The 56,633-nt window shown below is 69.9% G+C and carries 48 protein-coding genes, 3 tRNA genes and 1 riboswitch (2 of these 52 cut by a window edge); of the genes, 27 read left to right on the forward strand and 24 right to left on the reverse strand.

Annotation, left to right across the window (positions count from 1 at the left end):
* Together HBK84_RS00765 and HBK84_RS00770 are read left to right on the forward strand one after the other, a co-directional pair.
* On the forward strand, positions 1-1,977 hold the 3' portion of the coding sequence (locus HBK84_RS00765; RefSeq protein WP_255458074.1) for a glycoside hydrolase family 15 protein. It extends 138 nt beyond the left edge of the window; 1,977 of the gene's 2,115 nt are visible here — the last part of the coding sequence; its start codon lies off the left edge, out of view; the stop codon is at positions 1,975-1,977.
* A 134-nt stretch (positions 1,978-2,111) separates the two neighbouring features.
* Positions 2,112-5,720, forward strand: coding sequence for a bifunctional proline dehydrogenase/L-glutamate gamma-semialdehyde dehydrogenase (locus tag HBK84_RS00770; protein WP_167317941.1), 3,609 nt, complete (start codon positions 2,112-2,114; stop codon positions 5,718-5,720).
* 149 nt (positions 5,721-5,869) lie between these two features.
* Here HBK84_RS00770 and HBK84_RS00775 read toward each other — a convergent pair whose 3' ends face one another.
* The 5 genes from HBK84_RS00775 to HBK84_RS00795 form a co-directional block, all read right to left on the reverse strand.
* Entirely contained in the window at positions 5,870-6,070 is a 201-nt protein-coding gene (locus HBK84_RS00775; RefSeq protein WP_064846442.1) for a hypothetical protein, read from the reverse strand.
* A 71-nt stretch (positions 6,071-6,141) separates the two neighbouring features.
* A complete protein-coding gene (locus tag HBK84_RS00780; protein WP_167317942.1) occupies positions 6,142-7,464 on the reverse strand; it encodes a VWA domain-containing protein in 1,323 nt (440 codons plus the stop codon).
* Between the two features lie 244 nt (positions 7,465-7,708).
* Positions 7,709-10,372 (reverse strand): excinuclease ABC subunit UvrA, encoded by a 2,664-nt coding sequence (locus HBK84_RS00785; protein WP_167317943.1) that lies wholly within the window; start codon positions 10,370-10,372, stop codon positions 7,709-7,711.
* Positions 10,373-10,398: 26 nt separating this feature from the next.
* Complete coding sequence (locus HBK84_RS00790) at positions 10,399-10,731, reverse strand: hypothetical protein (RefSeq protein ID WP_167317944.1); 333 nt, start codon at positions 10,729-10,731, stop codon at positions 10,399-10,401.
* Positions 10,732-11,111: 380 nt separating this feature from the next.
* The gene (locus HBK84_RS00795) at positions 11,112-12,164 is read right to left on the reverse strand and encodes a hypothetical protein (protein WP_167317945.1); all 1,053 of its coding nucleotides are present in this window, start codon (positions 12,162-12,164) and stop codon (positions 11,112-11,114) included.
* 75 nt (positions 12,165-12,239) lie between these two features.
* On the opposite strand from HBK84_RS00795, the gene HBK84_RS00800 reads away from it, so the two are divergent.
* Complete coding sequence (locus HBK84_RS00800; RefSeq protein WP_167317946.1) at positions 12,240-13,478, forward strand: MFS transporter; 1,239 nt, start codon at positions 12,240-12,242, stop codon at positions 13,476-13,478.
* Positions 13,479-13,609: 131 nt separating this feature from the next.
* A complete protein-coding gene (locus tag HBK84_RS00805) occupies positions 13,610-15,412 on the forward strand; it encodes an ABC-ATPase domain-containing protein (protein ID WP_167317947.1) in 1,803 nt (600 codons plus the stop codon).
* A 170-nt stretch (positions 15,413-15,582) separates the two neighbouring features.
* Here HBK84_RS00805 and HBK84_RS00810 read toward each other — a convergent pair whose 3' ends face one another.
* Positions 15,583-17,145, reverse strand: a complete 1,563-nt coding sequence (locus tag HBK84_RS00810) for a nucleobase:cation symporter-2 family protein (RefSeq protein ID WP_167317948.1) — start codon at positions 17,143-17,145, stop codon at positions 15,583-15,585.
* A gap of 98 nt (positions 17,146-17,243) precedes the next feature.
* Here HBK84_RS00810 and HBK84_RS00815 point away from each other — a divergent pair, with 98 nt between their 5' ends.
* Entirely contained in the window at positions 17,244-17,747 is a 504-nt protein-coding gene (locus HBK84_RS00815; protein WP_064846448.1) for a phosphoribosyltransferase, read from the forward strand.
* Between the two features lie 132 nt (positions 17,748-17,879).
* On the opposite strand, the gene HBK84_RS00820 is transcribed toward HBK84_RS00815, so the two are convergent.
* Together HBK84_RS00820 and pta are read right to left on the reverse strand one after the other, a co-directional pair.
* On the reverse strand, positions 17,880-19,112 hold the full coding sequence (locus HBK84_RS00820) for an acetate/propionate family kinase (protein WP_064846449.1): 1,233 nt from the start codon (positions 19,110-19,112) through the stop codon (positions 17,880-17,882).
* A gap of 118 nt (positions 19,113-19,230) precedes the next feature.
* Positions 19,231-21,324 (reverse strand): phosphate acetyltransferase, encoded by a 2,094-nt coding sequence (gene pta / locus HBK84_RS00825; RefSeq protein WP_167317949.1) that lies wholly within the window; start codon positions 21,322-21,324, stop codon positions 19,231-19,233.
* Positions 21,325-21,425: 101 nt separating this feature from the next.
* On the opposite strand from pta, the gene HBK84_RS00830 reads away from it, so the two are divergent.
* Together HBK84_RS00830 and HBK84_RS00835 are read left to right on the forward strand one after the other, a co-directional pair.
* Positions 21,426-21,575 carry a hypothetical protein gene (locus tag HBK84_RS00830; protein WP_167317861.1) on the forward strand — a complete coding sequence of 50 codons (150 nt, stop codon included), beginning with the start codon at positions 21,426-21,428 and terminating at the stop codon, positions 21,573-21,575.
* Between the two features lie 4 nt (positions 21,576-21,579).
* A complete protein-coding gene (locus tag HBK84_RS00835; RefSeq protein ID WP_167317950.1) occupies positions 21,580-21,843 on the forward strand; it encodes a CopG family transcriptional regulator in 264 nt (87 codons plus the stop codon).
* A gap of 58 nt (positions 21,844-21,901) precedes the next feature.
* Here HBK84_RS00835 and HBK84_RS00840 read toward each other — a convergent pair whose 3' ends face one another.
* On the reverse strand, positions 21,902-23,161 hold the full coding sequence (locus tag HBK84_RS00840) for a glycosyltransferase (RefSeq protein ID WP_167317951.1): 1,260 nt from the start codon (positions 23,159-23,161) through the stop codon (positions 21,902-21,904).
* Between the two features lie 155 nt (positions 23,162-23,316).
* Between HBK84_RS00840 and HBK84_RS00845 the strand changes: the two genes are divergently transcribed.
* Together HBK84_RS00845 and HBK84_RS00850 are read left to right on the forward strand one after the other, a co-directional pair.
* Entirely contained in the window at positions 23,317-23,670 is a 354-nt protein-coding gene (locus HBK84_RS00845) for a thiamine-binding protein (protein WP_064846451.1), read from the forward strand.
* Between the two features lie 81 nt (positions 23,671-23,751).
* Positions 23,752-24,684, forward strand: a complete 933-nt coding sequence (locus tag HBK84_RS00850) for a spermidine synthase (protein ID WP_167317952.1) — start codon at positions 23,752-23,754, stop codon at positions 24,682-24,684.
* 71 nt (positions 24,685-24,755) lie between these two features.
* Here the strand turns inward: HBK84_RS00850 and HBK84_RS00855 are convergent, their stop codons facing one another.
* On the reverse strand, positions 24,756-26,216 hold the full coding sequence (locus tag HBK84_RS00855; protein WP_172644394.1) for an NCS2 family permease: 1,461 nt from the start codon (positions 26,214-26,216) through the stop codon (positions 24,756-24,758).
* A gap of 134 nt (positions 26,217-26,350) precedes the next feature.
* Here HBK84_RS00855 and HBK84_RS00860 point away from each other — a divergent pair, with 134 nt between their 5' ends.
* A complete protein-coding gene (locus HBK84_RS00860) occupies positions 26,351-27,832 on the forward strand; it encodes an FAD-dependent oxidoreductase (protein ID WP_370520556.1) in 1,482 nt (493 codons plus the stop codon).
* Between the two features lie 193 nt (positions 27,833-28,025).
* On the opposite strand, the gene HBK84_RS00865 is transcribed toward HBK84_RS00860, so the two are convergent.
* A complete protein-coding gene (locus HBK84_RS00865) occupies positions 28,026-29,360 on the reverse strand; it encodes a D-arabinono-1,4-lactone oxidase (RefSeq protein ID WP_167317954.1) in 1,335 nt (444 codons plus the stop codon).
* Between the two features lie 262 nt (positions 29,361-29,622).
* Between HBK84_RS00865 and HBK84_RS00870 the strand changes: the two genes are divergently transcribed.
* The 5 genes from HBK84_RS00870 to HBK84_RS00890 all read left to right on the forward strand — a co-directional run bounded on the left by HBK84_RS00870 (position 29,623) and on the right by HBK84_RS00890 (position 32,011).
* Entirely contained in the window at positions 29,623-30,570 is a 948-nt protein-coding gene (locus tag HBK84_RS00870) for a universal stress protein (protein ID WP_167317955.1), read from the forward strand.
* 215 nt (positions 30,571-30,785) lie between these two features.
* Positions 30,786-30,858: transfer RNA gene (locus HBK84_RS00875), tRNA-Glu, on the forward strand.
* An 89-nt stretch (positions 30,859-30,947) separates the two neighbouring features.
* A tRNA-Asp gene (locus HBK84_RS00880) sits at positions 30,948-31,021 on the forward strand.
* 75 nt (positions 31,022-31,096) lie between these two features.
* Positions 31,097-31,169 (forward strand) — tRNA-Phe (locus tag HBK84_RS00885).
* A 386-nt stretch (positions 31,170-31,555) separates the two neighbouring features.
* Positions 31,556-32,011, forward strand: coding sequence for a hypothetical protein (locus HBK84_RS00890; RefSeq protein WP_167317956.1), 456 nt, complete (start codon positions 31,556-31,558; stop codon positions 32,009-32,011).
* An 81-nt stretch (positions 32,012-32,092) separates the two neighbouring features.
* Here the strand turns inward: HBK84_RS00890 and HBK84_RS00895 are convergent, their stop codons facing one another.
* The 3 genes from HBK84_RS00895 to HBK84_RS00905 form a co-directional block, all read right to left on the reverse strand.
* Positions 32,093-33,895, reverse strand: a complete 1,803-nt coding sequence (locus HBK84_RS00895; protein ID WP_370520557.1) for a glycoside hydrolase family 13 protein — start codon at positions 33,893-33,895, stop codon at positions 32,093-32,095.
* A gap of 182 nt (positions 33,896-34,077) precedes the next feature.
* Positions 34,078-34,992 carry a hypothetical protein gene (locus tag HBK84_RS00900; RefSeq protein WP_064846459.1) on the reverse strand — a complete coding sequence of 305 codons (915 nt, stop codon included), beginning with the start codon at positions 34,990-34,992 and terminating at the stop codon, positions 34,078-34,080.
* A gap of 3 nt (positions 34,993-34,995) precedes the next feature.
* Positions 34,996-35,802: an exodeoxyribonuclease III gene (locus HBK84_RS00905; RefSeq protein ID WP_064846570.1), complete on the reverse strand. Its 807-nt coding sequence runs from the start codon at positions 35,800-35,802 to the stop codon at positions 34,996-34,998.
* Positions 35,803-36,055: 253 nt separating this feature from the next.
* On the opposite strand from HBK84_RS00905, the gene HBK84_RS00910 reads away from it, so the two are divergent.
* A complete protein-coding gene (locus tag HBK84_RS00910; protein ID WP_131332153.1) occupies positions 36,056-37,315 on the forward strand; it encodes a phosphatidylserine/phosphatidylglycerophosphate/cardiolipin synthase family protein in 1,260 nt (419 codons plus the stop codon).
* Positions 37,316-37,420: 105 nt separating this feature from the next.
* Here the strand turns inward: HBK84_RS00910 and HBK84_RS00915 are convergent, their stop codons facing one another.
* Both HBK84_RS00915 and HBK84_RS00920 read right to left on the reverse strand, forming a co-directional pair.
* Complete coding sequence (locus tag HBK84_RS00915) at positions 37,421-38,851, reverse strand: LLM class flavin-dependent oxidoreductase (RefSeq protein WP_167317957.1); 1,431 nt, start codon at positions 38,849-38,851, stop codon at positions 37,421-37,423.
* Between the two features lies 1 nt (position 38,852).
* On the reverse strand, positions 38,853-39,617 hold the full coding sequence (locus HBK84_RS00920) for a 3-oxoacyl-ACP reductase (protein ID WP_167317958.1): 765 nt from the start codon (positions 39,615-39,617) through the stop codon (positions 38,853-38,855).
* 45 nt (positions 39,618-39,662) lie between these two features.
* A riboswitch (TPP riboswitch) is annotated at positions 39,663-39,791 on the reverse strand.
* Between the two features lie 145 nt (positions 39,792-39,936).
* Here HBK84_RS00920 and nhaA point away from each other — a divergent pair.
* Together nhaA and HBK84_RS00930 are read left to right on the forward strand one after the other, a co-directional pair.
* A complete protein-coding gene (gene nhaA / locus HBK84_RS00925) occupies positions 39,937-41,337 on the forward strand; it encodes a Na+/H+ antiporter NhaA (protein WP_240919041.1) in 1,401 nt (466 codons plus the stop codon).
* A 171-nt stretch (positions 41,338-41,508) separates the two neighbouring features.
* On the forward strand, positions 41,509-41,829 hold the full coding sequence (locus HBK84_RS00930; protein WP_167317959.1) for a hypothetical protein: 321 nt from the start codon (positions 41,509-41,511) through the stop codon (positions 41,827-41,829).
* A 62-nt stretch (positions 41,830-41,891) separates the two neighbouring features.
* Here the strand turns inward: HBK84_RS00930 and nadE are convergent, their stop codons facing one another.
* The gene (gene nadE, locus HBK84_RS00935; RefSeq protein ID WP_167317960.1) at positions 41,892-42,716 is read right to left on the reverse strand and encodes an ammonia-dependent NAD(+) synthetase; all 825 of its coding nucleotides are present in this window, start codon (positions 42,714-42,716) and stop codon (positions 41,892-41,894) included.
* Between the two features lie 133 nt (positions 42,717-42,849).
* Between nadE and HBK84_RS00940 the strand changes: the two genes are divergently transcribed.
* The 4 genes from HBK84_RS00940 (at position 42,850) to HBK84_RS13085 (ending at position 46,845) form a co-directional block, all read left to right on the forward strand.
* Positions 42,850-43,632, forward strand: a complete 783-nt coding sequence (locus tag HBK84_RS00940; protein WP_167317961.1) for an enoyl-CoA hydratase — start codon at positions 42,850-42,852, stop codon at positions 43,630-43,632.
* A 332-nt stretch (positions 43,633-43,964) separates the two neighbouring features.
* Complete coding sequence (locus HBK84_RS00945; RefSeq protein WP_131332160.1) at positions 43,965-44,366, forward strand: molybdopterin-binding protein; 402 nt, start codon at positions 43,965-43,967, stop codon at positions 44,364-44,366.
* Positions 44,366-45,220: a molybdate ABC transporter substrate-binding protein gene (modA, locus tag HBK84_RS00950; RefSeq protein ID WP_131332161.1), complete on the forward strand. Its 855-nt coding sequence runs from the start codon at positions 44,366-44,368 to the stop codon at positions 45,218-45,220. Before HBK84_RS00945 ends, modA begins: the two co-directional genes overlap by 1 nt.
* A complete protein-coding gene (locus HBK84_RS13085) occupies positions 45,217-46,845 on the forward strand; it encodes an ABC transporter permease (protein ID WP_167317962.1) in 1,629 nt (542 codons plus the stop codon). The genes modA and HBK84_RS13085 overlap by 4 nt, the downstream gene beginning before the upstream one ends.
* A 68-nt stretch (positions 46,846-46,913) precedes the next feature.
* Here the strand turns inward: HBK84_RS13085 and HBK84_RS00960 are convergent, their stop codons facing one another.
* Both HBK84_RS00960 and HBK84_RS00965 read right to left on the reverse strand, forming a co-directional pair.
* Complete coding sequence (locus tag HBK84_RS00960; protein ID WP_110920864.1) at positions 46,914-47,708, reverse strand: hypothetical protein; 795 nt, start codon at positions 47,706-47,708, stop codon at positions 46,914-46,916.
* Complete coding sequence (locus HBK84_RS00965; protein ID WP_131332163.1) at positions 47,705-48,715, reverse strand: ABC transporter ATP-binding protein; 1,011 nt, start codon at positions 48,713-48,715, stop codon at positions 47,705-47,707. Before HBK84_RS00965 ends, HBK84_RS00960 begins: the two co-directional genes overlap by 4 nt.
* 771 nt (positions 48,716-49,486) lie before the next feature.
* Here HBK84_RS00965 and HBK84_RS00970 point away from each other — a divergent pair.
* The 3 genes from HBK84_RS00970 (at position 49,487) to HBK84_RS00980 (ending at position 51,988) form a co-directional block, all read left to right on the forward strand.
* Positions 49,487-50,800, forward strand: a complete 1,314-nt coding sequence (locus HBK84_RS00970; RefSeq protein WP_240919042.1) for a dicarboxylate/amino acid:cation symporter — start codon at positions 49,487-49,489, stop codon at positions 50,798-50,800.
* 125 nt (positions 50,801-50,925) lie between these two features.
* A complete protein-coding gene (locus tag HBK84_RS00975; RefSeq protein WP_110920900.1) occupies positions 50,926-51,219 on the forward strand; it encodes a putative quinol monooxygenase in 294 nt (97 codons plus the stop codon).
* Positions 51,220-51,226: 7 nt separating this feature from the next.
* Entirely contained in the window at positions 51,227-51,988 is a 762-nt protein-coding gene (locus HBK84_RS00980) for a hypothetical protein (protein ID WP_240919043.1), read from the forward strand.
* Positions 51,989-52,127: 139 nt separating this feature from the next.
* On the opposite strand, the gene HBK84_RS00985 is transcribed toward HBK84_RS00980, so the two are convergent.
* The 4 genes from HBK84_RS00985 to HBK84_RS01000 form a co-directional block, all read right to left on the reverse strand.
* Complete coding sequence (locus tag HBK84_RS00985) at positions 52,128-52,508, reverse strand: SdpI family protein (protein WP_167317964.1); 381 nt, start codon at positions 52,506-52,508, stop codon at positions 52,128-52,130.
* An 88-nt stretch (positions 52,509-52,596) separates the two neighbouring features.
* Positions 52,597-53,667 carry a permease gene (locus HBK84_RS00990; protein WP_167317965.1) on the reverse strand — a complete coding sequence of 357 codons (1,071 nt, stop codon included), beginning with the start codon at positions 53,665-53,667 and terminating at the stop codon, positions 52,597-52,599.
* 119 nt (positions 53,668-53,786) lie between these two features.
* Entirely contained in the window at positions 53,787-54,578 is a 792-nt protein-coding gene (locus tag HBK84_RS00995; RefSeq protein WP_206069170.1) for a MerR family transcriptional regulator, read from the reverse strand.
* On the reverse strand, positions 54,568-55,107 hold the full coding sequence (locus HBK84_RS01000; protein WP_167317967.1) for a VOC family protein: 540 nt from the start codon (positions 55,105-55,107) through the stop codon (positions 54,568-54,570). Before HBK84_RS01000 ends, HBK84_RS00995 begins: the two co-directional genes overlap by 11 nt.
* Positions 55,108-55,535: 428 nt before the next feature.
* On the opposite strand from HBK84_RS01000, the gene HBK84_RS01005 reads away from it, so the two are divergent.
* Entirely contained in the window at positions 55,536-55,844 is a 309-nt protein-coding gene (locus tag HBK84_RS01005; protein WP_167317968.1) for a hypothetical protein, read from the forward strand.
* Between the two features lie 90 nt (positions 55,845-55,934).
* Here HBK84_RS01005 and HBK84_RS01010 read toward each other — a convergent pair whose 3' ends face one another.
* Positions 55,935-56,396 (reverse strand): hypothetical protein, encoded by a 462-nt coding sequence (locus tag HBK84_RS01010; protein ID WP_131332169.1) that lies wholly within the window; start codon positions 56,394-56,396, stop codon positions 55,935-55,937.
* 108 nt (positions 56,397-56,504) lie between these two features.
* On the opposite strand from HBK84_RS01010, the gene HBK84_RS01015 reads away from it, so the two are divergent.
* A protein-coding gene (locus HBK84_RS01015) for a GNAT family N-acetyltransferase (protein ID WP_167317969.1) crosses the window boundary here: on the forward strand, positions 56,505-56,633 show its beginning. It continues 366 nt past the right edge of the window; the window shows 129 of its 495 coding nt (coding positions 1-129); it begins with the start codon at positions 56,505-56,507; the stop codon falls past the right edge of the window.

Consider the following 56,633-nt stretch of genomic DNA (forward strand, 5'->3'; position numbering starts at 1 on the left):
GATTCGCCCGCGCTGTTCGCGGCGCTGCTGGGCACCCCGGACCACGGCCGCTGGTTGCTGGCGCCGTACTGCGCGGTCAACGACGACGCCGCTGTGGACCTCTCCCTGCCCGGCGTCACCGCGGTGGAGCGGTTCTACGCGGAGAACACTTTCGTGCTGCACACCGTGTGGACCACGGACACCGGCACGGTGCGGGTTACGGACTTCATGCCCCTGAACTCCCGCACGGAACTGATCCGCCGGGTGGAGGGCCTCACGGGCGAGGTCGAGATGTTCCAGGACCTGCGGCTGCGCTTCAACTACGGCTCGTCGGTCCCGTGGCTGAGCCGCTTCGACGTGCTCGAGGAGGAATCGGAGGAGGGCGCGGTCGCGGAGTCCGTGCTCGTGGGCATGGCCGGCCCCGATTCCGTGGTGTTCCACGGTGACCCGCTGCCGGAGGCGGACCCGGACCGCAGCAAGCGGCGCCATGCGGGCTCCTTCACGGTGGCCGCAGGCCAGACCAGGGACTTCACGCTCACGTGGTTCCCGTCCCACGGCGTCCCGCCGGAAGCGGTGGATGTCAATGAGACCCTCACGGCCACGCTGAACCTGTGGCAAGAGTGGACGGATCTGTACGAACCGTACGATCCGCTCACGGACCCCGAACTCCCGGAGGACGGGGACGACGGCGCGTGGGCGGCGTCGTCGGCGGAAAGAAGAAACGCGGGCGAGCCCGCGTCAGGCCGGGACGTGGGGCGCCACGGGGATCGCCCGGCGGACGCCGACGCCCAGGAGGCGGTGCACTTCACGAGCACCCAGGATGCCCCCGGGGACATCATCCGCCGCAGCCTGCTCGTGGTGCGCGGGCTCATGCACCAGGCCACGGGCGGACTGATCGCCGCGGACACCACGTCCGTGCCGGAGGTGCTGGGCGGGGAACGCAACTGGGACCACCGCCACGCGTGGCCCCGGGACGCGGCCTCCGCGCTGGAGATCATGCTGGACCACGGCCACGACCGGGAGGCCGCGCAACTGCGCAACTGGCTGCTGCGCGCCGTGGCCGGGGACGTGGACAACCCCTCCAACATCTACACGCTGGACGGCTCCGGGCAGATCCGCGAACGCCTCGTGGACCTGCCGGGTTACGAGCGATCGCGCCCGGTGCGCGAGGGCAACGCATCCGGCAACCACTACCAGGCGGACGTGGCCGGTCACGTGCTGCGGGTGTTCGAGATGCTGCGTCGGCGCGGCGTGCAGGAGGACCACCTGTCCTGGCCGTTGCAGCAGGCGTTGCTGCGCGCCGTCGTGGCCAACTACGAGGAGAAGGACCAGGGCGTCTGGGAGATGCGCGGCGAACCCCAGTACTACACGCACTCGCGCGTGATGATGTGGGCCGCGCTGCAGGCCGGCGTGGACGCCGTGCGGATCCACGGGCTGCCCGGGGACGTGGAGACGTGGGAGGAACACCGGGACCAGCTCGCGCACGAGATCTGGACCAACGGTTACGACCCCCAGGTGGGTTCGTTCGTGCAGTACTACGGCTCCACGGACGTGGACGCCTCCCTGTTGCAGCTGCCCACGGTGGGTTTCGTGGCCTACGACGACGAACGCATGCTCGGCACCGTGGCGCGCATCCGCAAGGAGCTCACGGACCGATCGGGGCTGCTGCACCGCTACCGCAACCTCCCGCAGCTCACCGACCTGGACGACGCCGAGGCGTTCGCGTCCTCGATCGGTCAGGACGGTTTCGCGGGGCAGTCGGTGCCGTCCGTGTCCGCGACCCTGCAACTGGCCGAACAGTTGGCGTTGTGCGGACACACGGGGGACGCCACGCGGCTCACGGACCTCGTGCTCGGCACGGCCAACGAGTTGGGTCTGCTGCCTTCCACGTATTCGCCGTCCCAGCGCCGGGCCACCGGCAACTTCCCGCAGGTGGAGGCCCACCTGAACCTCATCCGGGTGCTGGACATCCTGCAGGCGGAGCTCGATCGGTCGTAGGTCGGCGATTCTTCGCCGTGGCGGGGATCACGATAGCGTGTGAGAACCAGCCACGCCGGGCCCGGTGAGACTCGGCTGGTGGCCGAGGGAGTGCCTCGGCATCCTTCCCGGGCCGAGACTTTGGAGGCGTTGCAATGGCACGCACCGTCAATACCGGAACCGATCCTCATGCCCTCGCCGATCCCGCCGTGGACCTCGTGCGCACGTGGCTGCTCAGGGCTCAGGAGAACCAGCGCAAGAACACCCAGAAGAACCCCGCGGAGGACCGTCTGGCCGCCGTGCTCCAGGACCCCAACGGGTTGGAGTTCACGGTGGGATTCGTGGATCGCGTCGTCCGCACCGAGGACACCAAGGCTGCGGCCAAGGCCCTGCAGGACATCGCGACGTTGACCCCGCAGTCCATGCCCGCCACGGACCGGGCCCAGATCCAGGCGGGCACGGCGCTGTCCGGCGTGCTGCCCTCCGTGGTGGTCCCCGCGGCACGCACCCGGTTGCGGCAAATGGTGGGACACATGGTCGTGGACGCCCGCCCCGGCCCGTTCGGCAAGTCCGTCAAGGCCCTGCGGTTGCACGGGCACCGGCTCAACATCAACCTGCTGGGCGAGGAAGTGCTCGGCGAGGACGAGGCCAAGAAGCACCTCGCGGACGCCGAGGGCCTGCTGCGCCGCGAGGACGTGGACTACGTCTCCCTCAAGGTCTCCTCCGTGGTACCGCAACTGTCCCACTGGGGCTTCGACCGCACCGCCGAGCGCGTGGTCGAGCGGTTGCTGCCGCTGTACGAGACCGCGGCCACCAAGGGCACCGGCAAGATGTTCATCAACCTGGACATGGAGGTCTACTCGGACCTCGAACTGACCATCGAGGTGTTCCAGCGGCTGCTGAACAAGCCCCAGCTGAAGAACCTCGAGGCCGGCATCGTCATCCAGGCCTATCTTCCAGACGCCCTCGGCGCCATCCAGCGGCTCTCCGAGTGGTCCGGGCAGCGCGTCGCGGACGGCGGCGCACAGATTAAGGTCCGCCTGGTCAAGGGCGCGAACCTCGCCATGGAGAACGTGGACGCGGAAATGCACGGCTGGCCGCTGGCCACCATGGAGTCCAAGCAGGCCACGGACACCAACTACAAGCGCGTGCTCACCTGGCTGTTCCACCCCGAGCGCATGCGCGGTATGCGCCTGGGGGTCGCGGGGCACAACCTCTTCGACATCGCGTTCGCCCACCTGCTCGCGGCGGAGCGCGGCGTCACCGACCGCATCGAGTTCGAGATGCTCCAGGGCATGGCCACCTCCCAGAGCGAGGCCGTGTCCACGGACGTGGGCCAGCTGCTGCTGTACGTGCCGGCCGTGAAGCCCGCGGAGTTCGACGTCGCCGTGTCCTACCTGGTGCGGCGGCTCGAGGAGAACTCCGCGAACGAGAACTTCATGTCCGGGATCTTCGACCTGGGTCCGGACAACTGGGTCTTCCAGCGCGAGGAGACCCGGTTCCGGGCGGCGCTCGCTGACCTCGAGGACGATCCCCAGGCGCTCGATCCGCGGCGCGTGCAGGACCGCCGCGCGGAAACCGCGGGGGAGACCCCCACGATCCCCCTGGACGAGCCGTTCCGCAACGAACCGGACACGGACGTCTCCGTCCCCGCCAACCAGAAGTGGGCGGAGGAGATCGCCGAACGCATCGGGGACCCCCAGTGGTACGCATCGCTGGCGGTCCCCGAGCTGCTGCGGGACGTCCAGGAGAACTCGGGGGATGCGGTCGAGGCCGTGAACGACGTCGTCGCCACCGCCAAGGCCGCGGGGCAGCGGTGGGCCGCCACGCCCGCTCGCGAGCGCGCCGAGATCCTCAACCGCGCCGGGGACATCCTGGCCGCGCGCCGCGGTCACCTCATGGCCGTGGCCGGCGCGGAGACGGGCAAGGTGTTGGGGCAGAGCGATCCGGAGGTCTCCGAGGCGGTGGACTTCTGCCGCTACTACGCACGGCGCGCGCTCGAGCTGGCCGCCGTGGACGGCGGGGACTTCGTGCCGCACGCCGTGACCGTAGTGACCCCGCCGTGGAACTTCCCGCTGGCTATCCCTACGGGCACTACGGTGGCGCCCCTGGCCACGGGCTCGGCCGTGATCCACAAGCCCTCGCCCGAATCGCGGCGCTGCTCCACCGCCTTGTGTGAAGCACTGTGGGAGGCCGGTGTGCCCCGGGACGTGCTGCAGCTCGTGGCCCCCGTGGAGGGGGAGGCCGGTCAGCAGCTGATCTCCCACCCGGACGTGGAGCGCGTGGTGCTCACGGGCGCGTACGAGACGGCGCAGTTGTTCGCGTCGTGGGATCCCGCGCGGCCCCTCACGGCCGAGACCTCCGGGAAGAACGCGCTCGTGATCACGCCCAGCGCGGACCGTGACCAGGCGGTGTGGGACCTGGTGTCCAGCGCGTTCGGTCACGCGGGGCAGAAGTGCTCCGCCGCGTCGCTCGGCATCCTGGTGGGTTCGGTGGCCACGTCCGAGCGGTTCCGCCGCCAGCTCGTGGACGCCGCCTCCTCCATGGTGGTGGACTGGCCCGTGAACCTGCAGGCCTCGGTGGGCCCCACCGTGGAGCAGCCCTCGGACAAGCTCCGCCGCGCCCTCACCCAGCTGGAGCCGGGTGAAGAGTGGCTCATCGAGCCGAAGCAGCTGGACGACTCCGGGCGGCTGTGGCGTCCCGGGATCCGCACCGGTGTGAAGCCCGGGTCCTTCTTCCACCTCACGGAGTGCTTCGGTCCCGTCCTGGGGCTCATGTCCGCGGACAGCCTGGAACCGGCCGTGGAGCTGCAGAACGCCACGGACTACGGGCTCACCGCGGGCATCCACTCGCTGGACGCGGACGAGATCCTGCGCTGGGTGGACTCCGTGCAGGCCGGCAACCTCTACGTGAACCGGGGAATCACGGGTGCGATCGTGCAGCGTCAGCCCTTCGGTGGCTGGAAGCGCTCCTCCGTGGGCCTCGGTGCCAAGGCCGGTGGTCCCAACTACCTGGCGTCGCTGGGCCGCTGGAAGCGCGCCGGGTTCTCGGACTCCAGCACGGACCGCGGCGCGGCCGGCGCGTGGGTCCTCGCTCCGCGCGTGCACCGCGCCCTGGACGCCGTGACCCCGCTGGTCTCGGACGAGGACCTCGTGTGGCTGCGCCGCGCCGCGCAGTCGGACCAGTCCGAGTGGCAGCGCGAGTTCGGCCAGGTCAAGGACCCCACGGCCCTGCGCAGCGAGGCCAACCTTTTCCGTTACCGTCCCCGCACCGTGGTGGTCCGCGCCCAGGAGGGTGCGTCCCTCACGGACGTCCTGCGCGTGGGTCTCGCGGCGGTGCGCTCGGGCTCGCAGGTGGTGCTCAGCGCCGCCTCGGAGGTGCCGGCCGCCGTGAACGGCCTGTTCGCCACCGTGCTGAACCCTGCCACGGACGAGGAGTTCGCGCACGCCCTGGGCACGGGCTCGCTGGGCCCGCTGGGTCAGCTCTCGGACCTGCGCGCCCTGGACGACGCCGCCCTCGACGTCCGCCACGGCGCCCGCGTCCGCGTGATCTCCCCGTGGGACGGCTCCGAGGAGGACCTCAAGGACCTCTACGCGGTGCGCGCCGAGCACCCGGACATCGCCCTGATCACCGAGGACGTGGTGGGCGCCGGGCGCGTGGAGATGATGTACATGCTGGCCGAGCAGGCCGTGTCCATCACCATGCACCGCTTCGGCAACCATAGCCAGTCCATGCAGCGGGTGGTGGACGAGCTGGTGCGGTGACCCGGTGGCGTCGCCCCTGACGCCTGACCGACCACGAGTCGCGCTCCCGATTCACGGGGGCGCGGCTCGTGCCGTGAGGGGCGGTCCCGGTGCGCCGCTCCCCGGCCCACGGTGCGGTTCCCGGCCTCGGGGCATTTCGCGCCTCAGATTCACCGCCCCCTGGTGTTCTCCTTCTGCTGCCGCCACGTCAGCCCACCGGTCACCATCACGAGCACCGCCACCAGCAGGAGGGCCCACCCGATGAGACCGCGCCAGGCGACGTCGGTGAACGTGAGGAGAGTCGCCGCCAGCACGGCCAGGAGGGCGCCGGGGAAGTAGAGCCGGGTCCGTCGTGAGGCCTGCGCAGTCATGTCTCCACGGTACCGAGGGCCAGGGCACGGGAGCATTGGCCGAACGGGTTGGCGCTCGCCGGAGGACCGGGTCACTCGCTCGTGAGCGCCTTCACGAACACGTCCTGGATATCCTCCGGGGTGCGGGCGACGTGCGAGGAGCCGCCCGTTGCCTCCGCGATCTGCTTCAGGACGTCCGCGTCCGCGTCCTTCGAGATGCCCACGGTGATGATGCGCACGGGGTTGTCCGGGTCCTGCTCGTCCTTGAGCATGGTGAGCAGGTTGTCGAGGGAGATGGAGCCGGGGTCGTGGTTCATGCCGTCGGTCAGGACGATCACCGTGCGCAGATGCCCGGGGGCGTCTTCGTGGAGCACCTCGCGGTAGGCGGCCAGGGTGGTGTCGTACAGGCCGGTGTAGCCGTCGGGGGCGTAGGTCAGGGACTCCACGTCCCGGGAGAGCTGGTCCCGCTGGGTGCCGCCGTCCACCGACGCGGAGAGCTCGCGCACCGGGGTGAGGGAGCGGTAGTCCTTGTCCCCGTCCAGGTGCCGCTGGAAGGTCCACAGGCCGAGGGCGTCGTGCTCGGGAAACAGCCCCACGGCGGTCGCGGCGGCGGCCTTCGTCAGATCCATGCGGGTGGAGCCGTCCTGGTCCACCTTCTCGCCCATGGACCCGGAGGCGTCGATCGCCACGAGTGCGTGGAACGGTTCCGCGAGGTGCTGCCACTGGGCGAGCGCCTGCTGCAGGGCGGCGTCGTCCGCGGTGGGGGCGTCGTCGCCGAGGGTGCTCGCCACGAGCTCCGTGTCCGCGTTACGGGAGTGGTAGGCGTCCCACTCCGCGCGAGAAACCACGGTCGCGCTGCGCGGTGGGGCGCCGGAGGCCGCGCCCGCGGCCAGGGCGGGGCTCAGTGGGCTCGGGCTGGCGGTGGTCGCCGCGGTGGAGTGCTTGACGAGCTGCTCGAGTCGCTCGTCGGCACTGCGCACGGGCGCGGCGTCGCCCTCCGTGCGCGCACGGAATTTCAAGGCCTCGTCCGTGGCGGCCTTATCCGCGCGCCCGTTCTCGGCCTCGCCCAGCGCACGGGAGACCAGCTCGCGCGTGCCGGCGTCCTCCTGGGGGCGCCCCAGCTCCACGTTGCTGTCCTGCAGCACGGCGGACCAGGTGGTCGCGCTGGTCTTGGCGCGGGCGACGACGACGGGCTCCCCACCCGCCGTACTCGCCTCACCGGACGCGGCGCTCGAGGCCGCGTCCGAGGGTTTCTCGCTCGCGGCGTCGTCCCCGCGCGGGATTAGGAAGAGGGCGGCGAGCAGCAGCAGGGCGGCCACCAGGCCCAGGGCCAGCCAGGTCAGCAGCGTGCCGCTCGGCCCGCGGCGTTCGGCGCGGTGCGCTCCGCGGTGCCGGTGCGTTCCAGGATCGGTCATCTCGGTGTTCCCCCGTCTCGTGCGTCACGGCCCCTGCGGGCGGTGGTGCACAGCCAGCCCGCTGCCCGCAGTGATGCGGCCGCGGTGCGTCCCCACGCCGTGGTGAGGTGGCACACACGACGTCTTCCCCGGGGACAACATTACGAGGTTTCGACGACGCCGCGGCGGCATGACGCCGTTTGGCGCCGCCGCTGGGGCCGGGCCATCCCCCTGCCCGTGCAGACCACCCGGCCCGACCGCCGGGTCAGCCCAGCACGGCCCGCAGGTACGGTGCAGTGGCGCTGTCCGGGTGCGCCGCGACGTCGGCGGGAGTGCCCGCGACAACCACCCGCCCGCCGTCCGAGCCGGCACCCGGGCCCATGTCGATCACGTGATCGGCCTGGGCAACCATGCGCATGTCCAGCTCGGCCATGACCACCGTGTTGCCCGCGTCTGCCAGCCCCTGCAGGTGGTTCATGAGCCGGTCGCTGTCCGCGGGGTGCAGTCCGGCGGTGGGCTCGTCCAGCACGTAGAGAGTGTCCCCGCGCGAGGCCCGCTGCAGCTCGGAGGCGAGCTTGACCCGCTGCGCCTCCCCGCCGGAGAGCTCGGTGGCGGGCTGGCCCAGCCGCAGGTAGCCGAGTCCCACGTCCCGCAGCACGCCCAGAGTGTGGTGGACGGCGTCCTCGCCCTCGAAGAACGTGTGCGCCTCGTCCACGCTCATGGCCAGCACATCCGCCACGGAGCGCTCCCGCCACAGCACCTCCAGGGTCTCGGCCTTGTAGCGGGTGCCGTGGCAGTCCGGGCAGGGTGCGTAGATGCTCGGCAGGAACAGCAGCTCCACCATCACGCTGCCCTCGCCCTCGCACGTGGGGCAGCGCCCGCCGGCCACGTTGAACGAGAACCGTCCGGCCTTGTAACCGCGCCGTTTCGCCTCGTCCGTGGCGGCGTAGAGCTTGCGGACGGCGTCGAACAGCCCGGTGTAGGTGGCCACGTTGGAGCGCGGGGTGCGCCCGATGGGCTTCTGGTCGATCACGACGACGCGCCGCACGCTCCCCGGCAGGGAGACCACGTGCCCGCGCACGTCGTCCGCGGCGTCGTCGGCCGTCAGCAGGTCCGACTCCGGGTCCCCGGTGATCTCCGTGTCCTCCGGGCCGCCGTGGCCCAGCCGCTCGCGCACCAGCACCGGCAGCGCCTGACTGACCAGGCTGGACTTGCCCGAGCCGGAGATGCCGGTGACGGCGGTGAGGCACCCAGCGGGGAGGCTCACGTCCAGGCCGCGCAGGTTGTTGCGGGTGACGCCCTCGAGCTGCAGCCACCCCTGGGGCGTGCGGGGCTCGCGCGCCACGGCCGACGGCGCGTGCTCGGCGAAGAGGTAGCGTCGCGTCGCGGACTCGGGCACGTCGGCGAGACCGCCCGGCTTACCGCTGTAGAGCACGCGGCCGCCGCGCTCGCCGGCATCCGGGCCGATGTCCACGAGCCAGTCCGCCTCGTGGATCACGGTCAGGGAGTGCTCCACCACGAACAGACTGTTGCCGCGGTCCTTGAGTCCGTGCAGGATCCCGATGAGCGCGTCCAGGTCCCGGGGGTGCAGACCTGCGGAGGGCTCGTCCAACACGTAGACCACCCCGAAGAGCTGGGAGGAGAGCTGGGTGGCCAGCCGCAGCCGCTGCCGCTCACCACCGGAGAGCGTGGGCGTGGTGCGGTCCAGGGAGAGGTAGCCCAGGCCCAGGTCGATCATGGGCTGCAGCCGCGCCACGAGGTCCGCGGCGAGGCGCTGCGCGGCGGCCCGCTTCTCCACGGAGAGGTTCGGGGTGCGCCGGACGTCCGGGGCGGCGTCATGCGAGGCACCGCCCTCCGCGACCCGCGAGGCGGTGGAGGCGGCGCGGGCCTCGGCGTCGAGCACGTGGTCCTCCATGTGCTGGGCCTCACCCGGGGTCCAGTCCTCGGCGGTCACCGAGCGCGCGATCTCCGCCACGCGTGCGAGCGGCAGGTGCGAGAACTCCGCGATGTCCAAGCCCTCGAACGTCACGGACAGGGACTCGTGCTTGATCTTCTTGCCGTGGCACTCCGGGCACAGTTCGCTCGTGAGGTACTGGGCCGCGCGCTTCTTGGTGCTCGGGCTCTTCGCGTTGGCGAAGGTGTCCAGCACGTAGCGCCGCGCCCCGATGAACGTGCCCTGGTACGTGGCCTCCACACCCTCCTCCTGGGCCTTGCGCGTCTGGTTCGGGGTGAGCCCGCGGTACACGCCCACCGTGGGGCGGTCCTCGGTGTAGAGAATCCAGTCCCGGTCCTTCTTCGGCAGGTCCTTCCAAGGGGTGTCCACGTCGTAGCCCAGGGAGACCAGGATGTCCCGCTGGTTCTGCCCCGCCCACGCCACGGGCCAGGAGGCGACGGCGCGCTCACGGATGGTCAGCGACGGGTCCGGGACCATGGTGTCCTCGGTGACCTCGTAGACCCGCCCGATCCCGTGGCACGTGGGGCACGCGCCCTGCACAGTGTTCGCGGAGAAGTCCTCCGCGTAGAGCATGGCCTGTTCCGGCGGGTACCAACCGGCGCGAGAGTACAGCATCCGGACCAGGCTCGACAGCGTGGTCACGGTGGCCACGTCCGAGCGCGCTCCGCCCCCGCCGCGCTGCTGCTGGAGGGCGACGGCGGGCGGCAGCCCCTCAATCACGTCCACGTCCGGGACACCCGCCTGGTCGATCAGCCGGCGCGCGTACGGCGCCACGGACTCCAGGTAGCGTCGCTGCGACTCCGCGAACAGCGTGCCGAACGCGAGGGACGACTTCCCCGAGCCGGACACCCCCGTGAACACCACGATGGAGTCCCGGGGCAGGTCCAGGGAGACGTCCCGGAGGTTGTTCTGGCGCGCGCCGCGCACCACCACGCCGTGCTGCCAGGATGCGGTGCCGTGCTGTTCAGTAGTCACCTAGTCCACGCTACCCGGGGGTTCCGTCAGGCGGAGCGGGCCTGCCCTTCGGCGGTGTCCGGCATGGGGGACAACCAGCCATACAGCGTCGTCAACACCGTCGACATCCCCGCGGGCGCCGCATGACCGCCCATCACCACGGGGCGCGGTCGAGTGCTGCTCGAATACACCGCAGAGCGGCCCGGACCGCGGCCGCGCTCGCCCCGATTGAGCACCATGGGAAGGACGTGGACTTCGAGCGCACGGGTACTCTCAACCTGGCCGTGGAACCTCACCAGGTGCGGTGGCTGAACGAGCCCCATGCCGAGGACGGTTCCAGCGTCTTCCTGGATGAGCGCGTGGTGCGTGGGCAGGTCCACTCCCCACGTACCTCGCCGGGCGGTGGAGGAAGCGGGCGTGTGCCATGGTCCACCCCGCCACACTGGCCCGGGTGGTCACGGAGCTGGGTGGCGGGATCCACGAATACAGCCGCATGACCGAGCTGGACACCTCGGGTGACGGCGTGGTGGCCCGCACCGACGCCGGGCTCGTGGGGGAGCCTCGTGCCGTGCTGGCCACCAACGTGTTCCCGTCCCTGCTCGAGCGCGACAGGCTCAAGACCGTCCCGGTCTCCGACTACGCGCTGATGACCGAGCCGCTCACCGACGGGCAGCTGGACTCGATCGGGTGGCGCAACAGGCAGGGCCTGGCGGATCTGGCCAACCTACCGGCCCGGCGGGGGTCGGCGGTCCTGAAGCGGTCAGAACAGGAGCACCAGCACCACGATGACCGCCACGATCACTGCGAACACGATGGCCCAGTTGCGGGCCACGTGGCGGTCCTCGGCCCGGGTCTGCTCGCTGTCCGGGTCCCGGTCCGCGTACCGGTCGCTGCCCACGCCGTAATACAGCTCGTTGGTGGACGGTTCGCGCGGGGGCACCGGCGGTCCGTGGCGGTCGGGCGAGCCCGAGGGACCGGCCGGGTGGGCGGCGTCGTTCCCGTCCTGGGACTCGCCGCCGGTGGGACGTCCCGAGAGGCTGCCCGGCTCCCAGGTCTGCCGCGGTGCGTTGGCGCCGGGGCCCGCGATCGAGTCGCGCACGGGCACACCCTCGCCCGGGTAGCGATGTCCGGGCCGGGAGGGCTCGTCCAGCTCGTCCTCACCCAGCATCTCGGAGGCCGGGATGCCGGTGGTCGTGACCGCGGGGCCCTGCGAGCCGACGGGACCCTGCGGCGTCGGCATCGAACCGGGCGCGGACGACGCCGCCGCTCCGCCGTCCCGGGGGTTGTCCGCCGCCGCGCGCAGCACTTCCGAGAAACGGGCCAGTGGCTCCCGCTGCGCGGGTGCCGCGTCGTGGGCGACCTGGTCCGCGCGATCCGCGACGGAACGCAGCACTGCAGTGTCGGACAGCCCGAGATCCCGGGCCGCCATGGCGAGTTCGAGGGGCGGGTGAGAAGGGTCCGCGGTGGTGGCCCACTCCAGCAGGCCGGTGCGGACGGGGGAGGACAGGGATTCCCGCAGGGCGGGCTGGAGCACCGGGACGTCCGCGAGCGCGAGCAGTTCGGACGGCGGGGTGCTGCCGTAGCCGTGGGCGGCCTGGTCCAGCGGGCCGCGGTGGCCGAAGAGGGCGGCGAGCATGGCGGCCGCCGCGTACCGGTCCTCCACGGTGCGCACGTCTGAAACGCGGCGCATCAGTTCCGCCTGGGCAGGGGAACCCGCCTGGCGGACCGTGTCCAGCAGTGCAGGGTCCGCGCGCACCAGCCGCGCCGGTTCCTGCAGGGCCCGGGCGAGCTCCGGATCCAGTGAGTCACTCATGACGTCCGCCTTTCTCAGTCGTGGGGAAAGCCTACGGGAGGTCGAGGGCGTGGTGCGGGGCTAGGGTGATCGACTGTGACCCGCACCCCATCCGCGCCGACGCGCAAGGCCCCCGGAATCCTGCTGGCGGTGCTCATGGCCGCGATGGCCGCCGGGCCGGTGTTCAACTACGGGGTGGGTGCGCTGAGCGCCACCATCGTGGAGAGCTACGGGATCACCGAGGGGCAGTATGGGTTCATCATCACGGCGGTGTTCGTGGTAGCGGGTCTCGCGGCGCCGCTGCTGGGGGTGCTCGCGGACCGCATTGACACCCGCGTGCAGCTCACCCTGATCTTCGGGGGTGTGCTGGTGGCGTTCCTGCTCAGCGCCACGTGGCAGTCCTACGCCATGCTGCTGGTCGCGGCCCTGATTGCGGGTCTCGCGCAGTCCTTTTCCAACCCGGTGACCAACCGCATCGTCGCGCAGCGCGTGCCGCTGGCCCAGCGCTCCGCGTGGATGGGGTGGAAGCAGTCCGGGGTGCAGGTGGGTCTGCTGGTCGCGGGCCTCACGTTCCCGGTGGCGGGCGCGGCGTTCGGGTGGCGGGGTGCCGCGCTGTTCGGCGCGCTGCTGTGTGTTCCCCTGCTCGTCACGGGGTGGACCGTGGTCACCCGGCTGCAGCGCCGCGCCCGAGAGAACACCCCGACGACGCCGCCCGCTCCCTCTCCCGTCGCGCCCTCCGCCGCGGCGTCGTCGGGGGCGCTGCCGCCCGCGGTGTGGCTGCTGACGCTGACGTCCTTCCTCAACGCGGTGGGCACGCAGGGCGTGAACGTGTACGCGTCCCTGTTCGCGGTGCGGGCCATGGGGTACACCGTCACGGTGGCCGGGTTGCTGCTGGGCATGATGGGGGTGATCGGGATCGGAAGCCGGATCGGGTGGGGCCGGGTGACCGGCAGGCTCGGCAGACCCGCACCGCTGATCCAGGTCATGAGCCTGGGCGGGATCGTGGGGCTCGGGCTGCTCGTGCTCGCGGAGACGACGCAGCAGCACTGGCTCATGTGGCTGGGCGTCGCCTTCCACGCCGCGCTGCCGCTGGCCGCGAACGTGGTGATCAACTCGGGAATCGTCGCCGCCGTGTCCAGGGAACGGATCGGTGTGGCGTCCGGACTGGTGGCCACCGGGATGTACCTGGGCTTCGCGCTGGGGCCCGTGGTGGTGGGCCAGCTCGTGGACCTCACGGGGGCGTTCACCGCCGGATGGGCCGCCATCGCCGGGGCATACGTGCTGTGCTTTGTGGCCGCGCTGGTGCTCGGGCGGGTGCAGGCACGCAGAGCCTGAGATGTGAACGGGGCCCGGGGCGCGCAGCGCTCGCTTGGGCCTGGTCCCCCGGCCCGTTGCTTGTGGGAAACCGCACGGGGAGGCGGCCCTGCCGCGTGCCCCGGCCCCCGCACATGTGGTGCGATGGACCCATGAGCACACCTCGCACGGACCTCTCGCAGGCCCTCCGCCGCCTGGATGGCAGCAGCTACAGCGCGTACAAGCAGCTCAAGGGTTTGTGGCGGCTCGGGGAGGTGGAGCTCGTCCTGGACCGCGTGCAGTCGGACCCGTACGCCCCGCCGTCCCTCGCGCGCGTGCGGCTGCCCCTGCGCAGCACGGGGATCCCGAGTGGGCTGATCGCCTCGAAGGACCGACGCGTGGCGGCCGGGGACTTCCTCACCCGGCAGTTCTCCCGTGCCGCCCGTGAGCTGGGCCCGCGCGGTGGCAAGGACTCGGGCGGGATCTCCATCCAGAGCACTGGCCAGGAGATCCTCGAGCGCTCGTCCGTCCTGGTGCCGGACCCCGCGGCCGCGGATGCGCACCTGGAGGTGCGCTGCGAGATCGCCCTGCCCGCCGCGGGCCGCCGCATCAAGGGCCATGCCGCGCACCGGCTGCTCACCGAGGTGCTGCCGGGCGTCGTCGAGCGCGCGCTGCGGTACGAGAACCTGGACGCCCGCGCCCTGCAGGCCCACGTGACCTCCCACCTGGACGCCCAGCACCTGCGGGAGCAGCTGCCGCAGCGTGGACTTGTGGCGTTCGTCGCGGACAGCGCCGTGCTGCCGCGCGCCTCCGGGCACCGAGACGAACCGCTGGCCCGGGGCGCCGTCCCGTTCGAGACGCCTCCGGAGCTGCGCGTGGAGCTCGAGCTCGAAGACGGGTCGACCGTGAGCGGCATGGGGATCCCCGAGGGCGTCACGGTGGTCGTGGGTGGCGGCTACCACGGCAAGTCCACGCTGCTGCAGGCCCTGGAGCGCGGGGTCTACAGCCACGTGCCCGGCGACGGCCGCGAACGCGTGGTCACCCTGCCGAGCGCCATGTCCGTGCGCGCGGAGGACGGCCGGGCCGTGAGCAACACGGACGTCTCGCCGTTCATCAACAACCTGCCCACCGGCGCGGACACCCGCGACTTCAGCACGTCCAACGCCTCCGGCTCCACGTCCCAGGCGGCCGCCACTGTGGAGGCCGTCGAGGCGCAGGCGGCGGTGCTCCTGCTGGACGAGGACACGTGCGCCACCAACCTCATGGTGCGGGACGAGCGGATGCGGGCCATGGTTCCGGGCGAACGCGAGCCCATCACACCGTTCGTGGACCGCGCGGGGGCCCTGTACGCGGAGCGTGGGGTGTCTTCGATCCTGGTCACGGGTGGCTCTGGGGCGTTCCTGGACGTCGCGGACCTGGTGATAGCCATGGACGCCTACCGCGCCGTGGATGTCACCGACCGCGCCCGGCAGGTGGTGCGGGACTTCCCGCGCCCCGAGGACATGCGTCCTGCGGCATCCTTCGGGGAGATCCGCCCGCACGTTCCTGGCGGCGCCCCGGAAGCGCCCGGCACGGTCCCGGTCGAACGCGGTGCCACCCCGTCCGGACCAGGTGCCGCGGGGCACGACGTCTCCCGGTCCGGTCCGCGCCATGGCGCCGCCCAGCGGGGCGGCAGGGACAAACCCGCTCGAGCTCGCGGTCTCGACACCATCCAGTGGGGCCGCGAGGACGTGGACCTCTCCGCTCTGAGCCAGCTCGTGGACCCTTCGCAGACGGAAGCGATTGCGCGGCTTCTGGAGGAGGTCGAGCGCACGGCCGACGGCCGCACTCCTCTGACCGAGCTGGTGGACGCGGCCCTGGAACGGGTGGTGCGGGACGGACTGGATGCCCTGGCCCACCACCGCGGCCACCCGGGCCATCTGGCCCTGCCCCGTGCGCAGGACGTGGTGGCGGCCTACCACCGGGTGCGCCGATGAGGGGCAGCGCGTGATCCCGGCAGCGGTGTGCGTCCCCTCGTACGGCTGCTCCCTCGGGGCGGAGGAGGGGCAGAAATCCGCGGCGGTGGAGCGCCGGCGGTGCACAGGCCGAGACTCGCGGAGGAGAAGGGGAGGAGAGACGCGCAGGTGGGGAGCGACGTCGTCCGGGGTTAGTTATCCACCGCGCGGCGAATGTCCTCCAGCGACGTCAGCTCGCCCGCGTTGATGCGTTCGCGCACCGACTCGTACTGCTCCTGGGAGGACGCGAACGGGATCTCCCGCCCCTGGGCGTCCAGCAGGCGGCCGTCCACGAACTGGTCACCGTCCTGCAGTGCGCCAGCCTCGCGCGGGGAGAGCACCCGCAGCCCCACGGTGTTCATGCCCATGGCCTCGGTGGTGCGCCGGCTGCGGCCCATCTCGTTGAAGAAGAAGTTCAGGACCAGCGCGGCCACGGCGGCGGACGAGATGCCGGAAGAAAAGATGATGCCCACCCAGTCGGGGAACGCGTCGTAGAAGGTGGGGACCACGATCGGGACCATGCCGAAGGACAGGGAGACGGCCACGATGATCAGGTTCATGCCGCCGCGGTAGTCCACACGGGCCAGCGTGCGGATGCCCGAGGACATCACGGTGCCGAAGAGCACGAAGCCCGCACCGCCCATCACCGGCAGGGGGATGGCGGCGATGACCTGGCCGAGCACGGGCAGCATGCCCAGCAGCACCATGAACACGCCACCCAGGGCCACCACGTAGCGGCTCTTGACCTTGGTGATCGCCACCAGGCCCACGTTCTGCACGAACGCCGTCTGCGTGAAGGAGTTGAACACCGGCGCCACGGCGGAGGACAGCATGTCAGCGCGCAGCCCGTCCGCGATGCGTGCCGAGTTGATGCGCGAGCCCGTGATCTCGGACAGGGCCAGGATGTCAGCGGTGGTCTCCGCCATGTTCACCAGGATCACAATGCCCATGGCCACGATCGCCGCCATGTGGAACGTGGGTGCACCGAAGTGGAACGGGGAGGGCAGCGCAACCCACGGCCCCTGCCCCACGTGCGAAAAGTCCGCCATGCCGGTGGCCCACGCCACCACGGTGCCCACCACGATCGCCACCAGGATGGCCAGCCGTGACAGCACCGCTCCGCCGAACTTGGACAGCAGCAGCACGGCAAGCAGCGTGACCCCCGCCAGGGCGATGTTGCCCAGCGAGCCGTAGCCGGGTGCCTTCTCGTCCCCGCCCATGGACCACGACGCCGCCACGGGCACCAGGGTGATGCCAATGGTCGTGATGATGGACCCCGTGACCACGGGCGGAAAGAAGCGCAGCACGCGGGCAAAGAAGGGGGCCACCAGGAACCCGAAGGCGGAGGCCACCATGATGGAGCCCATCACCGACTGGATGCCGCCCCCCGTGGCCAGCACGGACAGCATCGTGGCGATCCCGGTGAAGGAGACCCCCTGCACGAGCGGCAGCTGGGAACCGATCCGCGGCAGCCCCCACGCCTGCAGGAACGTGGCGAACCCGCCCACGAACAGGGCGGCGGCCACGAGCAGGGCGGTGGTGGCGGCGTCGTATCCGGCGGCACTGGCCACCACGAGCGGCACGGCGATCAGACCGCCGTACATGGTGAGGATGTGCTGCACGGCGTACGCCACGGTGCGCCCGGCGCCCAGCCGTTCGTCCTCGGGGCGGGACCCCCGCTCGTGGGAAAGGGCGGGTGATGCGCTGCTGGGCATGAGGATCCTCGATCGGGGCAGTCGTGAGGGGACACGGAAAGTGTAGGCGGGCGCGGCGCGTGCAGTGCCCGCCGCGCAAAACCGACTAGCCTACGGGAATGGCCTTTCACGCGGACTCCACCGAACTGGACAACAAGGAAATCCTGACCTGGGAGGGGTTCGGGACCGCCACCCGGGAACTCGCCCAGCAGATCGTGGACTCGGAATTCGTCCCAGACATCATCATCGCGGTGGCGCGCGGTGGTCTGCTGCCCGCCGGGGCGCTGTCCTACGCCATGGGCGTGAAGCTCTCCGACGCCGTGAACGTCGAGTTCTACACGGACGTCCACGAGACCCTTCCGGACCCGGTGCTGCTCGCCCCCATGCTGGACACGGACTCCATCAGCGACAAGAAGGTACTGGTCGTGGACGACGTCGTGGACTCCGGACGCACCCTTTCCCTCGTGTTGGAGCTGCTGCGCGGCTATGGCGCCGAGTGCCGCTCCGCCGTGGTCTACGAGAAGCCCCGCTCGGAGGTCCGTCCGGACTTCTCCTGGAAGTCCACGGACGAGTGGATTGTCTTCCCGTGGTCCGCGCAGGAGCCGGTGACCAAGCAGGGCTGATCCGCCCGTCGGCGCCGCCCCGCGCGCTGCAAAGACTCAGCAGGTGCCGTCTACCGAACAGCAGATGGCACCTGCTCCGTTAAAGCACGCGATTGCGGGGGGACGGGGCGGGGGGGTCTGGTGCGCGAGGTGTTACTTCTTGACCCGCTCCCACACCAGCCCGGCCGTGGCCTCCGCGATGGCCCGCTCCTCGTCCGTGGCCACCACGAGGACCTCGATTGCGGAGGTCTCCGCACTGATGCGGGCCACGTCCCCCCGGGGGGCCTCGTTGAGCGTGGGGTCCAGGGTGATCCCGAGCGCGCCCAACTGGTCGCACACCAGGGCGCGGAACTTGGGGGAGTTCTCGCCGATGCCCGCGGTGAAGATCAGCGCGTGGGCTCCACCGACTGCCACGTGGTAGCCGCCGATGTACTTCGCCAGGCGGTAGGCGGCCATGTCCAGTGCGAGCTGCGCCCGCCGGTCCCCGGAGCTGGCCCGCTGCGCCACGGCCCGCATGTCCGAGTCCCCGCAGACGCCCTGCAGACCGGACTCGTTGTTGAGGATTCGGTTCATGTCCTGGGCGCTCATCCCGGGGTTGCGCTCCAGCATGGCGGTGACCACGGAGGGGTCCAGGTCCCCGCTACGGGTGCCCATGACCAGTCCGGCCAGGGGGGTGTAGCCCATAGAGGTGTCGTAGGAGCGGCCCTCGCGGATGGCGGTGGCCGAGGCGCCGTTGCCCAGGTGGGCCACCACGGTGTTGAACTGTTCCCGCGGGATGCCCAGGAACTCGCAAGCCTTGCCGGTCACGTAGTCGTGCGAGGTGCCGTGGAAACCGTAGCGGCGCATCCCGTGTAGCTCGTACCACTGCTCGGGGACGGCGTAGCGCCAGGCCTTCTCGGGCATCGTGCGGTGGAAGGCGGTGTCGAACACGCACACCTGGGGCATCCCCGGATAGGTCTTCTGGATGGCTCGCAGTCCCAGGGCATGCGCGGGGTTGTGCAGCGGTGCCAGCGGGGCCAGCCGCTCGATCGCCCGGATGATCTCGTTGTTCACCAGCACGGGGGCGGAGAAGCGCTCGCCGCCGTGCACCACGCGGTGGCCCGCGGCGTCGATGGTGCGCCCGCCGAGCTCTTCGTCCAGACGCTGGGCGAGGATTTCCAGGGCCTGGGTGTGGTCCTGGATCTCCGACGTGCCGATGTTCTCGATCAGCCCCTTGGTGATCACCTCGCCGCCTGCCATGCCCGCGGTGGCCGTGGCGAGGGGGACGTTCTCGTCGATCGCGGGCATGGAGGAAGTGTAGGCCTGCGGTTCCCCGTCCGCCGGTTCGACCTCTCGCACCTGGTACTTGATGGAGGACGAGCCGCAGTTGACGACCAGTACGAGCATGGTGGTTTCCCTTCGGCGGCGCGCGGGCCGCGGTTGCCAGTGGCGGAGTTCGGGGTTGACGACGCCGCTGCGTCACCAACGCGGGCACGGCGGCCCCGCGCGCGGGGCCGCCGTGTCGTCACAGCGTTTGTGCTTGGATCGCGGTGATCGCGACCGTGTTGACGACGTCGTCCACGGTGCACCCGCGCGAGAGGTCGTTCACGGGTTTGCGCAGTCCCTGGAGCACGGGCCCCACGGCCACCGCGCCCGCCGACTGCTGTACGGCCTTGTACGTGTTGTTGCCCGTGTTCAGGTCCGGGAACACGAACACGGTGGCCTGTCCGGCCACGTTCGACCCCGGGAGCTTGGACTTGGCGATCGAGGCATCCACGGCGGCGTCGTACTGGATGGGCCCCTCGACCTCAAAATCGGGGTGGGCCTCGCGCACGAGGTCGGTCGCGGCGCGTACGCGCTCCACGTCCTCCCCGGAACCGGACCCGCCGGTGGAGTAGGAGAGCATGGCCACGCGCGGCTCCACTCCGAACTCCCGGGCGGTCTGGGCGGAGGCGAGGGCGATGTCCGCGAGGGCCTGCTCGTCCGGGTTTGGGTTCACGGCGCAGTCGCCGTAGACCAGCACGCGGTCCGCGAGCAGCATGAAAAACACGGAGGAGACGATGTGTACGCCCTCGCGGGTCTTCACGAATTCCAGGGCGGGGCGGATGGTGTTGGCGGTCGTGTGGGCCGCTCCGGAGACCATTCCGTCCACGTCCCCCATCTGCACCATCATGGTCCCGAAGTAGGAACCGTCGGTCATCCGTTCGAGGGCCTGTTCCTTGCTCACACCCTTGTGGGAGCGCAGTTTCACGTACTCGTCGGCGTATTTCTCGCGCAGTGCGGCGTCGTGCTGGAAGTCGACGACGTGCAGACCCTCGGCGTCGAAGTCGAGATCGATGCCCTCCGACTGTGCGAGCGCCCGGACGCTCTCGGGTTCGCCCAGCACGGTGAGGTCGCAGAAGTTGCGGCGGTGGATCATCTCCGCGGCGCGCAGGATGCGGGGGTCGTCACCCTCGGGCAGCACGATGTGCTTGCGGTCCGCGCGCGCGGATTCCACGAGCTCGTGGAGGAAACGCAGCGGCGTGCGCTTGACGGGTCGCGGCAGGGAGAGCCGGTCGGAGAGTTCGTCGCTGTCCACGTACTCGGCCCACGCGCCGCGCGCGGCGGCGATCTTGCGGGAGTGGGCGCCGGCCAGGGTACCGCGCGTGGTGCCCACGGCCTCCGCGGTGGAGAACGTGTCCTGGTCGGTGGTCAGCACGGGGAACGGCGCCGCGGCCAGCAAGGACGCGACCGCGCCCTCGGGGCGGAACCCGCCCGTGAGCAACATTCCCGCGGGCACGGGCAGGGTCGAGGCGAACGACGACGCTAGGGTCGCCGAGACCACGTCCGTCCGGTCCCCGGGGGTGATCACCAGGTCCCCGTCCGCGATCTGGTCCAGGAAGTTCCCGGCGGTCATCGCGGCCACCTTCACGGCCTTGATGTCGCGGTCCAGGGACGTGGAGTTGAAGTCCGTGCCGTAGCCCTGGGCATCCACGAGCTCGGCGACGGTGGGGTTCGAGATCGCGGGGATCTCCGGGATCACGTACGCGGGGAGGTTGTGGTTGCCGGGCTTGGCCTCCCGGCGGATCTGCTCCGCCTGCTCCGGGTCCGCGCGGTTGACGATCACGGCGTAGATGTCGCACCCGGCCTGGCGCAGCTCGGTGCGGGTCACGTCGATCGCGTTGAGCACGTCCTTCACACGCCCGGACTCGTGGGCTCCGATCACCGCGGCCACGGAGCAGCCCATGTTGTTGGCCAGGCGGGCATTGAGGTCGAACTCGGCGGTGACAGCGTTGTGGGCCAGCAGGTCGGTGCCGTCCACGACGATCACATCGCACTCCAGCGCCATCTCGGAGTACACGGCCATGGCGGCGGAGTCGAGGTCGTCGTGCTCACCGGAGGCGAGGATCTCGCGGCAGCGTTCCAGAGACACCGCGCCCCGGCACCGGGAGTCCGGGAGGTCGAAGGTGCGCTTCATGAGCTGCAGGACGGAGTCGTCTTCCGGTGCCGCGCCGTCGAAGACCGGACGGAAGAAACCCAGGGCGTCCGTGCGCTTGAACATGGTGTCCGCGAGGCCCAGTGCCACCAGCGTCTTGCCGCTCCGCGGTGTCATGGCGGAAATGTAGATGCCCTGCGTCATGGAACGAGCTCCCTCACGGTCGACCGGCTATACGTCCCAGTCTAGGGAACCCGCCTCCGACCACGAGTCGTCCCACCGGGCTGGTTTCGTACGAAAATCGCATGAACAGGCAGCGTGCGGGCCTCTGGGCCGACGCCGGTGGGCGGCTGGTGGAGTACATTGCGGTCGAGGACGAGCCTGACGGATGGCTGGTGTTCCACGCCATGGCCGCGACCAAGAAGGTTCTCATCAAGGTAGGGCTGAGGAGGTAGGCACATGAGCAAGTACAGCGATGTGAACGGTACTCCGTTCACGGACGAGGACATCGATCAGTGGGCCGCCGAAGCGGAATCCGGGCAGGGGTACACGGATGGACATGTCGGTCCCTCGGTGCCCGGACGTCCCATCAGTGTGGGCACTCAGGCGCGTCCTTTCACGCTCCGTCTGGACGCCGCACGTCGCGCGAAGTTGGATGAGGCGGCGCGGGAGCGGCACACCACGCCTTCCCAGCTGATGCGCGAACTCATCGACGCACTCTGACGACACGGGTCCGGGAAACTCGACGCATTGAAATATTGGTTCAGATGCTCTCCGCAGCCTACGGGCGGGCAATCGTTTCGCACAGTTCCGATGCTCGTTCGGCACCGCCTGCACGGTTCATGGCGCGCGCCACTCTTGTCGCGGCTGCCCGAAAAGTGGGATCCGTTAGCAGTGTGCGAACCATGCGTTTCATGACGCCAGGGGCGGCCTTCCTCGCCTGAAGCCGCAAACCCGCGCCGCTGTTCACCACATTCCCGGCGCCCACCCACTTCTCGGTGGACGACGGCACCGCGAGTACGGGAACTCCGTGCGACAACGCGGCCATCATGCCCCCGTATCCACCATTGGTCACGAACAGGTCGGTATCGGGGAACAACAGGTCTTGCGGCACCCACTCCGCAGCGATGACCGAATCCGGAAGAGGCCCGGCCCGGTGGCGGCCGCCGACCACGATTTGCATCGGCTCGTCCGTAAGGGCCTCAACCGTGCGCCCCACCAGGGAACCTCGATCTCGGCCTAACGTGCCTTCACTCACGTGAATGACGGGGCGACTCGGATCGAGGGCATCCAACCACGCCGGACGAACCTCAGCACCCCGTGTACCTGCCGCGAGATCACCAATGAAGTGCACGTGGGCGGGTAGATCAGGCCGCGGCGGTTCGAGCGCGGGAACGCCTTGAGCGATGACGAGTTGCGGTGACCATGCGCCGTGAAGCCCACGGCGCGTCGTCGGCTCCAGCCCCACCGCCGTTCTCGCCCGGTTGTGAAGCGATCGGAACTGGGCATCGAGCGTGTGCTCCAACAGGGCTCGCAATACGGCATCGCGTGTGCGGCCGACTACGGTGCGCCCCGGCTTGAAGGGGGTTCCCGGAGGGGCGAGGTGCTTGCTGGGCAAACCGAGCGGCGACAACGAAACCGTCGCATACGGAACGCCGCGTAGTTCGTGGAACAACTCCGCGCCGAAACACGTACCTTCCGCGACCACGGCATCGAATGGCATTTTTTCATGCGCGTCGAGCATGTCCTGCGCCTGGCCCGGAGCCGTGCCGAAGAACAGTTCGCGAAAATCCGTGAGCATCGCGGAGGGGCCCGATGCCCTGGCCATGGCGGGGAACGTGGCTTCCGGGTCGGTGTCGTCGAAATCCTGTGCGGCGTAAAAAGGCAGGAATCGTGCCCCCGCGGCCAAGACCGTGGCCTCATATTTCTTGCCGGAGTACACGACTACGTCATGTCCCCGGCGCAGGAGGCCCTTGGCCAACCCCAGCATGGGGAAGAAGTGGCCTGCGAACGGGGTGGTGGCCAGCAGGAACCGGGACATGTGCTCTCCTTGACGGGTGAGGCTGGGCACCATCTTCTCACCGCTCTCGAATGGCCAGGGGAGTACTCGCGCCGCGGCACTACTTCGGGAGATTGTCCTCACACGGCGCTGCACACGCCCTGTCACCCGCGACGGATCGGTGCGAGACTGGGTCTATGTTGGTTGCCTTCTCAGTTTCCCCCAGCGGCGGGGACAACCCGGACGCCTCCGTCCACGACGCGGTGGCCGCGGCGGTGCACGTGGTGCGCGAGTCCGGGCTGCCCAACCGCACGGATTCCATGTTCACCACCATCGAGGGTGAGTGGGACGAGTGCATGGCCGTGGTCAAGGAAGCCACGGCCGCGGTGGCCGATTACGGCCCGCGTGTGTCCCTCGTGCTCAAGGCGGACATCCGCCCGGGGCACACCGGTGAACTCGCGGGCAAGGTGGAGCGCCTCGAGTCCGCCCTGCACACCCACGAGCTCGGTAGGTCCCAGGAGCGGCGCGGGATCACGACCGGTGACAAGTAGCGGCCTCCCCACCCTGTGCGTGTCCAGCGGCGAGCGCGCGGGTGAGCACGAGCGGGCGAGCACGCGGGTGACGTCACACAGGTGAGCAGGAAGAACCGGAAGAAGGGCACGGAAGCGGGTGGCGCGGCGTCGTCGTCGGATGCTCCGGGGCTCGTGGAGCGCACCTGGACCACGGACACCGGGACCGTGGAACTGCAGCGGGATCCTTACGTCCCGGGGGCGTGGTTGCTGCGCGTGAACGGGGTGCCGTCCTCGCACATCGTCCCGGACCGCCCGGACCAGCTCGAGTTCGAGTACATGCGCTGGTTCTCCACCGTGGTCGAGGAGCATGTGAACACGCACCTGAATCCCACCTCGCTGCGGGTCCTGCACCTGGGCGGCGGCGCGTGTTCCATGGCCCGCTACCTCGCGTGGCGCTATCCGCAGGCACGCCAGGTGGTCGTGGAGTTCGACGCCGCTCTCACGCGCCTCGTGCGCGAATGGCTCGATCTGCCCCGCGCACCGCTGCTGCGGATCCGCGCGGGCGAGGCCCGGGAGGTCACGGAGACACTCACGGAGGACTCGCGCGACGTCGTGCTGCGGGACGTCTTCGCGGGGGAGCAGACCCCGGGACACCTGCGCACGGTGGAGTTCACCCGGCACGTGGACCGGGTGCTCTCCCCGGACGGGATCTACGTGCTGAACGTGGGGGACACTCGCAACCTCAAGGGCACGCGCGCGGAGGTCGCCGCGCTGCTCGAGGTCTTCGAGCACGTGGCCGCCGTCGCGGATCCCGCGATGCTCAAGGGCCGCCGCTACGGCAACGTGGTGCTCGCGGCCTCCCACGCCGCGCTTCCAACAGCCGGTTCCGCCGACGCCGCCGCGCTCGCCAAGGAGCTCCTGGGTGGTTCCCTGCCCGCGCAGTACAAGGACACCGCGTGGTGCCGGGAGTTCGCCGGGGACGCCCAGCCGTGGCACGACAAACCCGCGGACCCGGTTCCGGTGCCCCCATCCGGCAGCGCTTCCGAGGGGTGACCCGCCGCGGCACCCGCGGGGGCTGAGCGCGGGAGGGTGGCAGCGGCGTCGTCGTCAGAGGACGGGTAACGTCAGCGCGTCCAGCCCTCGATGACGCCCATGCCGAAGAACAGCAGGAAGGCCAGCGCCACCACGTACATGAGCGGGTGGACGTCCTTGGCGCGGCCCTGCACCAGGCGGATGAAGACGAAGGAGACGAAGCCCGCGCCGATGCCGTTGGCGATCGAGTAGGTGAACGGCATGACCGCGAAGGTCAGGAACGCGGGGACGGAGACGCCCCAGTCGGTCCAGTCGATGTGCACCACGTTGCGGGCCATCAGGAAGCCCACGACCACCATGGCCGGGGCCACGGCCTCGAAGGGCACCACGTTCACGAGCGGGGTCAGGAACATGGCCGCGAGGAACAGCACGCCGGTGACCACGTTGGCCAGGCCGGTGCGGGCGCCCTCGGCGATACCGGTGGAGGACTCCACGAAGATCTGGTTCGAGGACACGGAACCGGTACCGCCGGCCACTGCACCGAGCGCGTCCACGAGCAGCACGCGGTCCACGCGTTCGATCCGCCCGTTCGCGTCCACGAGGCCTGCTTGCTGGGAGAGGCCCACCATGGTGCCCATCGCGTCGAAGAAGATGGACAGCAGGATCGTGAAGATCAACAGGGCGCACGCGATGACACCGAGCTGGCGGAACGCGTCGATGGGCGCGGCCGAACCGAGCAGCGACAGATCCGGCAGCGCGAACAGGCCCTCGGGGTTGGCGGGCACCACGAGGGACCAGCCGTGGGGGTTCTCGGCCGCGGAGCCCGCGGGGGAGAACGCCTCGAGCACGTGCGCCAGGATGGTGGTGAGCACCACGGAGATCAGGATCCCGCCCTTGACGTTGCGCACCACGAACGCCATGGTCAGCAGCAGTCCCACCACGAACGTGAGCGTGGGCCAACCGAACAGCTGACCGCCGTTGCCCAGTTGCACGGGAACCGTGGTGTGCGCGGCGTCAGGGATGCGCCGCACGAAGCCGGCGTTGACGAAACCGATGAGGGCGATGAACAGCCCGATCCCCACCACGATCGCGGTCTTGAGGGAGTCCGGCACGGCATTGAACACGGCGGTGCGGAACCCGGTGAGCACGAGCACCACCATGATCACACCGGCCCAGATGACCAGACCCATGACCTCGGGCCACGTGAGCCCGGGGTTCGTGGCGATCGTCACGGCCAGGAACGCGTTCACGCCCAGGCCCGTGGCCATCCCGAACGGGGACTTGGCCCACACACCCATGAGGATGGTGAGCACGCCGGCCACGAGCGCGGTCATGGCCGCGACGCGCTCGCCGCCCAGGATGTTGCCCGCGCCGTCCTCGCCGTAGCCCAGGACCAGGGGGTTGAGCACCACGATGTAGCTCATGGCGATGAACGTGGCCACGCCACCGCGGATCTCACGGCCCACGGTGGAGCCGCGACGGGTGATCGAGAAGTAGCGGTCCAGTCCGCCTCGTGGTTCGGTCCGGGTGGCTGGCGGAGTGCTTGACGACATGGGGATCCTCACGGACGGCTGGGCAGGGAGCACCGACAACGGCGGGGGTGTTTGTGTAGAAATACTACGTCGACGCCGCTCGCACCCTCCGCAGATGCTCGTTCGTCCGCCCGTGGTTAGGCACTACTGAGTTGATGTCACTACCGTGGAGGCAGTCCCCGCAAGCACGTGAGACACGCGTGCGCGTCGAAAGGAATTCCGTGACAACTTCCAACACCCAACGTCCGCTGCGCGTGGCCGTGATCGGCGCAGGCCCGGCCGGCATCTACGCCGCGGACATGCTCACCAAGACCGAGGCGGTCCGTGAGGGGGAGCTCGAGGTCAGCGTGGATCTGTTCGACCGTTACCCCACCCCGTTCGGGCTCATCCGCTACGGCGTGGCCCCGGACCACCCCCGGATCAAGGGCATCATCACGGCGCTGCGTTCCATCCTGGACCGCGGTGACATCCGGTTCTTCGGCAACGTGGAGTACGGCAAGGACATCACCCTCGGGGAGTTCCTGACCCACTACGACGCCGTGATCTTCGCCACGGGTGCGGTCAACGACGCGCCGCTGCAGATCCCCGGCGCGGACCTGGACGGCTCCTACGGCGCCGCCCGTTTCGTGGCGTGGTACGACGGCCACCCCGACTACCCGCGCACGTGGCCGCTCGAGGCCAAGGAGATCGCGGTGATCGGCAACGGCAACGTGGCCCTGGACGTGGCTCGCGTGCTGTCCAAGCACGCCGAGGACATGCTCGTGACCGAGATCCCGGGCAACGTGTACCAGGGGCTGCGCAAGTCCCCCGTCACGGACGTACACATCTTCGGCCGCCGCGGTCCCGCCCAGATCAAGTTCACGCCGCTCGAGCTACGTGAACTCGCGAAGTCCCGTGACGTGGACATCGTGGTCTACGACGACGACTTCCAGTTCGACGAGGCCTCCGAGAAGGCCATGACCGAGAACAACCAGATCAAGGTCATGATGAAGACGCTGCAGAAGTGGCGCGAGGACGATTCCCCCAAGACGGCGTCCCGTCGCCTGCACCTGCACTTCCTGCAGACCCCGGACGAGATCCTCGGGGACGAGAACGGCAAGGTCCGCGCGATCCGCATGGAACGCACCCGGCTCAACGGGGACGCCTCCGTGACCGGCACGGGCGAGTACACCGAGTTCCCCGTGCAGGCCGTCTACCACGCGATCGGGTACCTGGGCTCGCCCCTGCCCGAGCTGCCGTTCGATCCCGAACGCGGGGTGATCCTCAACGAGGAGGGCCGCGTGATCGAGGCGGACGGTTCCCCGGTTCCCGGCGTGTACGCCACGGGCTGGATCAAGCGCGGCCCCGTGGGCCTGATCGGGGCCACCAAGTCCGACGCCCTCGAGACCGTGAACCACATCATGGAGGACCGCGCGTCCCTCGCGGATCCGGATCACCCGCAGCCCGAGGCCGTGGTGGAACTGCTCGAGGACAAGGGCGTTCAGTACACCACGTGGGACGGCTGGCTCGTGCTGGACGAGTACGAACAGAGCTTGGGCCAGTCCTCCCACGACGCCGAGGGCAACCCCCGCGAGCGCGTCAAGGTCGTGGAGCGGGACGAGATGATCTCGGTCTCGCGCGAGGGTGTCGCCAAGTAGTCACGCGCCCGCGCTCCAGCGGCCCGCACCCGGGTTCATGACACCGGGTGCGGGCCGCTGCCGTTCCCGGGGCCGGGTCGACGACGTCGCACGGGCCGGTGCCGCCGTCGCCATGCCGCACGGGTCGGGTTCACGACGCCGCGCCGGCCGGACCTGGACCCCCGGCACCGCGCGAGTGGGGCGGCCCGAGGGCTCAGACCCCCAGCACCTCCCGGGTGTGTTCACCCAGCAGCACACCGTCCGGGTCGAGCTCTGCACGCAGCGCGAGGAACTCGTCCCAGTGGGGATAGCTCGGCGTGAGGTCCGCGGCGGTACGGGTGTGCAGGGTGGCCCAGTGGGGGCGCCCGCCGTGGGCCACGAAGATCTCCTCCGCCGCGCGGAAGAACGTCTTGTGGGGGCGTTTGCCGTACTGGCGCAGGTTGATCCACCCCGTGTACCGACCGGCCGCGGGAGAGAGGTAGCCCTGCTCCGGCGGGGAGCAGCGCACGATCACGGGGAAGGTGAGTTTGTACCCGTCGCGATCCACGAGTGCCTTCAGCTCCCGGAACGCGGGGACGGTGGCCTCGAGGGGTAGGGCGTACTCGCTGGCCACGTAGTGCACCGGTCGTGAGGCGGTGAAGGCTCGGTAGGAGATGTCCGTGTAGCGCCGGGAACTCACGGCCATGGACCCGATCTTGTTCAACCCGCCCACGGCGCGGGGCATCATGGTGCCCACGCGCCCCAGTCCGGCGGACAGTGAGGTGCGCAGAACGGCATCGTCCGTGCGGCGCAGTGCGCGGGAGATCGGGGAGGCGGGGCTCGTGTAGGTCGTGGAGAGCCGGTGCAGACGGCTCATGACGCGCGTGTGGGCCACGGACGTGCCGGGCATCCACGAGAACTCGAAGTGGTCCGCGCCGGACATCCGTTCCTGCAGTGAGTCCACGAGACCCGCGACGGGTTCGCGGAACTCGGCGCAGTGCAGGCGGAACGCGCTCACGCAGCGCAGCGTGACCGTGAGGACCACGCCCAGCACGCCCAGGTGCACGCGAGCGGCGCGCAGCAGATCTGGGCGGTGGGTCTCGGAGCACTTGATCACGTCCCCGGAGGGCGTGGCGAGGCTGATCCCGATCACCTGGTCCCCCAGGGAGGGCTGTCCGAGCCCCGTGCCGTGGGTCCCCGTGGCGATCGCGCCCGCCACGGTCATGTGGGCGCAGTCCGACAGGTTGGCCAGGGCCAGTCCGTGCTCCTCCAGGATCAGGTTGAGCTGGTGCACCGTGGTGCCCGCGAAGACCGTGACCTGCTGGCGGTCCTCGTCCACGCTCGCGAGTCCTGTGAGCAGGGAGGTGTCCAGGCGGACCCCGTCCGTGGGCACCAGCGGGGACCAACTGTGGCCGGAACCGGAGGGCCGAACGCTCAGCCCCGCGGTCGCGGCTTCCTCGAGCACACGCAGCACCTGGTCCGAGTCCTCGGGGCGCACGGTGGCGCCGGGTCTGCTCCGGAGATTGCCACCCCAGGAATGCCATGCGGCGCTCTTCACCTGCGCCGTCATGGCGGGCGGGTGTGCTGATCCGCGTGTGCTCACGGTTCGTCTCCGTTCCGGGGTCTCGTGGACCCCTGTGCTGGACGGGCCGGTGCCGCAGGCCGTGCGGCCCCCGGGATCGATCCGTCAAGTGTCCCCCCGTCCCCGTGCGTGCCGTGGCGCGCGAGCGGGGCGTCGGTTCCGAACCACACCATCATGTCACCGACCCCGCCCGATCCGCTCCCCGCGTGACTAGGCTGGGGCCAGGAACTGAGGGCGCAGGAGGATCATCATGGACACACGTACTGCCGAGATCGTGGTGGGCGTGGACGGCTCCGAGCAGAGCATGGGCGCCCTGCACTGGGCCGCTCGTGAGGCCCACCGCCGCGGGGCGCCGCTGCACGTGGTGACCGCCTACTCGGTGCCGATGATCGGGGGCTCCACCTTCGACGTCGGCTACGCCGCGTTCGACGACGCCGCCATGAACCGCGCCGTGGAGGACCTCGTGGGCGAGGCACGACGCCGCGTGGCCGAGTTGGACGTGGACGTCCGGTCCACCGTCCAGGCCGGGGACCCCTCCGGTGTGTTGCTCGAACTGAGCGAGGACGCCCAGTTGCTGGTCCTGGGTTCCCGCGGTCGGGGCGGGTTGATCGGCCGCCTGCTGGGTTCGGTGTCCACCGCGGTGCCCGCCCACGCGCACTGCCCCGTGGGCATCATCCCCCTTCAGTGGGGCAGGGAGTACCAACTGCACGAGAACGTGAGCCGCCGTCAGGCGTTCGTGGACGGTGTGACCGTGGGCTCGGATGGTTCCCAACAGGCGAGTTCCGCGATGCTGTGGGCCGCGGAGGAGGCCGAACAGCTCGGGGTGCCGCTGACCGTGGTGTGCGCCGCGCCGTCGGACTCCGGATCCTCCGCGTGGCTGCCCTCGCCCGTGGACTTCGACAACCTGCGCGGGGAGATCCAGGCCGCGATCGACGCCGGCGTGCGGTGGCTGCGCGGGCACTTCCCGAACCTGGACATTACCGGCGAGCTCGTGGACGGATCCCCCATCCACGTCCTTGTGGAACGTTCGGCCCAGAACCAACTGGTGGTCACGGGGACCCGCGGTCGCGGCGGATTCGCGGGCATGCTGTTGGGCTCCACGTCCCAGGGGGTGCTGCACAACAGTGCCGGGCCGGCCATGATTGTGCCGTGCATCCGGGACCCGCGACTCTCGGACAGACCGGACGTCGCGATCTGAATCGACGCGGCGCCGCTGCTCGGTGCCGACGCCTGGTGTCGAACGCGATGTGCCCCATCGGGGTGCCGCCCCCCGGGGTGCCATCCCCGCCGTTCCGCGGCGTGCGCGGGCCCGGCGGGACACCGCGCGGGTTTGTGCAACCGAGCCGTTTGCCTCTAAGCTACTCACGGTCCATCGTCCGATATTGCCGCTGGTGATGCTCGGACGGCGTTCTGGCCCCCATCGTCTAGCGGCCTAGGACACCGCCCTTTCACGGCGGCGGCACGGGTTCGAATCCCGTTGGGGGTACGTTTTCCCGTGCGAGGTACCGCGGGGGGAGCGATTTGCACAGTGAGTCGTTCGTCCTGGTAGGATATTCACTCGTTGGAAACAATCAAGGCCCTGTAGCGCAGTTGGTTAGCGCGCCGCCCTGTCACGGCGGAGGTCGCGGGTTCAAGTCCCGTCAGGGTCGCTCAAGCGGCGATGAAAAGGAAACTTTTCGCGCCGTTGCGGCATATCACCGGAGGTTCCCTCCGGGAACGTGCCTGGCTCTGTAGCTCAGTTGGTAGAGCGTACGACTGAAAATCGTAAGGTCACCGGATCGACGCCGGTCGGAGCCACTGAACCCCCGCGTGGCTTCTACACGCGGGGGTTTCTTCATGTCTTCCCGCTTCTCGGAGCGGCCCGACGTTCGCCGGGCGGATCCCTCGAAGTAGCTCGGCATGGGCCGGGCGGTATCTTCGACTAGCACTGCTGCGGGTTGGTGGCGTGGTGGTGGCGTGCACCCGACCTCCAGGGTGCGCCGAGGTTGGGACCCTAGCGTGGAGAGAGCCGTTCGCGGACGCTGCGGAAGGACTGCGCGGTTCCGCTGCATCGGTCCAGCAGCCCTGGGCCAGCGAGCGCAGCGGGTTCCGACGGCGCGGACGGCCGTAAGAGGCGTCGTCGGCGCAGCGGGACCCGACGCCGGATCGGACGGACCCGGGTGGCCGGATCGGAAGGATCAGCTGTGAATCACCAAGTGCGCGCACTGCTGGCGGGGGCCGGTCTCATCGTGCTCCTCACGGCGTGTGGCGCGCGGCAGGGCCAGACCACCATGATCGAACTCTCACCCATCACGCCGTCCGCGAGCGCCGCGCCCCGCGCGCCGTCCGCGAGCCCCGCGGACACCCAGACGTGCTTCGACGTGGCCGAGGTCTACAGCGGGCTGGAGCTGCTGCCCCTCACCGATCGCAGCGAGGACGAGGACGCGAACGAGGACACCCTGGAACAGGCCTTTGAGTCCGTCAGCCGGCTCCGTGGGAAGCTCCCCGCCGAGGTGCGTCCGGCGTTCGACGACGTCCGGGACATCCTCGACGACGCCGGCGCCACCCTCCAGCCCTCGGAGGCCGTGCGGATCCACCGGGCGTTGGAGCCGGCCGAGTCGTGGTTGCGGGCTAATTGCGCGAGCACACCGCGCCACTGATCCCGAGGTCCGTTCCGAGATCCGTTTTGCCATTCGCCCCGGGCTTCGCCCTTTAGACGGGGGTCAGCCTCGGCGCGGGGATCACGTCAGGCGCAGCCAGACCGCGCTGTCCACGCTCAACCGGTCATTGACCACGGCGTTCTGGCCACTTGCCAGAAGCAGCTCACCGCGGGAGAGCTCGTCGAAACCGATCTCGCTCTCTCCGAGGTTCGCGGCCACCAGCACGGTCTCGCCGGTGCCGCACGACATGGTGTAGGCGAGGACGTCCTGGTCACCCTCGCTCAGAGGATGCCACGCGAACTCGGCCGTGCCCAGTTCCAGGTCGTGCCGGAGTTCCAGAGCCCGGCGGTACAGGTTGAGCGTGGACTGCGGGTCACCCAGTTGGTGGTCCACCGTGATCCCAGCGAAGGACTCGGGCTGCGGCAACCACGGATCCGGACCGAAACCCAGCCCGTCACCCACGGGAGCCCACGGCAGGGGGACGCGAGCGCCGTCGCGCCCCAGCTCCGAACCCGCGGTGCGATGGAAGGTGGGGTCCTGCCGCGCGGCATCCGGCAACTCGGTGTGCTCCGGCAGACCGAGCTCGTCGCCCTGGTAGATGTACGCGGAACCTGGGAGGGAGAGCTCCACGAGGGCGGCGGCGCGCGCCCGGCGCAGCCCCTGACCGGCGTGTGGTTGCTCGTCCTGCGCGCCGATCCCGTTGGGGTAGGCCGTGCGGGAGCTCAACCCGTAGCGCGAGGCGTGGCGGACCGTGTCGTGATTGGAGAGCACCCACGTGGACGGCGCGCCCACGGCCGCATTGGCGCGCAGGGAGATCTCGATGGTGTCCCGCATGCGGTCGCGATGCCACCCGGCCACCAGGAAGTCGAAGTTGAAGGCCTGCTGCGCCTCGTCCGGGCGCACATAGCGAGCCAGGCGCTCGGCGGGACCCACCCATGCCTCCACCACGAGCATGCGATCACCGGGGTACTCCTGAAGCACCGTGTGCCAGTCCCGGTAGATCTCGTGCACCCCGTCCTGGTCGAAGTAGGGGCCGGTGTCCATGGTCTTGCTGGGGCCGTCGGGCTCGTCCTGGGCGCCCTGGGCATCCGTGCCCTCGACCATGTGGACCTGCTCGTCCCAATCCGGCAGGCCCGGGGCCTTGATCATGCCGTGGGCCACGTCCACCCGGAAACCGTCCGCCCCGCGGTCCAGCCAGAACCGCAGGATCGCCCGGAACTCCTCCCACACCTCCGGGTTCTCCCAGTTGAGGTCTGGTTGGGAAGAATCGAACAGGTGCAGATACCACTGCCCGTCCGGCACCCGGGTCCACGCCCGGCCCCCGAACAAGGACTTCCAATTGTTGGGCGGCTCCTCGCCGTTCTCGCCCCTGCCCTCGCGGAACATGTAGCGGTCCCGCTCCGGGGAGCCCGGCTCGGAGGTCAGGGCGGCCCGGAACCACTCGTGGTCCTCGGACGTGTGATTGGGTACCAGGTCCACGATGATCTTCAGGCCCAACCGGTGCGCTTCCTCCCGCATCCGGTCGAAGTCCTCGAGCGAACCGAAGCGCGGATCCACGGTGCGGTAGTCCGCGACGTCGTACCCGGCGTCGTGCTGCGGGGAGAGGTAGAACGGGGAGAGCCACACCGCGTCCACGCCCAGGTGCTTGAGGTACGGCAGCTTCTGGGTGACCCCGCCCAGGTCCCCCATGCCGTCCCCATTGGAGTCCTTGAAGGAGCGGGGATACACCTGGTAGATGACGGCGTCGCGCCACCATTCAGTGCCGGTCGCGGTACGGGCGCTGGTGTCGCTGGCGCTGGCAGTGGAGACCGAGGCGGTCTGATCGGACCGGGCGGAGGGAGCCGTGGCGCGGTGGTCGGAGTGCGTTGAGGGGTCGGAAGTCACGGGATCCAGGCTACCCATCTCCCACGGGGGCCTCGCAGCCACCGCGCCCCCATCGCCGAACGTCCCCTCGCTTTTACTTAGCAAAAGCAGCTCAGCGCCCGAAAATCTGCTTTAACTGAGTAAAAGCGCAAGGATGGGTTGGCGCGGATGCGTCGGACGACGGCCCGCCGCCCCCCCCCGCCTCAGTTCGCCTGCTGCAAGTGGGCCAACGGGGCCCAGCGCATGAAGATCCGGCGTAGCGCCGCGGTGGCCGCCGCCAGATCCCCTTCGCGCAGCAGTTCCACGGCGTCCGCCATGTCCCGAGGGCTCTCGTCCGGCTGGAGCCGATCCGCGATGGACCCGTAGTCCAGGCTCACCACGGAGGCAGCGCTGAACGCGCCCAGCCACCGCCCCAGGCGGGTGAGGTCCTGCGCGAACGCCGCAGCCTGGCGCGCCTCGTCCGGGAGGTCGTGCTCGTCAGCGCCCCCCGAGGCTTGCTGAGCGGCGTCCTCCACGGTCTGGGCGGCCTGGATCACCCGGCGCGCGGCGGTGTCCGCGGGGGCGATGAGTCGGTGCACCTCGTGCCCGGAGTGGTAGGAGGTCACGTGGTCCTCTGGGGCGAAGGCCGCGAACCACGCGAGCGGGACCACGTACGCGGACTCACGGGTGTACACGGGGTCGAACGTCTCGCGGGACGTGGCCTTCGCAGCGTCGCTGACCTGCTTCTCCGGAACGAGTAGCGGCAGCAACTGGGCGCTGTCGTCGTTCTCCGCGGCCGTGAACAGGCGAAGGGATCGACGCAGCCGTTGCGTGGGGTGGAAGACCGGGAAGTCGCCGGTGGGTCCGGGCAGGCGCCGTGAACCGGCGGGTGCGGTGGAGAACGGCATGGTCCACAGCGGCTCGCGTGCGGGCGGGAGCAACGGCTGGGAGGTGTCGGACAGTCGGGCCAGTTGCTCCGAAAGTTCGTGCACGCCCGCGGTAAAGGGGTCCAGGGCGCGGGGGATGCCGGGTGCGTAGGCGGCGTCGAGATCCTGCTGGGGCACGTAGATCCGCAGCGCGAAGCGCATGGGCGGGCCCGTGATGCTGCGGTAGGCGCTGCCCACGTTGATCAGGGGCATGGCTCAGTCGATCTCGATGACGACCGGGGCGTGGTCGGACGCGCCCTTGCCCTTGCGCTCCTCGCGATCGATCCACGCGTCCTGCACACGGGCCGCGAGCGCGGGGGAGCACAGCTGGAAGTCGATGCGCATGCCTTCCTTCTTGGGGAAGCGCAGCTGCGTGTAGTCCCAGTACGTGTACACGCCCGGCCCGGGGTGGCGCTCGCGGACCACGTCCTGGAACCCGGCGTCCTCGATGAACGCGTTGAAGGCCGCGCGCTCGGGTTCGCTCACATGGGTGTACCCGCCGTCGCGGAAGAGCTGGATGTCCCACACGTCCTCGTCACGCGGGGCCACGTTCCAGTCACCCACAAGTGCGATCTGGGCCTGCGGGTCCTCCTGCAGCCACTGTTCGGCGTGGCCCTCCAGGACGCGCAGCCACTCGAGCTTGTACGGCATGTGGGGGTCCTCCAGGCCGCGACCGTTGGGCACGTAGAGGGACCAGATCCGCACGCCGTCGCACGTGGCGGCGATCGCGCGCGCCTCCTGGGCGGGTTCCTGGCCGGGTTTGCCGAACGTGGGCTGACCGGGGAACGTGCGCTCCACGTCCTTGAGCCCCACGCGGGACGCGATGGCGACGCCGTTCCACTGATTCACGCCGAAATGCGCCACTTCGTAGCCCGCGAACTCGAACAGCTCCCATGGGAAGTTCTCGTCCTTGGCCTTGGTCTCCTGGATGGCCAGGACATCCACGTCCGAGCGGTCGAGCCACGCCTCGATGCGGTCGGCGCGGGCGCGGATGGAGTTCACGTTCCACGTGGCGATTCTCATGGGGTCCACCGTAGCGAGCCGCGGCCCACGCTGGGAAACCGCGGGCGGACGACGGACCGGGTTCTGTGTGGCGGCGTCGCCCACGAGGTCGTCCTTCCACGAGGGCTTATGGGACGGGGTGGATTGCCATTCGGCGGATTCCCGCCGCGTAACACCTCAGTGCCCCTGGTCGCGGGACGGGCGGTGTGAATTCCCAGGGCCGGTCCGGTCATGATCCGGGACGCGCCATGTGACGCCGCAGTAGTGTGAGGTCATGGACGCAAGGCGGGCGCTAGCCGAGATCAGAGAACGCCGTATCCTCCTGAAAGCGGCCGGTGCGGGTGCTGGTGCCCTGCTGGGGGCGCAGGCCGTGGTGATCGCCTCGCTCGCCGGGCTCGACTGGTGGAAGCATCACGGGCGTCAGCAGCGTGACGCCCCGCACCCCGGGACGTTCAACGCGCACGTGCAGGACTCGGACATCACCATCTACACGTCGGGTGAGTCGGTGTACGAGGACATGCTCGAGGCCATCGACAACGCCCAGCACTCCATCCACATGGAGACGTTCATCTGGAAGAACGACGAGACGGGTCAGCGCTTCCTGGACGCGTTCAACCGGGCCGCGGATCGGGGCGTGGAGGTGTTCATCATCTACGACGGGTTCGCGAACCTCGTGATCCCGTCCTCCTTCTACGACTTCTCGGACCGGGTCCACGTGTACCGGATGCCGGTGGTGCGCCGCCCGTTCTGGAAGGGGCCCCTGCGGTTCTCGGGCTTCAACCATTCCAAGATCCTGGTGGTGGACGACAACATCGGTTTCGTGGGGGGCTACAACTTCGGTTCTCTCTATTCCCGGCAGTGGCGGGACACGCATATCCGGGAGATCGGGCCTGCGGTATGGGGGTTACGCAGCTCCATCGCGAGCGTGTGGAACGAGGACCGGGACCCGGAACACGCCATCGACTGGGTGGCGCCCAAGAATTGGGACCCGGAGGTGCGGGTCTCCGCGAACCTGCCCATCCAGCTCGTGTACCCCATCCGCGAGATGTACATGAACGCGATCAACAGGGCGCAGCACCACATCTGGGTGAACACGCCCTACTTCATCCCCGACCAGCAGATCCTGGACTGCCTCCTGGACGCGGCCGCTCGCGGGGTGGATGTGCGGATCATGGTCCCCAAGGACTCCAACCACATCCTGGCGGACTGGGTGTCCCGCGGGTTCTACGGCCAGTTGTTGGAGGGTGGGGTCACCATCTTGCTGTATGCCGCCTGCATGATCCACGCCAAGACCGCCACGATCGACGGCGAGTGGTCCACCGTGGGCACCGCCAACATCGACCGGCTCTCCCTCTCGTTCAACTACGAGACCAACGTGGAGATCGTGGACCCGGATTTCGCGGCCGAGATGGAGAAGGTCTTCCTCGCCGATAGCGAGCACTGTGAGGAGCTGTCCTCGCCCCGATGGCGCGATCGCCACCCCATGGCCCGGGTCGCCGAGACGATCCTGGTACCGCTGCGCCCGTTCCTCTGACCGGACCCTCCCGATCGACGACGCCGCTGACGCCACCGACGATGCCGCCCCGCCCACCGTGCGGGGCGGCGTCGTCGTCCTGTGGCGGGGTTGCGCCGCGGAGCCTCAACCCCGCGTGAGGTGACCCCTCAGGGTGGTGGCGGTGTACGCGGTGCGGAACAGGCCGCGGCGCTGGAGTTCGGGGACCACGAGGTCCACGAAGTCGTCCAGGGAGTCCGGCTGGACGGGCGGCATGAGGTTGAAGCCGTCCGCGCCACCGTTGTCGAACCATTCCTGCATTCGATCCGCGATGGACTCCGGGGTGCCCACCATCGTGCAGTGACCCCCGCCGGCGGCGAGGCGGCCGAGCAACTGGCGGACCGTGGGGCGCTCGGCCTCGATGATCCGCAGGATGGTGCCGTAGCGGCCCTGCGGGCCGGTGAACTCCTCCAGGGGCGGCAGCGTGGGCACGGGCGCATCTAGGTCCCACTGCGCGCAGTCCTGCTCCACGAACGTGGAGAGCTGTGCGAGCGACTGCTCCACAGGGAGCAAACGGTCCACGCTGGCCTGCTTCTCGAGGGCCTCTTCGTGCGTGCGGCCCACGTACGTGATCAGACCGGGCATCACGATCACGGAACCGGGATCACGCCCGGCGCGGGCCACTTCGGCCTTCACCGCCGCGTAGTACTCCTGCGCGGCGGGCAGATCGTAGGCCACGGCGTAGATCCCCTCTGCAAAGTCGGCCGCGAGTGCCTTGCCGGGCCCGGAGGCACCCGCTTGGAAGAGGACCGGTTCCCCCTGGGGGGAGGGCGGAACCGTGAGGGGCCCATCCACCAGGAAGTGGCGGCCCTCGTGGTGCAGGCGGTGCAGCTTGGAGGGCTCAGCCCACCGGCCCTCCGGGTCTGCGGTGACGGCGTCCTCGTCCCAGCTGGCCCACAGGGCGCGAGCCACCTCCACGAACTCGCGGGCACGCTCGTAGCGCTCATCCTTGGTCGGCATGGCCCGGTAGCCGTGGTTGCGGGCCTCGGAGTCCCACATGGAGGTCACCACGTTCCACCCCGCTCGCCCGCCCGAGATGTGGTCTAAGGACGCGAGCATCCTGGCCGCGTGGAACGGGGTGAAGAACGTGGTGGACACCGTGCACACCAGGCCGACGCGCTCGGTGGCCCGCGCCATCGCGGACAGCGCTGTCAGGGGTTCCAGGCTCCAGTGGGGCCCGCCGGAGACGTCACCCACGCTGTGCCCGTCCGCGAAGAACACCGCATCGAACAGACCGCGTTCGGCAGTCCGCGCGAGCTCCTCGTAGTAGGCGATGTCCGTGAGGCGGTGCACCGAGGAGTTCGGGGCACGCCACGCGGCCTGGTGGTGGCCGGCGCTGTAGAGGAACGCGTTGAGGTGGAGGCGGCGGGCCGGTGCGGTCGTGGGCGACGACGCCGCAGCGGCCGTCCCGAGCGTCGGCTCAGCTTCGGGGGTGGTTGCCGACGCCGCACCCCCGGCAGGTGCCCTTCGCGCGGGGCCGGGCCGGGCGGCGTCGTCGTGCGGAGAGGGGGCGGCCATGTCAGTCCATCACCAGCCCGCCGTCGACCACCAGGTTCTGGCCGGTGACCCCGCGGGACCAGTCCGAGGCGAAGAACAGGGCGGTGTCCGCGAACTCCTCGGGGGTGGTCACGCGGCCCAGGGGAGTGCCGGCGGCAATGAAGTCGAAGACCTCGTCCGGGGTGGCGGCGCTCGCGTCCGTGGTTCGCAGCAGGCCGCCGGAGATCATGTTGACGGTGATGCCCTGCGGGCCGAGGTCTTTGGCGGCGGTGCGGGTGAGGGCGAGCAGGGCGGCCTTCGCGGCGGTGTAGTCGTGGTAGGGGACCACGGGGTTCTGGAAGAGGTTGGTGCCGATGTTGATGATGCGCCCCTCACCGGCCTCCACCATGCCCGGGGTGACCGCCTGCATCACGTTGAGGGCACCCACCACGGCGCCCTGGAACTGCTGCGTGAGGTTCTCGGCGGTCAGGTGCTCCAGGGTGGGGCGGGCATCGCCGTTGAAGCTGAAGTCCACCAGGGCGTTGTTCACCGCCACCGTGATCGGCGCGCCGAAGTGTTCCCGGGCCCGGGAGACCATGTCCCGCACCTGCTGCGCGTCGGTCACGTCCGCCTGGACCGCGAGTGCCCGGTCCTCCCCGAGTTCGCTGACCAGCGCACGGGCCCGCTCATCGCTGGAGTGGTAGTTCACGACGACGCGCGCGCCCTCCCGCGCGAACGCCCGGCTGAGGTGCTCCCCGAGCCCGCGGGCTCCGCCGGTGACCAGGACGATGGTGTTCTCGATCCGCATGCTCACTCCTGTGGCTCACGGCGAAGAAAGCGGTGCGCCACCTGCGCGGTGCCACCGTGACATCCCTTCGCCAGTACTAACTGGACAGGTTCGACGGGTGTCATCTCAGCCGCTGCGGTCCTCTGTCTGCCCGCCCGGTGGGCGGGGAGGGTGGCGGCACCCCGTGTCACTGGTGGTCAGTGTAGACGGAGCCGCTCAGCCTCGTGGCAGCCGCCCCGCGTGCGCCGCCCTAAAGCGCCCTGCTACCCTTGCTGGCTGGTGTGCCGGGAAGTCTGGTCGGCGGTAATGAGCGTGATGCCCGTCGACACTGGAGTGATCCATGCCCCCGCACCACAGCACCACCCCTGCCCACGTTGAGCCCGGAACCCCGGGAACCGTGGTGCAGGCAGAACCCTCCGGCTTCGTCTCGGAGCCCGGTTTCTTCAACCATCCTGAGCCCCCGTGCGAGCCCAACCACCCCTCGGGCGGCCTCTTCTCCCGCCTCCAGGACGTCCTGCGCCGCGAGACCGTGGCCGGCATCCTCCTGGTGGTCGCCGCCGTCCTCGCCATCGTCTGGGCCAACTCGCCCTTCGTGGAGAGCTACTTCGCCCTCCGGGACCTGAAGGTCGGCTACGAGCCGTGGCACCTGGACCTCAGCCTGGGGACGTGGGCCGCGGACGGGCTACTCGCCGTGTTCTTCTTCCTCGTGGGCCTGGAGCTCAAGCGCGAGTTCGTCGCGGGTGATCTGCGGGACCTCGGGAAGGCGGCGGTGCCGATCGCGGCGGCCGTGGGCGGCGTCGTCGTCCCCGCGCTGATCTACGCGGCGGTCAACGCGACGAACCCCGAGACCCTGGGCGGCTGGGCGATCCCCACCGCCACCGACATCGCGTTTGCGGTGGCGGTGCTCGCGATCGTCGGCTCGCACGTGCCCAGCGCGCTCCGCCTGTTCCTGCTGACGCTCGCGGTGGTGGACGACCTGCTGGCCATCACGATCATCGCGATCTTCTACACCGACGAGGTGCACGTGCTCCCGCTGCTGCTCGCGCTCGTCCCGCTGGCCGTGTTCGGGCTGCTCGCACACCGCTTCCCCCGCTTCTTCGCGCACCGCACGTGGGCCGCCTGGGCGATCCTGGTGCCGCTGGCCGTGATCACGTGGGCCCTGGTCCACGAGGCGGGGATCCACGCCACGGTCGCGGGCGTGCTGCTCGGTTTCGCCGTCCCCGTCCTCGCGGGGAAGGCCTCCGGGGAGCCCGTGGAGCTCGCCGAGCACCTGGAGCACCGCGTCCGGCCCCTGTCCGCCGGGTTCGCGGTGCCGGTCTTCGCGTTCTTCTCCACGGGCGTCGCGGTGGGCGGCTGGGACGGATTGACGACGGCGCTCGCCGCCCCCGTCACGCTCGGCATCATCGCGGGCCTCGTCCTGGGCAAGCCGCTGGGCGTCATCGGTGCCACCTGGCTCACCACCACCCTCACCGGACAGAAGCTGGACCCCTCCTACCGGTGGATCGACCTGGTGGGCATCGCGCTGCTGGCGGGCATCGGGTTCACGGTGTCCCTGCTGATCTCGGAGCTCAGTTTCGACCCGTCCGCGGCCGCCGGGGACCAGGCCAAGGTGGCCGTGCTGACCGCCTCGGTGCTCGCGGCGGTGCTGGCGGGTGGGTTGCTCGCGGTCCGCAACCGCCACTATCTACGCCATCAAAGCAGGCGAAGTTACAAAGCGCGCCTCAAGCGTGTTGGCGCGTAAAATTGCAAGGTGACGTTGTTAATCAACAGCAAGCAGGAATACATCCGGTTTCCGTTTCATATTTCTAGGGCGGTAAGTCCCTCATTAACAGTAATAAAGCTCCATAGTCAGCCACTCCATCCCGCCTTTCTTGAGGCTGGAATCGCACGAGGCGGCAGTGAAGGCATATAAGTGCACAACAAAAACGAGTTATACGAGAAAGTCCCCCGGCTAGGGTGGTTCGATGATGACCTACCTGAAGAAATTACCCCCTCGACTGCGGCAGTTCTCATGGACACGGGGCGCAGGATTGAACTGCAAACCCCATGGTTGATAACAGCAGATGAGAAATATGACCAGATTGAAAACTGGTTCATGTCGAGCGAAGGCTTCGATGAGCAGGCGAGCGATGAGCCGGATAGCCACCCCCTGCCCGCCGAGATTCTGTTCAACGATGAAGTGGGTTCCATTCTTCTTCATGGATTCGAAAATGCAATGGTTGATTCAGAATAACGGAGCAAAAAAAGTAAAATTATGGTAGAGCTAGGAGGCTATGTTTCGCGGGGGGCGTGTGATTAGTTCCGCCACCACTCATCCGCCGGGGTCACCGGCACGGTGCGCTTGTGGCGGGAGCGCAGGAAGATCTGCTCCAGCTTCTCCGCCACCTGCACGGGGACGTCCTTGCCCTCCAGATAGTCGTCGATGTCCTCGTACGTGAGGCCCAGCTCGTCCTCGTCCGTGCGGCCGGGGATGTCGTTGAGCAGGTCCGCGGTGGGGACCTTCCCGACCAGCTGCTCCGAGGCTCCCAGGTACTCCAGCAGCTGCCGGTTCTGCCGCTTGTTCAGCCCGGCCAGCGGCAGGAGGTCCGCGCCGCCGTCCCCGAACTTGGTGAAGAACCCGGTGATGGACTCCGCCGCGTGGTCCGTGCCGATCACCAGCAGGTTGTGGTCCCCGCCCACCGCGTACTGCGCGGTCATGCGCACGCGGGCCTTGGTGTTGCCGCGCGTGAAGTCGCTGAGCTGCCCGCCGGTCGCGGCGGCGTAGGCGGTCTCGAACCCGTCCACGGCCGGAGCGACGTCGTACGTGATCACCCGGTCCGGCTCGATGAAGGCGAGCGCGGCCTGGGCGTCGTCCTCGTCCTGCTGGGCGCGGTAGGGCAGGCGCATGGCCACGAACTCCGCGGGGATCTCGTCCTCGCGCAGCTTCTCCACGGCCAGCTGTGCGAGCCGCCCCGCGAGCGTGGAGTCCACGCCGCCGCTGATGCCCAGCACGAAGCCCCTGGTGTGCGTCGCCCGGAGGTAGTCGCACAGGAAGTCGACGCGCCGCGCCGCCTCCTGCTCCGGGTCGATCTGCGGGGCCACCCCGAGTTCGGCGATGATCTGTGCCTGCAATTCACGCATGCCGCCATGCTAGCGACCGCATGTTTCGGGCACGTGACGTTTCCCACCGCGACTGACGACGCCGCCGCCACGCCCCCCGGGGCCGCCCGCCCGTGTGAGGTGGGGCACGGTGCCGTCGTGAGATGCTGGACACATGAGCGAAAACAGCTACGAAACCATCCTGGTCCGCCGCGAGGGACGCGTGGGCGTGATCATGCTGAACCGCCCCAAGGCGCTGAACGCGCTGAACATGCAGGCCATGAACGACGTCCTCGCCGCGGCCACCGAGCTGGACCGTGATGCTGAGATCGGCGCGATCGTGCTCACCGGTTCCGAGAAGGCCTTTGCCGCCGGTGCGGACATCAAGGAGATGGGCTCCAAGACCGGTTCGGACATGTACCGCGAGGACTTCTTCTCCGAGTGGGACACCTTCGCCCGGCTGCGCACCCCGAAGATCGCGGCGGTGGCCGGCTACGCGCTCGGCGGCGGCTGCGAGCTCGCCATGATGTGCGACCTCATCATTGCCGCGGACACCGCCAAGTTCGGCCAGCCGGAGATCACACTGGGTGTCATTCCGGGCATGGGCGGCACGCAGCGCATGACGCGCGCGGTGGGCAAGGCCAAGGCCATGGATCTGATCCTCACCGGCCGCCAGATGGACGCCGAGGAGGCCGAGCGCTCCGGGCTGGTTTCGCGCGTGGTTCCCGCCGACTCCCTCATGGACACCGCGCTTGAGGTGGCCGGGAAAATCGCGAGCATGTCCAAGCCGGTGGCCCAGCACGCCGTGGAGGCGGTCAACACCGCGTACGAGACCACCCTGGCCACCGGTCTGCAGTACGAGCGCCGCGTGTTCCACGGCCTGTTCTCCACCGCGGACCAGAAGGAGGGCATGGCGGCCTTCACGGAGAAGCGGAAGCCCAACTTCTCCCACGAGTGAGCCCGAGACCGAGCGGCGCAGGGTCTGACCCCGGAGGGGTCGCTGCAGGATGACCGCTCCACGGGACGCCGGACCGCTCGGTGGTGAGCCGGTGGCGGAACTGCTCCACCACGCGGAACGTGCTGACGGGCACGCGCAGGACGGCGCCGTTCCCCGCAAGGTGGGGAGCGGCGTCGTCATCGCCGCGCCCCAGGATCAAGTGCAGACATTGCCCGCTGGGGGCGGAAAAGTGGCAGTAGCTGCATTGAATTCTCAAACGGGGCGAGGGTGAGGGTTCCGCTTCTGCGGAGTAATCCCCGGGAATGGCCCGTATCTGCGGATAGTATGAGCCCATGACCTTCCTCCGTGTGGCCCAGGCCGCTACTTTCATGGGTGTCAGCGACGACACCGTCCGGCGCTGGATCGAACAGGGCGCTCTCACCGGACAGAAGAACTCCGTGGGGCACACCGTGGTGGACGGAGCGGAGCTCGCCGAGCTCGCCCGCCGCAACGCCGTGAGCCCCGAGGATCCCGCGCGCGTGAGCAGTTCCGCCCGCAACCGGCTGGTGGGGCTGGTGACCGCCGTGAAGTCGGACCCCGTGATGTCCCAGGTGGAGCTGCAGTGCGGTCCCCACCGGATCGTGTCGCTGATGAGCACGGAGGCGGTGGAGGATCTCGGACTCGAACCGGGGTCCGTGGCCACGGCCGTGGTGAAGTCCACCGCGGTCATCGTGGAGACGGAGGGGCGCAAGTGATGGCGAACGGGCACGAGAGCATTCCGGGGGCCGCTGCCTGCGGCGCCGCCCGCCCGGGCCAGCGCCGCCTCACGACCCTCCTCACCGCGGTGGGCCTGGGCGCCCTGCTGCTCACCGGGTGCGGTGGGCAGAGCGGGGGAGGGGATGCCTCGGCGTCGTCGTCGCAGGGCGGGGGCGGGGAGAAGACCCTGCGGGTGTCCGCGGCGGCGTCCCTGACCACGTCCTTCGACCAGCTCTCCGACGAGTTCGAGAAGGGCCACCCCGGCGTGACCGTGGACGTGAACTACGGCGGGTCCTCGGGACTCGTGCAGCAGCTCATCGAGGGAGCGGCGGCGGACGTGTTCGCCTCCGCGGACCAGAAGAACATGAAGAAGCTCATGGACGCGGACCTCGCCCAGGGGGATCCGAAGATCTTCGCGACCAACGTGCTGACCCTCGTGGTGCCCAGGGACAATCCGGCAGGCATCGAGAGCTTCCAGGACGTGGTGGACAAGGACGTCAAACTGGTCACGTGCGCCCCGGAGGTGCCGTGCGGTGCGGCCACCAAGAAGGTGGAGAAGGCGGACGGTGTGGAGCTCAAGCCCGTGAGCCAGGAGAACGCCGTGACGGACGTGCTCGGCAAGGTCACGTCCGGTCAGGCGGACGCCGGGATCGTGTACGTCACGGACGCGAAGTCCGCCGGTGACAAGGTCACGAGCATCGACATCCCCAAAACGGACGAGGCGGTCAACAACTACCCCGTCGTCGCGCTGAAGAAGTCCGAGCAGCCGCAGCTCGCCACCGAGTTCGTGGACCTGGTCACGGGCGAGCGCGGCCAGGAAGTCCTGAAGGACGCGGGCTTCGGCGCACCGTGATCCGCGGCTTCACCGCGACCCCGCGCTGGGTGGTGCTGCCGGCGGCGGTGGGGGCGCTGCTGATCCTGCTGCCGCTGGTGGGCATCCTGCTGCGCATCGACTGGGCGCACCTGGGGGCGCTGCTCACCAGTGAGTCCTCCGTGGCCGCGCTCGGGCTGAGTCTGCGCACCGCGCTCGCGTCCACGGCCTTGTGCCTGGTGCTGGGGTGCCCGTTGGCCCTGGTCCTGGCCCGTTCCACGGCCCGCGCGGTGCGACTGCTGCGGTCCCTGGTGCTCCTGCCGCTCGTGCTCCCACCGGTGGTGGGCGGCATCGCCCTGCTGTACACCTTCGGGCGCACGGGTTTCCTGGGCCGTTCCCTGGCATCCGCGGGCGTGGACATCGCGTTCACCACGGTCGCGGTGGTGCTGGCCCAGACCTTCGTGGCGCTGCCGTTCCTGGTCGTGTCCCTGGAGGGGGCGCTGCGCACCGCGGGCACCCGCTACGAGCAGGTGGCCGCCGGGCTCGGTGCCTCACCCACGCGCACCCTCTTCCGGGTGACCCTGCCGCTCGCGGCGCCCGCTGTCCTCTCCGGGGCGGCGCTGTCCTTCGCGCGCTGCCTGGGCGAGTTCGGGGCGACCCTCACGTTCGCGGGCAGCCTCGAGGGCATCACCCGTACCCTCCCACTCGAGATCTACCTGCAGCGCGAGACCGACCCCGACGCCGCCGTGGCCCTCTCCCTGCTCCTCGTCCTCGTCGCGCTGCTGGTGGTCAGCGTCAGCGCGCCCGCACGACGACGCCGCGGCGCCGGCTTCCGCACCAACCTCGCCCGGTGGGCTAGCAGGGACGGCGCGGCTGAACCGCCGGAGCAGGAAGAGGCAGCCGGGGCCCGGGGACGTGAGGGTGGCTCCGCGGAGCAGACCGGTGCGGAGCCCCCGCGAGGCTTCGAGACGCCGGATGGGTGCGACTCGGCGCCGGGGACCACCAGCACCGCGGATGCGCTCCGGGTGTCCGTGGTGCACGAGCAGCGGCGGGTGGTCGCGGAGTTCACGGTGGAGCCGGGAACCACGGTGGCGCTGCTCGGACCCAACGGTGTGGGCAAGTCCACGGTGCTCGGGACGATCGCCGGGCTGCTGCCCCCGGACCGCGGAGCGGTGCACGTGGGCGAGCACTGCGTGGTCGGCACGGGGCCGGGGGAGCGGCCCGTGTGGGTCCCGGCGCACCGCCGCGGGGTGGCCCTCATGGCCCAGGAGCCGCTGCTGTTCCCCCACCTGAGCGTGCAGGACAACGTGGCGTTCGGTCCCAGGGCGAGGGGTGCGGGGAAGGCTGACGGGCGGCGTCGTGCGCGGCGGTGGCTGCGCGAGGTGGGCGCCGGGGAGTTCGCGGACCGGCGCCCGGACGAGCTCTCCGGCGGTCAGGCCCAGCGCGTGGCCATTGCCCGCGTGCTGGCGGCGGACCCGCGCGTGATCCTGCTGGACGAGCCCATGAGCGCCCTGGACGTGGCCGCCCGGCCACGGATGCGCAGTGTGCTGCAGCGGATCCTGGCCGGGCGGACGGCGGTGGTGATCACCCACGACGAGGCGGACGTGACCGAGCTGGCGGACCGGGTGGTGCGGCTGGAACGGCCGGTATCCGGCACGGATCGCTGAGCGACCAGCGCGAACCGGCCCTCACCCCGGAGGGGCGGGACCGGTTCGTGGCAAAGCGGGCCGTGGGGCTACTTCACCTCGCGCGTGAGCACCCGCCAGATCCCGATCAGCAGGGGCAGGCCGATCCACAGCAGCGCGGAGGTTCCCAGCTGGGCCCACTGCTCCCCCGTGAGATCCAGACCCTCGGTGAGCGGGGTAGCGGCCGCGTTCACGTTCACCCATGCCCCGAGGTCCCGGATGGCGGGTACGAATGCCGCCACCGCGGAGAACAGCACGGGCAGGACGAAGTAGGCCACGATCGCCATGGGCACGGACAGCAGGGCGAGCCCGAAGGCCACACCCTGCAGCACCGCGATCAGCTGCGTCAGCCACACCCCGACGAGCTGGCCCCAGTCCGGATCCGGGTTCAGGGACTGGCCGGTCACCGCGGCAAGGATCAGGAACGCCGCGATGGCCAGGACCCAGGCCAGCGCCACCGCGATGGTGCCCAGCACCACTGCCGAGAGCAGCTTGGCGAGAACCACGCGGAGTCTGCGGGGCTCCTGCGTGAAGGTGATCAGGGCCGTGCGCTGGCTCCACTCGTTGCACGCGGTGATGATGCCGAGCACGGGGAGCAGCAGGCCCTGCGGAGTGGTGGTCACGGAGAGCAGCGCGGACAGGGGTGCGCCGGAGTCCCGGAAAGCCCACATGAACAGTCCCAGGGCCAGCGCGGTGAGCACGCCGATGGCAATCAGCAGACCGCGCCCGGCGCGCGTGTCCACCTGCTTGCGCAGCTCCACGCGCAGCAGGGTGAGGAACGAGAGCCCGCGACCCGTCGGTTCGGTGTGGCCCCAGGGGGCCGTGGTGGTGGTTGCGGTGCTCATGCGGTGGGCTCCTCTCGGGTGGGCGTGTCCTGGGGCGATGACGGCTGTGCGGGTGATGCATCCGGCGCGGTCGCCCCGGACGCCGCGGCGTCACGGGAGGACGTGGTGACGCCCCGATCGCCCCGGGCGGTGTCGGCGGTGAGCTGCAGGAACATGTCCTCCAGGCGGGTGCCGTCCGCGGGGCGCAGCAGGGTCAGGGGCACGCCGGCGTCGAGGGCCACCCGACCCACGCGGGCGGCGTCGGCCTCGATGTCCGCGGCCCCGTCCGCGCGCCCCGCGACGGGGATCCCGGCGGCGCTCAGGGCGTCGGCGAAGGCGGCGCGGTCCTCGGCGTCGGCCACGCACCCCGGGCGGGTGGCGAGGAGGTCCTTCATGCCGCCCTGCGCGACGATCCGGCCGCCGCCGATCATCACGAGGTCGTCCGCGATGAGCTCCACCTCGTGCAGCAGGTGCGAGCTGAGCAGCACCGTGCCGCCCTGGTCCGCGAAGTCCCGCAGCAGTCCGCGCATCCAGTGGATGCCCGCCGGGTCCAGGCCGTTGGCGGGCTCGTCCAGGACCAGCACCTGCGGGCGGCCCATGAGCGCTCCGGCCAGACCGAGGCGCTGGCGCATGCCCAGGGAGTAGTTCTTCACGCGGCGGCGCGCCTCCGAGCGTTCGAGCCCCACGAGGTCCAGCATCTCGTCCACGCGGGCCCTGCCCATCCCCGTGATCGTGGCCGCCAGCTGCAGGACCTCCCGGCCGGTGCGCCCGGGGTGCTGCGCCGCGGCGTCGAGCATCACACCCACGTGACGGCTGGGATTCGGCAGCTCGGAGTAGCGGCGGCCGAGCACCGTCGCAGCACCGGAAGTGGCCGGCGTGAGGCCGGTGAGCATCCGCAGCGCCGTGGACTTCCCGGCGCCGTTCGGGCCCAGGAAGCCGGTGACCCGGCCGGGTTGGGCGACGAAGGAGATGTCGTCCACCGCGGTGAACCCGCCGTAGCGCTTGGTCAGGTGCTCGATCTGAATCATGCCTCCATCCTGACGGCCGGACGGGGCGGGACGGCGGAGGTGGGGGGATGCGGGCGAGTCCCGCGGGGCCGTGCGACAGGCAGGAGGTGCCTACGTGATCAACCAGGCAGGGTTCTCAAGCCCGCTCGGCGCGTGAGCGGAAGACCCTCCTCCACCATGGGAGGCGTAGTTCGTCGACGTTCGCCTCCCACATGTTCAAGTGGATGGTGACTCCCGGGCCCACCGCGTCCTGCACCCTCCCCGCGAGTCGTTCGCCCTCACGGCGGTGGGCCTCGCGCTGCTCCGCCGTGGGCCATCCCTTCTCGTAGCCGAAGTGCTGGTTGAAGTTCCGGGTCCAGGCCAGGATGTCCGCTGTGAGGTCAGGGGGGAGCTGGAAGTCCTCCTCATTCAGGAGACCGTCCTATCCCCAGAAGGGCCAGCTGCAGCCGTATTCGTTGAACATGCGGACGGTCGACGGTTTTGTCACGGGGCCGTTCCTCTCACGGGAGTGCTGTGGGCCCATGATCCCCCGGCCCGAGGCAACGGGCAACGGTGGGGCGGCGTGGCACACCACGGTCCTCGGTTCGCTCAAGCGCCCCGCCCGGCGCCGGTGGGGAGAACGTCGGGACCGAGCGCGAGCACGCGGCGTCGCCGTGCGACGGATCGGATCGCGGCCCCTGCTACCGTGACCGGGGCCGTCATCCGGGGGCTCGCCCCGTGGTGACAGCGCATCCCATCGCCGCGCCCGCCCATCTGCATGCCCTCAGCCGGGCGAGGAAAGGACCTGTGACTGTGTCTACCGAGAAGAACCGGAGCTGGTGGCGGCGCTACCTGGCGTTCCCGCTGATCTACAAGCTCGGCATCGCCCTGGTGCTCGGTGCCGTGGTGGGCCTGCTGGTCGGCCCGGACATCGCGGTGGTCAAACCCCTGGGGACGGTGTTCCTCCGCCTGCTGCAGATGATGGTGGTCCCCGTGGTGGTGTTCACCCTGGTGGCCGGAGTGTCCTCCGGCAGTGCCGGGCAGTTCGGCCGGGTGGGCGTGAAGATCATGGTCTACTACACGCTGACCACCATGGTGGCCATCACCCTGGGGCTTGCTCTGGCCTCCCTCTTCCAACCCGGCGCGGGGTTGACGCTGCCGGAGGGCACCGAGTCGGCACCGAAGGAGGCACCCCCTCTCAACGAGGTGCTGATGAACATCGTCCCGACCAATCCCATCAGCGCCATGGTCGAGGGGGACATGCTGGCCGTCCTGTTCTTCGCCCTGGTCTTCGGACTGGCCCTGGGTGTCCTCAGGAGCAGCGAGGACGAGCGACTGGCCGGGCTCGGGGAGAACATGCGGCGGTTCTTCGAGGCCGGTGCGGAGGTCACGTTCGTCGCGATCCGCGGCATCCTGGAGTACGCCCCCATCGGCGTGTTCGCGCTGCTCGCCGTCACCCTGGGTGAGACGGGAATGGACGCGCTGGCGCCGCTGGCCGTGCTCACGGCCACGGTGTACGGCGGGGTGGCCGTGCAGATCCTCCTGTACTGCCTGATCCTGCTGGTGTTCGGCCACTCCGTGCGCGGCTTCTTCGCCGCGGCCAAGGAGCCCATGCTCATGTCCTTCGTGACGCGCTCCAGCAGCGGCACCCTGCCGGTGTCCATGCGCGCGGCGGAGAAGATGGGTGTGGACGAGGGCGTCTACGGCTTCACCCTGCCCCTGGGCGCCACCATCAACATGGACGGCACCGCCGTGTACGTGGGGGCGGCCGTCATCTTCGTCGCCAACGTGGCCGGGGTGCACCTGAGCCTCACGGAGCTCATCAGCGTGGCACTCGTGGGCGTGCTCGCCTCCGTGGGAACCGCCGGTGTGCCCGGGGCGGGGCTCATCATGCTGTCCCTGGCGATCACCCAGGCGGGACTGCCCTTCGGTCCGGTCGCGCTCGTGGCCGGCATCGACGCCCTCCTGGACATGGTGCGCTCCATGTGCAACGTCACCGGCGATCTCGCCGGCACGCGCATCGTGGACGGGGGCGCCCGGAGGAGGCGCAGGGTCTTCCCGGCACGCCAGCGCGACGGCATCGCGGCCGCCGGAGAGGGTTCCACGGCTTCCGCGTCCGCGCACTGAGCGAACGGGCGCGCCGGGCGGTACGACGCCGCCCGGACCGGTCCCGGCCGAACGGCGCCCGCCGCGGGTCGGTAGCATGAGCGGGGCCGGGTGGACCCGGCGTCGTCGTCGAGAAGGGACATCCCATGGCTTTTGTCTGCAGCGCCACCTGGACCGCCAAGCCCGGCGAGGAGGAGACCGTGCGTGCCGCGCTCGCCGAGCTCTCACCCGCTTCGCGCGAGGAGCCCGGGAACCTCTACTACCAGGCGTACCAGAGCCCGGAGGAGCCCACCGTGTTCCGCATCTTCGAGGTGTACCAGGACAAGGCCGCGTTCAAGGCGCACGTGGGCTCGGAGCACTTCGCGCAGTTCGGCGTGGGGCAGGCGATCCCGGCCCTGGCGAACAACGAGCACGAGACCTACGAGACGCTCGACGTCTGATCCGCGCGTGAGCAGCCACGACGGGCCGACGGCGCCGCTGCGCCCGGACCCTGCCGACGCCACCGGGTCCCGTGCTTCCGGCGCGGTCAGCGGGCCCGGCCGCACGACGCCGCGGGCAACGGCCCCGGGCAACGCCGCCCGTCCGGGCCACGCCCCCGGCTCCGCATCCGCGGGCCCTGCCCCGGGTGAACGGGCACCCACCTGGGCGGTCGTCCTCTCCGAGGTCTTCCAGGCCCCGCTCGTCCTGGCCGTGCTGCTGATCCTCATCCCGTGGAGCACCCACGGCACCCTCGGCGCCGTGGTGTGGGGAGTGTCTGCGGCGCTGTCCGTGTGTGGAGTCTCGCTCGCCACGGTCACCGTGCTGGCCCGCCGCGGCGTGCTCACGGATCACCACGTGAGCGTCAAGGAGCACCGCCGCCCGGTGATGATCGGGACGTTCATCCTGGTGGCGGTCTTTCTCATGATCACGCTGGTGTTCCACGGCCCGGTGGAGATCGTGGGGCTGCTCACGGCCACGCTCGCGGCCAGCGCGGTGGTGGCCCTCGTGAGCCCGCGGTGGAAGATATCGGTGCACGGCATGATGATGGGCGGCACCGCGGTGATCCTGCCCGTCACATGGGGGCCGTGGGGCCTGCTGTTCATCCCAGTGGCGCTCGCGGTGTGCGTGAGCCGCCGCGTGCTGCGCGCCCACACGTGGTCGCAGCTGATCGCGGGTTCGGCGTACGGGGTGGTGTTCCTGGGCGGGATCTACGCGCTCATCGCGGGTTGACGCACCGCGCACCCTCGTCCCGGAGAACGACGGTGCCGCACCGCACCCGGGTGCCTCACCGCACTCCGGTCCGCGTCCCGTCGCCCTGCCCGGCGAGGCGGCTTGCGGTGTCGTGGCGGTGACCCGCAGGCGCGAGTGCTCACGGGTGCGGAGCTCGAGGAGCGGCGTCGGCCCCCTTCTTGGCGGCACGCGCCATGAAGGCCACCGCCACCAGAATTCCGGCCAGTGGGATGATGCCGAGCCACGGGACCAGACCCGCGGGTCCCAGGAAGACCAGAGCCAGACACACCAGGTCGAGAACCAGGACCAGGAGACACGCGGTTCTGACCACGGGGAAGGCGGCGGCGTGTCCGGCGCGCCAGGCCACGTCGCTGCGCTGCGTGGCTTTAGTGCGGATGCCCACGGCCCCGTTTCGCCCCATGTCCCCGTTGGCTCCCATGCGGGTGACCGTGAAGATCACGCCGAGCACCACGACGGACATGACGATGCCGATGAGAGCACCCACGCTGGAGTCATCCATGTCAGGGACGATACCCCCGAGGTGCAGTCACGGCACGGGGTGGTGTGCGCCAAGGCGAGCCGACGCCTGACGGGTGCGGGCGGCGTCGTCAGGTCAGCGCCACGAGCAGCCCGGCCGCCAGCAGGCCGCCCACCACGACCCACCCGGTGACGAGCAACGTGGTGCGGACCCCGAAGTGCCGGGCGACCATCACGATGGACGGGATGCTCAGCGCCGGCAGGGTGATGAGCAGGACCCCGGCCACGCCGTGGCTCGCGCCCGCGGCGGTGAGGCCCACGACCACGGGGATCTCGCCACCCGTGGGGATCACCAGTGCCGCACCGATCACGCCCACCAGGAGCAGTGCGAGCGGCCCGGCGTGCTGGTTCAGGGCCGCGAAGTCCGAGAGCCACCCGGAGAAGAACCCGACGAGCACCACCAGGAGCACGTACTCCGGGACCAGGATCAGCAGGTAGCGACCCAGGGCCCTGCCGAAGCGGGAGAGCATCTCACCCCACGTCTGCGGATCGGCGGGCAGGGCCTCGGGCGTCTCGACCTCCACCGTGGAGAAGCGCCGACTCACGAGCACCGCCGCGATCAGCACCACTGCGATCCCCACGACCACGCGCGTGGTCACGAACGGCCAGGGCACGGTGAGCCCCAGGAACACCAGCACTGCGGGATTGAGCAGCGGGTTGGCCAGCCAGTACGCCACGGTGGCACCCGCCGGCGCACCGGAACGCCGCAGACCGATGGCCACGGGCGCGGTGCAGCACGTGCACATCATGCTGGGCAGCGCCAGCAGCGCCCCGGAAATGCCCTGTCCCCAGGAGGTTCGACGGCTCAGCGCCCGCAGCAGCCAGCGGCGCGGCACGAGGGATTCCAGCGCGGCGGCCACCAGCAGCGCGACGAGCGCGGCCTTCCACACGGCCTTGAGGTAGACCACGGTGAAGTCGAACGCACCCTGCAGGGACGGCGTGGAACCGGCCGCGCCGAAGATGGCCTTGCCGTCCCACACGCCGGTCTCGGCCAGCTTGTGGGCCTTCAGGTCGTAGGGGAGCCACTTGGCCCAGAGCAGCCCGGCCACCAGGATCCCCAGGGTGAGGGCGAGCCCCGCCCAGCCCATGTGCCGTGAGGGAGGGGTGGTCTCGGGGGTTTCGATGGGCGCGGGCGTGCTCACGGGGACCTTTCGCGGCGAGGGCTGGAGGCGTCGTCGTCACCGGGGACGACGACGCCGGATCAGCCTACGCCTGGGGCTCGCCTCCGCGCGGGCGGACTCCTGCATGGGTGCGGGCGGGCTCACTCCCAGCTGGCAGTGTCGGGGTCAATCCCGTGGAGCCGTGCGCTCTCGTTGATGGCCTCTCGAAGCCACATCGCGAGCCCGGGGTGCAGCGCGTCGTAGTGCGCGGCGAACGCCGGGTCTGACTCGTATACCCGCCCTAAGCAGACTTGCATCTGTCGTGTGAGGGGAAAGTACCGGCTGAACAGCTTGCGGTGCCGTTCCACGAGCTCGTTCGCCTGGACATCTCCGGGGACTGCGCCGTCATGTACAGCCCGGACGAAATCGTCTTCGAGTTTCTCCGTGTGCCGCGTGAGTTCCGCCCACTTGTCCGGTGTCCGTGCGGCCGCCCGTTCGGCGTACTGCCGCCACTGTGCAGTGTCTCCCCAGCGAGCCCTGGCCTGTGCGGGCCAGTCGGGGTTCCACCCCTCGCCCAGCACTTCTTTCTGACGCTCAGAGCTCAGGAGCGGCCCGCGTTCGTGCGCCTCGATCATGTTCCGCAGGCTCTCCTGGAGCTGCTGCAACCGGTGGATACGTTCCTCTGTCTGGGCACTCTGTTCACGCAGGGCCTCCACGGCGTCCATGTCGGGATCGTCGAGCAGGCCGCATATGGCGTTGAGCCCCAGGCCGAGCTCGCGGTAGACCACCACCCGCTCCAACCTGTCGAGGTCCGCCTGCGTGTAGAGCCGGTACCCGGCGGCGGACCGCGCGGAGGGCCGGGCAAGACCCTCCGCGTCCCAGTGGTGCAGCGTCCGGACGGTCACGCCGAGGCGCTGCGCAGCCTGGCCCACTGTCAGCTGGTCATCCGTCATGCGGCTCATTGTGGTCTGCCTCGGGGCCCGGGGCGGTGATTCCCACGGCCCGGAGGTTCGCCGCTTCCTGGGTTGCGGGGTCGTACGGCTTCGCCGCGGTGAAGACCACCCGAACCCGCTCGGGGGTCACGACCTCCACCTCCCGGCTGTTCCAGGGGGTGTCCCGCGGACCGGTCACGGCGACGTCGTCGAACCGTCCGCACGCCGTCACGAGCGGCTCGATCTGGTGCAACACGCACGAGAAGTTCACGAACACGGAGGGCTCGCTCACGCGGGAGGGGGTGCCGGGTACCAGGAGCACGTCCTGGAACGCCCACCTCCGCAGATGAACCAGTTGCCCGGGGATCTCGAAGAGCGCGAAGAAGCCCAGTGCGTTGGTCCAGAATCTCACGGAGGCGGGCAGATCAGCGGTGCAAATGGTGGTGAACGCCGGCATGCCGTAGATGCCGCGGTATTCCTCGGGTGGGGTGGCGTCCCAGGCGGGGGTGGGAACGGGGCTGATGTCGAAGGCGTCGAAGTGAGTGTTCATGCCGGTGACTGTCCCGCCTCACGCGGCGTGAGGGTCAAGCGGGGAACCACGCACTGACATCTGAGGCACGACATGCCCAGGGGATCGGCCGCTGGGCAGTCATTTCGTGCCTCAGATGATGGGGCGGGCCGGTGCAGCCGCTCACTGGGTCGTGTCCCGCCGGGTCATGGGGTGACGGGTATCATACTTCCGCTGTGGAGAACCCCCGGCAGCTGCTGCAACCCCATCTGCGTCCCGATGAAAAGCTTCTGTGGACGGGACAGCCAGACCCGCGCGTGCATTTCATGCCGTCCGATGCGTTCCTCGTGCCCTTTAGCATCCTGTGGTGCGCTTTCGCGGTGTACTGGACGTGGCTGGTCCTGAACTCTGGGAAGCCCCGGTGGTTTGCCCTCGTAGGGTTACTCTTCGTGGCGGTGGGCCTCTACTAGATGGTCGGACGCTTCCTCGTCAAAGCCCGGCGCAAGCGACGGACGGTCTACGGCCTCACCGACACGCGCGCCATCGTGCTGGAGGATGACCGCCGCATCTCGGAGGTCCGGGTGAAGGACGTGGCCGTGAAGATTCGGAAGAGTCGGGACGGCGGCCGCATCGAGGTTATCTTCGGGGAGGGCGGACTCCCCGGTATCTACCTCAACAGCGGCGTGGAGTTCTTCTCCCCGACAAGCTTGGCGCCTATGGCGTTCTTCGACGTCCCCAACCCGGAGGGACTGCTTCCCGTGCTGGAACGGGTGCGCTGACGGCATCAGGTGCGCCGCGGGTGGTTGGGGCTCACCGCGAGCAGCGCCTCGGCCCGCCCCGTGCCCGCCGCGGGGCTAACGCGGTGGGGACTACACGGAACTGAGAAGACCACCGTCTGGCTCACCGTCGGGGAAGTTTCCTCGCAGCTGCTCCATGAAGCCGGTGGGAGTCAGACCGTCCCAGTAGGCGCTGCCACGTTGCGGTTCGACGGCCGGATCGAAGGGCAGGACCTCGAGAGCTACGGGTCCGCGGTCCACGGGCGTGATCTCGCGCCGGTACTCACGCCGCGAGGTGCCGTCCGATACGACCACGTGCCCGTACCCCTCCTGCAGACGCGCCGAGACGACCCGGAGGTCCGGGTGCAGGTCGTCGAGCATTGCAGGGGTCAGTGACAGGTCGTAGAGGAACCCCGCCCAGTTGCACCGCAGGTTCTCCGGGAACTCGCCGTACTCCAGCGCCACCCGTCCATCCTCTGCCACGGTGATGCCCACGATGTCCTCCCCGGCGGCGACATCGCACGCCCGGTGGTAGAAGTTGTGCGTCTTTCCCATGGATGATTCTCCGTGCTACGAGTGGGAGGCCGGGCGGTACGGTCGGGTCTTGGGCTCGTCGAGAAGCGCCTCACCGCTGGGGCCTCATGATCCCTGAAGGAGTGTCCCATGAACCACGAAGACCTCTCGTCGGTCCGACCCCTGTCGAGTCGGGACGGCGACGCTCTCCGTGCGGCCACCCTGGGCAACATGAACTGGTGCGGAGAACGCTTCTCGCGCGAGGACGTTCTTGCCGAC

The organism is Kocuria sp. KD4 (genome assembly GCF_011769905.1).
GTDB classification, from domain to species: Bacteria; Actinomycetota; Actinomycetes; order Actinomycetales; family Micrococcaceae; genus Kocuria; species Kocuria marina.

What these genes read in the sequence shown, in the direction of transcription:
- HBK84_RS00905 (WP_064846570.1), bottom strand. Translation starts at nt 35,802, where the DNA reads ATGAGAATCGCCACGTGGAACGTGAACTCCATCCGCGCCCGCGCCGAC.
- pta (WP_167317949.1), bottom strand. Translation starts at nt 21,324, where the DNA reads ATGACGCAGGGCATCTACATTTCCGCCATGACACCGCGGAGCGGCAAG.
- HBK84_RS00835 (WP_167317950.1), top strand. Translation starts at nt 21,580, where the DNA reads ATGAGCAAGTACAGCGATGTGAACGGTACTCCGTTCACGGACGAGGAC.
- HBK84_RS00820 (WP_064846449.1), bottom strand. Translation starts at nt 19,112, where the DNA reads ATGCTCGTACTGGTCGTCAACTGCGGCTCGTCCTCCATCAAGTACCAG.
- HBK84_RS00805 (WP_167317947.1), top strand. Translation starts at nt 13,610, where the DNA reads ATGAGCACACCTCGCACGGACCTCTCGCAGGCCCTCCGCCGCCTGGAT.
- HBK84_RS00900 (WP_064846459.1), bottom strand. Translation starts at nt 34,992, where the DNA reads ATGCCCCTGATCAACGTGGGCAGCGCCTACCGCAGCATCACGGGCCCG.
- HBK84_RS01010 (WP_131332169.1), bottom strand. Translation starts at nt 56,396, where the DNA reads ATGGGAAAGACGCACAACTTCTACCACCGGGCGTGCGATGTCGCCGCC.
- HBK84_RS00975 (WP_110920900.1), top strand. Translation starts at nt 50,926, where the DNA reads ATGGCTTTTGTCTGCAGCGCCACCTGGACCGCCAAGCCCGGCGAGGAG.
- HBK84_RS00775 (WP_064846442.1), bottom strand. Translation starts at nt 6,070, where the DNA reads ATGACTGCGCAGGCCTCACGACGGACCCGGCTCTACTTCCCCGGCGCC.
- HBK84_RS00915 (WP_167317957.1), bottom strand. Translation starts at nt 38,851, where the DNA reads ATGGCCGCCCCCTCTCCGCACGACGACGCCGCCCGGCCCGGCCCCGCG.
- HBK84_RS00965 (WP_131332163.1), bottom strand. Translation starts at nt 48,715, where the DNA reads ATGATTCAGATCGAGCACCTGACCAAGCGCTACGGCGGGTTCACCGCG.
- HBK84_RS00795 (WP_167317945.1), bottom strand. Translation starts at nt 12,164, where the DNA reads ATGAGTGACTCACTGGATCCGGAGCTCGCCCGGGCCCTGCAGGAACCG.
- HBK84_RS00865 (WP_167317954.1), bottom strand. Translation starts at nt 29,360, where the DNA reads ATGACGGCGCAGGTGAAGAGCGCCGCATGGCATTCCTGGGGTGGCAAT.
- HBK84_RS00840 (WP_167317951.1), bottom strand. Translation starts at nt 23,161, where the DNA reads ATGTCCCGGTTCCTGCTGGCCACCACCCCGTTCGCAGGCCACTTCTTC.
- HBK84_RS00855 (WP_172644394.1), bottom strand. Translation starts at nt 26,216, where the DNA reads ATGTCGTCAAGCACTCCGCCAGCCACCCGGACCGAACCACGAGGCGGA.
- HBK84_RS01005 (WP_167317968.1), top strand. Translation starts at nt 55,536, where the DNA reads ATGGTCGGACGCTTCCTCGTCAAAGCCCGGCGCAAGCGACGGACGGTC.
- HBK84_RS00770 (WP_167317941.1), top strand. Translation starts at nt 2,112, where the DNA reads ATGGCACGCACCGTCAATACCGGAACCGATCCTCATGCCCTCGCCGAT.
- HBK84_RS00985 (WP_167317964.1), bottom strand. Translation starts at nt 52,508, where the DNA reads ATGGATGACTCCAGCGTGGGTGCTCTCATCGGCATCGTCATGTCCGTC.
- HBK84_RS00845 (WP_064846451.1), top strand. Translation starts at nt 23,317, where the DNA reads ATGTTGGTTGCCTTCTCAGTTTCCCCCAGCGGCGGGGACAACCCGGAC.
- HBK84_RS00910 (WP_131332153.1), top strand. Translation starts at nt 36,056, where the DNA reads ATGGACGCAAGGCGGGCGCTAGCCGAGATCAGAGAACGCCGTATCCTC.
- HBK84_RS00870 (WP_167317955.1), top strand. Translation starts at nt 29,623, where the DNA reads ATGGACACACGTACTGCCGAGATCGTGGTGGGCGTGGACGGCTCCGAG.
- HBK84_RS00920 (WP_167317958.1), bottom strand. Translation starts at nt 39,617, where the DNA reads ATGCGGATCGAGAACACCATCGTCCTGGTCACCGGCGGAGCCCGCGGG.
- HBK84_RS00940 (WP_167317961.1), top strand. Translation starts at nt 42,850, where the DNA reads ATGAGCGAAAACAGCTACGAAACCATCCTGGTCCGCCGCGAGGGACGC.
- nhaA (WP_240919041.1), top strand. Translation starts at nt 39,937, where the DNA reads ATGCCCCCGCACCACAGCACCACCCCTGCCCACGTTGAGCCCGGAACC.
- HBK84_RS01000 (WP_167317967.1), bottom strand. Translation starts at nt 55,107, where the DNA reads ATGAACACTCACTTCGACGCCTTCGACATCAGCCCCGTTCCCACCCCC.
- HBK84_RS00995 (WP_206069170.1), bottom strand. Translation starts at nt 54,578, where the DNA reads ATGACGGATGACCAGCTGACAGTGGGCCAGGCTGCGCAGCGCCTCGGC.
- HBK84_RS00780 (WP_167317942.1), bottom strand. Translation starts at nt 7,464, where the DNA reads ATGACCGATCCTGGAACGCACCGGCACCGCGGAGCGCACCGCGCCGAA.
- HBK84_RS00945 (WP_131332160.1), top strand. Translation starts at nt 43,965, where the DNA reads ATGACCTTCCTCCGTGTGGCCCAGGCCGCTACTTTCATGGGTGTCAGC.
- HBK84_RS00810 (WP_167317948.1), bottom strand. Translation starts at nt 17,145, where the DNA reads ATGCCCAGCAGCGCATCACCCGCCCTTTCCCACGAGCGGGGGTCCCGC.
- nadE (WP_167317960.1), bottom strand. Translation starts at nt 42,716, where the DNA reads ATGCGTGAATTGCAGGCACAGATCATCGCCGAACTCGGGGTGGCCCCG.
- HBK84_RS00830 (WP_167317861.1), top strand. Translation starts at nt 21,426, where the DNA reads ATGAACAGGCAGCGTGCGGGCCTCTGGGCCGACGCCGGTGGGCGGCTG.
- modA (WP_131332161.1), top strand. Translation starts at nt 44,366, where the DNA reads ATGGCGAACGGGCACGAGAGCATTCCGGGGGCCGCTGCCTGCGGCGCC.
- HBK84_RS00860 (WP_370520556.1), top strand. Translation starts at nt 26,351, where the DNA reads ATGTCACTACCGTGGAGGCAGTCCCCGCAAGCACGTGAGACACGCGTG.
- HBK84_RS00960 (WP_110920864.1), bottom strand. Translation starts at nt 47,708, where the DNA reads ATGAGCACCGCAACCACCACCACGGCCCCCTGGGGCCACACCGAACCG.
- HBK84_RS00815 (WP_064846448.1), top strand. Translation starts at nt 17,244, where the DNA reads ATGGCCTTTCACGCGGACTCCACCGAACTGGACAACAAGGAAATCCTG.